This is a genomic window from Pseudomonas sp. NPDC087614, assembly GCF_044743485.1.
Classification (GTDB): Bacteria; Pseudomonadota; Gammaproteobacteria; order Pseudomonadales; family Pseudomonadaceae; genus Aquipseudomonas; species Aquipseudomonas baetica_A.
Map to the genome: position 1 here is coordinate 1 of NZ_JBIUWN010000038.1, position 55117 is coordinate 55117.

General features: G+C 59.9%; 45 protein-coding genes and 1 pseudogene. 23 read left to right on the forward strand and 23 right to left on the reverse strand.

Features of this window, described 5'->3' with window-relative positions; genetic code table 11:
* Positions 1–71: 71 nt before the first annotated feature.
* The 3 genes from ACIOWA_RS15590 to ACIOWA_RS15600 all read left to right on the forward strand — a co-directional run bounded on the left by ACIOWA_RS15590 (position 72) and on the right by ACIOWA_RS15600 (position 3591).
* Positions 72–344: an HU family DNA-binding protein gene (locus ACIOWA_RS15590; protein ID WP_008077714.1), complete on the forward strand. Its 273-nt coding sequence runs from the start codon at positions 72–74 to the stop codon at positions 342–344.
* Between the two features lie 228 nt (positions 345–572).
* Positions 573–2429: a SurA N-terminal domain-containing protein gene (locus ACIOWA_RS15595; protein ID WP_339431965.1), complete on the forward strand. Its 1857-nt coding sequence runs from the start codon at positions 573–575 to the stop codon at positions 2427–2429.
* Between the two features lie 301 nt (positions 2430–2730).
* Positions 2731–3591: a DUF2242 domain-containing protein gene (locus ACIOWA_RS15600; RefSeq protein WP_401160584.1), complete on the forward strand. Its 861-nt coding sequence runs from the start codon at positions 2731–2733 to the stop codon at positions 3589–3591.
* Positions 3592–3928: 337 nt separating this feature from the next.
* On the opposite strand, the gene ACIOWA_RS15605 is transcribed toward ACIOWA_RS15600, so the two are convergent.
* Complete coding sequence (locus tag ACIOWA_RS15605; RefSeq protein WP_339466324.1) at positions 3929–4969, reverse strand: AraC family transcriptional regulator; 1041 nt, start codon at positions 4967–4969, stop codon at positions 3929–3931.
* Between the two features lie 3 nt (positions 4970–4972).
* Positions 4973–6100, reverse strand: coding sequence for a carbon-nitrogen hydrolase family protein (locus ACIOWA_RS15610; protein ID WP_339431968.1), 1128 nt, complete (start codon positions 6098–6100; stop codon positions 4973–4975).
* A gap of 208 nt (positions 6101–6308) precedes the next feature.
* Between ACIOWA_RS15610 and ACIOWA_RS15615 the strand changes: the two genes are divergently transcribed.
* Positions 6309–8348, forward strand: a complete 2040-nt coding sequence (locus tag ACIOWA_RS15615; RefSeq protein ID WP_401160586.1) for an FAD-dependent oxidoreductase — start codon at positions 6309–6311, stop codon at positions 8346–8348.
* Between the two features lie 79 nt (positions 8349–8427).
* Positions 8428–9354 carry a 1-aminocyclopropane-1-carboxylate deaminase/D-cysteine desulfhydrase gene (locus tag ACIOWA_RS15620; protein WP_401160588.1) on the forward strand — a complete coding sequence of 309 codons (927 nt, stop codon included), beginning with the start codon at positions 8428–8430 and terminating at the stop codon, positions 9352–9354.
* Between the two features lie 3 nt (positions 9355–9357).
* Here ACIOWA_RS15620 and ACIOWA_RS15625 read toward each other — a convergent pair whose 3' ends face one another.
* From ACIOWA_RS15625 to ACIOWA_RS15635, 3 genes are all read right to left on the reverse strand, one after another.
* Positions 9358–9906, reverse strand: a complete 549-nt coding sequence (locus tag ACIOWA_RS15625) for a cytochrome b (protein WP_339431971.1) — start codon at positions 9904–9906, stop codon at positions 9358–9360.
* Positions 9907–10095: 189 nt separating this feature from the next.
* Complete coding sequence (gene phnX, locus ACIOWA_RS15630; RefSeq protein WP_401160590.1) at positions 10096–10923, reverse strand: phosphonoacetaldehyde hydrolase; 828 nt, start codon at positions 10921–10923, stop codon at positions 10096–10098.
* Between the two features lie 79 nt (positions 10924–11002).
* Positions 11003–12112, reverse strand: a complete 1110-nt coding sequence (locus ACIOWA_RS15635; protein ID WP_401160592.1) for a 2-aminoethylphosphonate--pyruvate transaminase — start codon at positions 12110–12112, stop codon at positions 11003–11005.
* 112 nt (positions 12113–12224) lie between these two features.
* Between ACIOWA_RS15635 and ACIOWA_RS15640 the strand changes: the two genes are divergently transcribed.
* Positions 12225–13085, forward strand: coding sequence for a LysR substrate-binding domain-containing protein (locus ACIOWA_RS15640; RefSeq protein WP_401160594.1), 861 nt, complete (start codon positions 12225–12227; stop codon positions 13083–13085).
* A 65-nt stretch (positions 13086–13150) separates the two neighbouring features.
* Here ACIOWA_RS15640 and ACIOWA_RS15645 read toward each other — a convergent pair whose 3' ends face one another.
* Positions 13151–14548: a type VI secretion system tip protein TssI/VgrG gene (locus ACIOWA_RS15645; RefSeq protein WP_339493751.1), complete on the reverse strand. Its 1398-nt coding sequence runs from the start codon at positions 14546–14548 to the stop codon at positions 13151–13153.
* Between the two features lie 221 nt (positions 14549–14769).
* Between ACIOWA_RS15645 and ACIOWA_RS15650 the strand changes: the two genes are divergently transcribed.
* On the forward strand, positions 14770–15474 hold the full coding sequence (locus ACIOWA_RS15650; protein ID WP_123529345.1) for a YebC/PmpR family DNA-binding transcriptional regulator: 705 nt from the start codon (positions 14770–14772) through the stop codon (positions 15472–15474).
* A gap of 58 nt (positions 15475–15532) precedes the next feature.
* On the opposite strand, the gene ACIOWA_RS15655 is transcribed toward ACIOWA_RS15650, so the two are convergent.
* The 4 genes from ACIOWA_RS15655 to ACIOWA_RS15670 all read right to left on the reverse strand — a co-directional run bounded on the left by ACIOWA_RS15655 (position 15533) and on the right by ACIOWA_RS15670 (position 19527).
* The gene (locus tag ACIOWA_RS15655) at positions 15533–16846 is read right to left on the reverse strand and encodes a protein kinase (protein WP_401160596.1); all 1314 of its coding nucleotides are present in this window, start codon (positions 16844–16846) and stop codon (positions 15533–15535) included.
* A 115-nt stretch (positions 16847–16961) separates the two neighbouring features.
* On the reverse strand, positions 16962–18092 hold the full coding sequence (gene zapE / locus ACIOWA_RS15660) for a cell division protein ZapE (RefSeq protein ID WP_339431977.1): 1131 nt from the start codon (positions 18090–18092) through the stop codon (positions 16962–16964).
* Between the two features lie 176 nt (positions 18093–18268).
* Positions 18269–19024 (reverse strand): anti-sigma factor, encoded by a 756-nt coding sequence (locus tag ACIOWA_RS15665; RefSeq protein ID WP_339431978.1) that lies wholly within the window; start codon positions 19022–19024, stop codon positions 18269–18271.
* Complete coding sequence (locus ACIOWA_RS15670; protein ID WP_339431979.1) at positions 19021–19527, reverse strand: sigma-70 family RNA polymerase sigma factor; 507 nt, start codon at positions 19525–19527, stop codon at positions 19021–19023. The genes ACIOWA_RS15665 and ACIOWA_RS15670 overlap by 4 nt, the downstream gene beginning before the upstream one ends.
* 157 nt (positions 19528–19684) lie before the next feature.
* Between ACIOWA_RS15670 and ACIOWA_RS15675 the strand changes: the two genes are divergently transcribed.
* Positions 19685–20779 (forward strand): catalase family peroxidase, encoded by a 1095-nt coding sequence (locus tag ACIOWA_RS15675; RefSeq protein ID WP_339431980.1) that lies wholly within the window; start codon positions 19685–19687, stop codon positions 20777–20779.
* Complete coding sequence (locus ACIOWA_RS15680; RefSeq protein WP_339466316.1) at positions 20776–21321, forward strand: cytochrome b/b6 domain-containing protein; 546 nt, start codon at positions 20776–20778, stop codon at positions 21319–21321. Before ACIOWA_RS15675 ends, ACIOWA_RS15680 begins: the two co-directional genes overlap by 4 nt.
* A gap of 79 nt (positions 21322–21400) precedes the next feature.
* On the opposite strand, the gene ACIOWA_RS15685 is transcribed toward ACIOWA_RS15680, so the two are convergent.
* Positions 21401–22552, reverse strand: a complete 1152-nt coding sequence (locus ACIOWA_RS15685; RefSeq protein ID WP_339431982.1) for a M14-type cytosolic carboxypeptidase — start codon at positions 22550–22552, stop codon at positions 21401–21403.
* A 97-nt stretch (positions 22553–22649) separates the two neighbouring features.
* Here ACIOWA_RS15685 and ACIOWA_RS15690 point away from each other — a divergent pair, with 97 nt between their 5' ends.
* Positions 22650–22814, forward strand: a complete 165-nt coding sequence (locus tag ACIOWA_RS15690; protein ID WP_401160600.1) for a hypothetical protein — start codon at positions 22650–22652, stop codon at positions 22812–22814.
* Between the two features lie 217 nt (positions 22815–23031).
* Here ACIOWA_RS15690 and ACIOWA_RS15695 read toward each other — a convergent pair whose 3' ends face one another.
* The gene (locus ACIOWA_RS15695) at positions 23032–23370 is read right to left on the reverse strand and encodes a DUF6124 family protein (protein ID WP_339431984.1); all 339 of its coding nucleotides are present in this window, start codon (positions 23368–23370) and stop codon (positions 23032–23034) included.
* 130 nt (positions 23371–23500) lie between these two features.
* Here ACIOWA_RS15695 and ACIOWA_RS15700 point away from each other — a divergent pair, with 130 nt between their 5' ends.
* Entirely contained in the window at positions 23501–24157 is a 657-nt protein-coding gene (locus tag ACIOWA_RS15700; protein ID WP_401160602.1) for a LexA family protein, read from the forward strand.
* Between the two features lie 39 nt (positions 24158–24196).
* On the opposite strand, the gene ACIOWA_RS15705 is transcribed toward ACIOWA_RS15700, so the two are convergent.
* From ACIOWA_RS15705 to ACIOWA_RS15720, 4 genes are all read right to left on the reverse strand, one after another.
* Positions 24197–26146: an acetyl/propionyl/methylcrotonyl-CoA carboxylase subunit alpha gene (locus tag ACIOWA_RS15705; protein ID WP_401160604.1), complete on the reverse strand. Its 1950-nt coding sequence runs from the start codon at positions 26144–26146 to the stop codon at positions 24197–24199.
* Positions 26146–26961, reverse strand: coding sequence for a gamma-carboxygeranoyl-CoA hydratase (locus ACIOWA_RS15710; RefSeq protein ID WP_339466308.1), 816 nt, complete (start codon positions 26959–26961; stop codon positions 26146–26148). Before ACIOWA_RS15710 ends, ACIOWA_RS15705 begins: the two co-directional genes overlap by 1 nt.
* 116 nt (positions 26962–27077) lie before the next feature.
* The gene (locus tag ACIOWA_RS15715; RefSeq protein ID WP_401160606.1) at positions 27078–28685 is read right to left on the reverse strand and encodes a carboxyl transferase domain-containing protein; all 1608 of its coding nucleotides are present in this window, start codon (positions 28683–28685) and stop codon (positions 27078–27080) included.
* Positions 28686–28697: 12 nt separating this feature from the next.
* On the reverse strand, positions 28698–29861 hold the full coding sequence (locus ACIOWA_RS15720; RefSeq protein ID WP_401160608.1) for an isovaleryl-CoA dehydrogenase: 1164 nt from the start codon (positions 29859–29861) through the stop codon (positions 28698–28700).
* A 232-nt stretch (positions 29862–30093) separates the two neighbouring features.
* Between ACIOWA_RS15720 and ACIOWA_RS15725 the strand changes: the two genes are divergently transcribed.
* Complete coding sequence (locus ACIOWA_RS15725) at positions 30094–31791, forward strand: AMP-binding protein (protein WP_401160610.1); 1698 nt, start codon at positions 30094–30096, stop codon at positions 31789–31791.
* A 664-nt stretch (positions 31792–32455) separates the two neighbouring features.
* Here the strand turns inward: ACIOWA_RS15725 and ACIOWA_RS15730 are convergent.
* The 3 genes from ACIOWA_RS15730 to ACIOWA_RS15740 form a co-directional block, all read right to left on the reverse strand.
* Entirely contained in the window at positions 32456–33355 is a 900-nt protein-coding gene (locus ACIOWA_RS15730; protein WP_401160612.1) for a hydroxymethylglutaryl-CoA lyase, read from the reverse strand.
* A gap of 67 nt (positions 33356–33422) precedes the next feature.
* Positions 33423–33824, reverse strand: a complete 402-nt coding sequence (locus ACIOWA_RS15735) for a MerR family DNA-binding transcriptional regulator (RefSeq protein WP_339431991.1) — start codon at positions 33822–33824, stop codon at positions 33423–33425.
* A gap of 73 nt (positions 33825–33897) precedes the next feature.
* Entirely contained in the window at positions 33898–34827 is a 930-nt protein-coding gene (locus ACIOWA_RS15740; protein ID WP_339431992.1) for a LysR family transcriptional regulator, read from the reverse strand.
* 172 nt (positions 34828–34999) lie between these two features.
* On the opposite strand from ACIOWA_RS15740, the gene ACIOWA_RS15745 reads away from it, so the two are divergent.
* Complete coding sequence (locus ACIOWA_RS15745; RefSeq protein WP_221730422.1) at positions 35000–36229, forward strand: acyl-CoA dehydrogenase; 1230 nt, start codon at positions 35000–35002, stop codon at positions 36227–36229.
* Between the two features lie 68 nt (positions 36230–36297).
* Here ACIOWA_RS15745 and ACIOWA_RS15750 read toward each other — a convergent pair whose 3' ends face one another.
* Positions 36298–37632 (reverse strand): substrate-binding domain-containing protein, encoded by a 1335-nt coding sequence (locus ACIOWA_RS15750; RefSeq protein ID WP_401160614.1) that lies wholly within the window; start codon positions 37630–37632, stop codon positions 36298–36300.
* A gap of 187 nt (positions 37633–37819) precedes the next feature.
* Positions 37820–38632 carry an exodeoxyribonuclease III gene (gene xthA / locus ACIOWA_RS15755; RefSeq protein ID WP_339431994.1) on the reverse strand — a complete coding sequence of 271 codons (813 nt, stop codon included), beginning with the start codon at positions 38630–38632 and terminating at the stop codon, positions 37820–37822.
* A gap of 241 nt (positions 38633–38873) precedes the next feature.
* On the opposite strand from xthA, the gene ACIOWA_RS15760 reads away from it, so the two are divergent.
* The 8 genes from ACIOWA_RS15760 to ACIOWA_RS15795 all read left to right on the forward strand — a co-directional run bounded on the left by ACIOWA_RS15760 (position 38874) and on the right by ACIOWA_RS15795 (position 51539).
* Complete coding sequence (locus tag ACIOWA_RS15760) at positions 38874–39524, forward strand: N-acetyltransferase (RefSeq protein ID WP_221730419.1); 651 nt, start codon at positions 38874–38876, stop codon at positions 39522–39524.
* Between the two features lie 66 nt (positions 39525–39590).
* Positions 39591–41318, forward strand: coding sequence for an autotransporter assembly complex family protein (locus ACIOWA_RS15765; RefSeq protein WP_401160616.1), 1728 nt, complete (start codon positions 39591–39593; stop codon positions 41316–41318).
* A complete protein-coding gene (locus ACIOWA_RS15770) occupies positions 41315–44989 on the forward strand; it encodes a translocation/assembly module TamB domain-containing protein (RefSeq protein ID WP_401160618.1) in 3675 nt (1224 codons plus the stop codon). Before ACIOWA_RS15765 ends, ACIOWA_RS15770 begins: the two co-directional genes overlap by 4 nt.
* A 118-nt stretch (positions 44990–45107) precedes the next feature.
* Positions 45108–46430, forward strand: a complete 1323-nt coding sequence (locus ACIOWA_RS15775; protein ID WP_339431997.1) for a hypothetical protein — start codon at positions 45108–45110, stop codon at positions 46428–46430.
* A gap of 276 nt (positions 46431–46706) precedes the next feature.
* Positions 46707–47189, forward strand: coding sequence for a MarR family transcriptional regulator (locus tag ACIOWA_RS15780; RefSeq protein ID WP_339431998.1), 483 nt, complete (start codon positions 46707–46709; stop codon positions 47187–47189).
* Positions 47179–48648, forward strand: a complete 1470-nt coding sequence (locus ACIOWA_RS15785) for an efflux transporter outer membrane subunit (RefSeq protein WP_401160621.1) — start codon at positions 47179–47181, stop codon at positions 48646–48648. Before ACIOWA_RS15780 ends, ACIOWA_RS15785 begins: the two co-directional genes overlap by 11 nt.
* A 15-nt stretch (positions 48649–48663) precedes the next feature.
* Positions 48664–49866, forward strand: coding sequence for an efflux RND transporter periplasmic adaptor subunit (locus ACIOWA_RS15790; protein ID WP_339493734.1), 1203 nt, complete (start codon positions 48664–48666; stop codon positions 49864–49866).
* Positions 49867–50009: 143 nt separating this feature from the next.
* Positions 50010–51539, forward strand: a complete 1530-nt coding sequence (locus tag ACIOWA_RS15795; RefSeq protein ID WP_339493733.1) for a DHA2 family efflux MFS transporter permease subunit — start codon at positions 50010–50012, stop codon at positions 51537–51539.
* 128 nt (positions 51540–51667) lie between these two features.
* Here the strand turns inward: ACIOWA_RS15795 and lpxH are convergent, their stop codons facing one another.
* Together lpxH and ACIOWA_RS15805 are read right to left on the reverse strand one after the other, a co-directional pair.
* Entirely contained in the window at positions 51668–52420 is a 753-nt protein-coding gene (gene lpxH, locus ACIOWA_RS15800; RefSeq protein ID WP_401160623.1) for a UDP-2,3-diacylglucosamine diphosphatase, read from the reverse strand.
* Positions 52417–52923 carry a peptidylprolyl isomerase gene (locus tag ACIOWA_RS15805; RefSeq protein ID WP_042559899.1) on the reverse strand — a complete coding sequence of 169 codons (507 nt, stop codon included), beginning with the start codon at positions 52921–52923 and terminating at the stop codon, positions 52417–52419. The genes lpxH and ACIOWA_RS15805 overlap by 4 nt, the downstream gene beginning before the upstream one ends.
* 250 nt (positions 52924–53173) lie before the next feature.
* Between ACIOWA_RS15805 and ACIOWA_RS15810 the strand changes: the two genes are divergently transcribed.
* Together ACIOWA_RS15810 and ACIOWA_RS15815 are read left to right on the forward strand one after the other, a co-directional pair.
* Positions 53174–54871, forward strand: a complete 1698-nt coding sequence (locus tag ACIOWA_RS15810; RefSeq protein ID WP_339493732.1) for a glutamine--tRNA ligase/YqeY domain fusion protein — start codon at positions 53174–53176, stop codon at positions 54869–54871.
* Positions 54872–54886: 15 nt separating this feature from the next.
* A pseudogene (locus tag ACIOWA_RS15815) lies at positions 54887–55117 on the forward strand (cysteine--tRNA ligase); the annotation flags it as partial.

The following is a 55117-nucleotide window of genomic DNA, read 5'->3' on the forward strand; positions in this document are numbered from 1 at the left end:
CATTCAGCACACGTTTTTGCTTTCACCAAAAAACTTAGAATCATCTCAAAATAGATATAAGGGGACTTAGAGTGAACAAGTCGGAACTGATTGATGCTATCGCTGCATCCGCTGATATCCCGAAAGCTGCTGCTGGCCGTGCGCTGGACGCAGTAATCGAATCCGTCACTGGCGCTCTCAAGGCTGGCGACTCCGTTGTTCTGGTTGGTTTCGGTACGTTCTCCGTGACTGATCGTCCGGCTCGCGTTGGTCGTAACCCACAGACCGGCAAGACGCTGCAGATCGCAGCGGCCAAAAAACCAGGTTTCAAAGCCGGTAAAGCACTGAAAGAAGCTGTTAACTAAGTTTTCAGGTTTTTACCTATCCGGGTCGGGGTCATGCCTGACCTGGCAGCGGAGCGGTAGAGCAGGTCGCTGAAACAGCTACCTGTAACGCCGGGATCGAGGGTTCGAGCCCTGTCCGCTCCGCCAGTTACGAGAAGGCGCATCCTCGGATGCGCCTTTCTTCTATCCGGATTCTACCCACGCTCCACGGTTGCCTAATTTTGAAGTTCAACCGTTTCTGGGGGACGCATGCTGCAGAATATCAGGGACAATTCACAAGGCTGGATTGCCAAGACCATTATCGGAGTCATCGTTGCACTGATGGCTCTGACCGGTTTCGACGCCATTTTCAAGGCCACGACGCACTCTAACGAGGCGGCCAAGGTCAATGGTGAGGAAATCAGCCAGAACGAGCTGAGCCAGGCCGTTGACATGCAACGCCGTCAGCTGATGCAACAGTTGGGCAAGGATTTCGATGCTTCCTTGCTCGACGAAAAAATGCTGCGCGAGTCGGCTCTCAAGGGCCTGATTGATCGCAAGCTGCTGCTGCAAGGTGCCGAACAATCGAAATTCGCTTTCTCCGAAGCTGCTCTGGACCAAGTGATCCTGCAAACGCCTGAATTTCAGGTGGACGGCAAGTTCAGCTCTGATCGTTTCGACCAGGTGATCCGTTCGCTGGGTTACAGCCGTATGCAGTTCCGCCAGATGCTGGCTCAGGAAATGCTGATCGGCCAACTGCGGGCCGGTGTCGCTGGCAGCGGTTTCGTCACCGACGCTGAAGTGCTGGCATTCGCCCGTCTGGAGAAACAGACTCGCGATTTCGCCACCCTGAACGTCAAGACCGATCCGGCTGCGATCAAGCTGACCGACGATGAGGTCAAGGCTTACTACGACGAACACGCCAAGGAATTCATGACCCCGGATCAGGTGGTCATCGATTACCTTGAGTTGAAGAAGTCTTCCTTCTTCGATCAGGTCGCCGTCAAGGACGAAGACCTGCAAGCGGCGTATCAAAAAGACATCGCCAACCTGTCGGAACAACGTCGTGCGGCGCACATTCTGATCGAAGTGAACGACAAGACCACCGAAGCGCAGGCCAAGGCGAAGATCGAAGACATCCAGGCGCGTCTGGCCAAGGGCGAGAAGTTCGAAGCGCTGGCCAAAGAGTTCTCGCAGGATCCGGGTTCGGCCAACAATGGCGGTGACCTGGGTTATGCCGGTCCCGGCGTTTACGATCCGGCTTTCGAGAAGGCCCTGTACGCCTTGTCCAAGGATCAGGTTTCCGGGCCGGTTCGCACCGACTTCGGTTTCCACCTGATCAAGTTGCTGGGCGTGGAAGCACCTCAAGTGCCGACCTTTGCAAGCCTGAAGGACAAGCTGACCCGCCAGTTGAAAGAGGCGCAAGTCGAGCAGCGTTTTGTCGAGGCGACCAAGCAACTGGAAGACACCGCGTTCGAGGCATCTGACCTGGCTCAGCCGGCGGCGGATCTGAAGCTGACTGTGCACACCTCCAAGCCGTTTGGCCGTGAGGGTGGTGAAGGTATTACGGCCAACCGTGCCGTGGTCACCGCCGCGTTCAGCACTGAAGTGATCGATGAAGGCGCCAACAGCACTGCCATCGAGCTGGATCCTGAAACCGTGGTCGTGCTGCGCGCCAAGGAGCACCTCAAGCCTGCGCAGCTGCCTTTGGAAAGCGTGAGCGCGGCCATTCGCACACAACTGACCAAAGAGCACGCCAGTGCAGCTGCCAAAACCAAGGCCGAGAAGCTGATTGCTGATCTGCGCGATGGCAAGGCGGTTGATGGGCAGAGCTGGAAAACCACCGAAGCGGCCACCCGTGCTCAGGAAGGTATTGATCCTGCTGTGCTGCAAGCGTTGTTCCGCATGCCGAAGCCGGTTGCCAAGGACAAGCCTACGTACAGCAGCGTGACCCTGCCGGACGGTAGCCTGATGATCGTTCGGCTGAACGGCGTCAACGAAGCGGCTGCACCGACTGATGAAGAGAAGGCTCAATACCGTCGCTTCCTCGCGTCTCGTGAAGGTCAGCAGGACTTCGCGGCGTATCGCAAGCAGTTGGAAGCCCAGGCAGAGATCAAGCGTTATTGATGTCTGACTGAGCGGCAAGACAAGAGCCCCGGCCTGACAGCCGGGGTTTTTTGTGGGTGCGCTTTTGTTGGCAGTTCAGGCGACATAGCCGTTTCAGAGGCTCATTTATTGACCTTCTCCATGCAGTTTTCCTCACCGCCACCGCGAGATCGCGGATGTTTATCGATGATTTATCGCTGCGACTTTTTCCCGCAGATGAAGGTCGATAGCGTTGTAACTGTTTTAAGACACTAATCCATACGCCGTCGGGCTGCGATCTGTTGCACAATACGCCCCGGACTGTTTTCCCTCAGGATGTTCAATGTTGATTTCCACTCCCCTGCGTGTTGTCGGATTGGCGCTGTTGTTGACCGCTGTTGCTGGCTGTTCGAAGGACAAGCCGATTTATGAGCATGAGAGCTTCGACGATTCCGGCACGTTTTCGCGTAACTATCCGGTAAGCGACATCGGCAGTTGCGAAGCGGCTCGCCGTGCGTTGCTCAGTCAGGGCTACATCATTACCAGCAGTGACCCGAAACTGGTCAGCGGCCACAAGAGCTTCCAGCAGACCGGTGAAACTCACCTGGAGATCAGTTTCAACGTGGTCTGCGCCGAAGATGGCAGTGGCAAGCATCATGCGACGGTGTTCGCCAACGCCCTGCAAGATCGCTACGCACTGAAGAAGACCAACAACTCCGCCAGTCTGGGTGTTGGTGTGCTGGGCTCGGTGTCCATGCCGATCGGCTCTTCGGACGATTCGATGGTCAAGGTTGCCAGCGAGACGGTGACCGCTCAAAAGTTCTACGAGCGTTTCTTTACCCTGGTAGAACAGTTCCTGCCGGCAGAAACGAAAAAAGCCGCGCATATCGAAGAAAAGCCAAAGACGGATCTGGGCATGCCTGAGCCTAAAGCAGCTCCTGCCGCAGAACCTGCTCCTGTGCCTGCCGCTGAGCCCGTTCCAGCACCAACACCCGCCCCAGCGGCTGCCGCGTCGGCGCCACTTGAAACCACTCCGCTGAGTTCAGAGCCGGTTGTACCACCCGCCGAGTCAACTCCGATTGCCCCCGCGCCGAGCGCTGAACCGGTGGCGCCAGCCACGCAGACCATCACGCCACCTGCCAACCCGACGGACATCCCGCCGCCGTCCGAGCCAATTCCGGCGATGCCAGCCTCCGGCCAATAATTCGCCTACCGAATCTCTGTGGGAGCGGGGTCGCTCGCGAATGCGGTGTGTCAGTCGACATTTGCATCGACTGACACAACCTCTTCGTGAGCAGGCCCGCTTTTGATTTTTGGGCTGTCAAAAAAACTGCGATAAATTCCTGACCACCTGCTACGTTTTATTCATGAAGGCGCTGTTTCATTTTTCCTTCACACGGGCGCGCTATGCTCGGGACACCATCGAATAGAGCAGTAGGGGGATGACACAATGGATGACTATCAAGAAGAACTGCTCGAGTTCCAGGCCTATGAACTGGATCAGCCCGAGCCGGCCGAAGACGCCACCGAGCTGTAAGGTTTCAAGCTGTTTTGCGATGACTGCGGCGAAATTCGCCCGGGGTTTGTCCGCTCAAGCGTTTGAACGCTCGCTGAAATGCTTCGGCTGAGGCAAAGCCCAGCAGGTAGGCGATTTCGCCGAACGCCAGTTCGGTGTCGCGGATGTAGGTCATCGCCAGATCACGGCGAGTGTCATTGAGGATCGCGCGAAACTGCGTGCCTTCTTCGGCCAGTTTGCGCCGCAATGTCCAGGTAGGCAGCTTCAGGCGTGCCGCCACTTCTTCCAGGTCCGGTTCCCGGCCTCCACTGAGCAAAGGCCCGAGCAATTGCGTGATGCGTTCGCGCAGGCTGCGAGTGCGGGTCAGTTGTTCCAGTTCTCGTTCACACAGTTGCAGCAGGTGCCGCCAGGTGCTCGGGCAGTGCTGAGGGTTGCGCAGGGCGAGGCTGCTCAGGTTCAGGCGCAATTGATTGCGCTCGGCGCCGAACTGGATTGGGCAATCGCCCAGCACGCGGTAGGCGTCGTGGTAATCCGGCGTGTCGAATTCGATTTCGATGCGCTCGGTCTTGAGCACTTCGCCGCCGACACTGGATAGCTGATGCAACCAGCCGGCGATGATTGAATCCACCACAAAGCGGTTATAGGCGTTGTACGGACTGATCGAATAGAAACGCAGCCACGCGCCGTTGGCGTCTTCGTGGAAACTCGACTGGCCGCGGTAATTGGAGCCGTACAACGGTTCAAAACGGATCAGACATCGAGCTGCTTCGCGCACCGTGGGGGCCTGCGACGCGGTGACACCGGCCAGTCCTGCCTGGCTCAGGCGACTGAGCTGGCCCATGCGCAAGCCCAGCGCCGGATCTTGCGTCAATTGAATCGCGCTGTAACCCAAACGCATATAACGCGGGATCGAAAGCCGTGCGCCGGCCTCGGCCAATCGCGCTGCATCCAGACCGTACTGCTCCAATATCGGCAGTGGGTCGGCGCCATGACTGCGCACGGCGTCGGCGAGGCTATGGACAAAGCCTACCGACAGATCCCCGAGGCGCATCGGCAGCGGCTTCATGGCTTACAACCAGATATTGAGCAGACATGCACCGCGGGCATCGCCTGCGGCAAACTGCTGACCGTTGCTGCTGAGGAAGCTCTGACCCGAACTCGCTTTGTCCCAGAATTGCCCGCGCAGGAATACGCTCATCCCGGCAATCGCCCGGCTGCCGGGCGGCTGCGTGGTCAGGGTCAGGCGATGCCAGGCTTGGCCTTCGCTGACGTCACCGGGTTTGAGGCTGACTGAACTCGGTGTACTCGAACCCTTATAGCCGCGCCACGGCTGATCCCAGGCACCCTGTCCGAGCACCTGCGCCGGCACCGCCACCAGTTGCGCGCTTTGTTCATCGAGTTGGCGGTAGTTGTCCGGATACCAACTGTCGCGGCCGATCAGCACGCCGAGACGTCCGGCCGGGGTGTCGACGACGTTGATCGTCCGTTCACTGGCCTGGATGACGTCATGCTGGTCAAAGACCGGATGCATCTGGCGTTGCGGCTGGCCGAGGGGCACACCGTCGCGGCCAAAGACCACGCTGCTGTTGTAGAGCGCGCCGCTGCCGGGTTTGAGTTGGCCGTCGCGGATGGTTGGCTCAGGCAGCACGATGGAACCAGCCACCAGGGTCACATGAAACTCTTTGGCCAGCCCCCCGAACAGCGTCTGGTAATCCTTGGCCATGGCGCGTGATTTCATGCGCAGGTGAGCGTCGTCGAGACGGTCGCTACCCTTGGCGCTGAGCCAGGCCCGGGCGAACAGCAGCGGATTGCTCGCTGCCAGCCAGTTCATCGCTTCTGCAAGAGTCGGTGCCTGATACAACTCGTCTTTCTCGCCGCTGATCATCAGCCAGGTGCCGACATGTTCGGGCAGCACCACCACGGTCTTGTCATTCAACAAGCCCTGATCCTGCGCTTGCTGCAAATAAGCCGCGAGCTTGCGGTGCAGACGCTCGGGGTTCTGATAGTCGGTAGGAAACAGCTCTGGCTGGATACCCAGCAAATTGCCACGGTCGGCAGGCGTGCCCTGATCGACCGCCAGTTTGATGCGCAAGTCCGACAGGTAATGCCCCGCAGGCCGGTCTGCCGCCCACATGGCATAGGTGGTGAGAACGGCCACGATGGCCATGGAAAAAAACAGGTACAAAAGTTTGCGCATGAAAACCAACAGCAGCCGGGTACAGGGTGTGGCGACTAGGGTAGGGCCCATGGGCGTACTTGCCAAGGGGCGCTGTGCATTTGGATCAATAAGTTGTCAGTTACGGTCATTGAGTGACAGCGATGCGACTCTTAGTCTGTCGAGTATGACTGACGGGGGACAAAGAACTCCCGCAACTTTTCCGTGATTGCTCGTTGTGGAGTTACCGATGACCGCCGCTCATTACCCGCACCTGTTGGCCCCGCTGGACCTGGGATTCACCACGCTGCGCAATCGCACCCTGATGGGTTCGATGCACACGGGCCTTGAAGAGAAACCGGGTGGTTTCGAGCGCATGGCAGCGTATTTCGCGGAACGTGCTCGTGGTGGCGTCGGCCTGATGGTCACCGGCGGTATCGGCCCGAACGACGAGGGCGGCGTTTACTCCGGCGCAGCCAAGCTGACCACCGAAGAAGAAGCGCTCAAGCACCGCATCGTGACCCGCGCAGTGCACGAGGCGGGCGGCAAGATCTGCATGCAGATCCTTCACGCCGGTCGTTATGCCTACAGCCCGAAACAGGTGGCGCCGAGTGCGATTCAGGCTCCGATCAACCCGTTCAAGCCCAAAGAACTGGACGAGGAAGGCATCGAGAAGCAGATCAGCGATTTCGTCACCTGTTCGGTACTGGCGCAGTCGGCCGAGTATGACGGCATTGAGATCATGGGATCGGAAGGTTATTTCATTAACCAGTTCCTCGCCGCACACACCAACCACCGCACCGACCGCTGGGGTGGCAGCTACGAAAACCGTATGCGCCTGCCGGTGGAAATCGTTCGCCGCGTGCGTGAAGCGGTCGGCCCGAACTTCATCATCATCTTCCGTCTGTCGATGCTCGACCTGGTCGAGGGCGGCAGTACCTGGGATGAAATCGTGACCCTGGCCAAAGCCATCGAGCAGGCGGGTGCGACCATCATCAACACCGGCATCGGTTGGCACGAAGCGCGGATCCCGACCATCGCCACCAAAGTGCCGCGTGCCGCATTCAGCAAGGTCACGGCCAAGCTGCGTGGGGCGGTAAGCATTCCGCTGATCACCACCAACCGCATCAACACCCCGGAAATCGCCGAGCAGATTCTTGCTGAAGGCGATGCCGACATGGTCTCGATGGCGCGTCCATTCCTCGCCGATCCGGACTTCGTCAACAAAGCGGCCGAAGGTCGCGCCGATGAGATCAACACCTGCATCGGTTGCAACCAGGCCTGTCTGGATCATACGTTTGGCGGCAAGCTCACCAGTTGTCTGGTCAACCCGCGTGCCTGCCACGAAACCGAACTTAATTACCTGCCGGTGCAGCAGATCAAGAAAATCGCCGTGGTCGGCGCCGGGCCTGCCGGGTTGTCCGCCGCCACCGTGGCGGCTGAGCGCGGCCATCAGGTGACCCTGTTCGATTCGGCCAGCGAGATCGGTGGCCAGTTCAACATCGCCAAACGCGTGCCGGGCAAGGAAGAGTTTTTCGAGACCTTGCGTTACTTCAAACGCAAGTTGCAGACCACCCATGTCGAGGTGTGTCTGAACACCCGCGTCGATGTGGCAAAACTGGTGGACGGCGGTTACGACGAAATCATCCTCGCCACCGGTATTGCGCCGCGCGTGCCGGCGATTCCGGGGGTGGATAACGCCAAGGTGCTGAGTTATCTGGATGTGATCCTTGAGCGCAAACCGGTCGGCAAGCGTGTGGCGGTGATCGGCGCGGGCGGGATCGGTTTCGACGTCTCGGAATTCCTTGTGCATGAAGGCGTGGCCACCAGCCTCGATCGAGCCGCGTTCTGGAAAGAATGGGGCATCGACACGCACCTTGAAGCCCGAGGTGGCGTGGCCGGCATCAAGGCGGCTCCGCACGCGCCGGCCCGCGAAGTGTTCCTGCTGCAACGCAAGAAAACCAAGGTGGGCGATGGTCTGGGCAAGACCACTGGCTGGATTCACCGCACCGGTTTGAAGAACAAGCAGGTGCAGATGCTCAACAGCGTCGACTACCTGAGCATCGATGACGAAGGTCTGCACATCCGCATCGGCGAAACCGGCGAGCCGCAAGTGCTGGCAGTGGACAACATTGTCATCTGCGCGGGACAGGACCCGCTGCGTGAGTTGCACGATGGCTTGGTGGCAGCAGGCCAGAATGTGCACCTGATCGGCGGCGCCGATGTGGCGGCGGAGCTGGATGCCAAACGCGCGATCAATCAGGGTTCGCGCCTCGCCGCCGAACTCTAAGCAGGGCAAATTCCCCGCCCCCACTGGGGAAGTGTCTCTGGCTGCTAAGATGGCGGTTCTTGTTCTGGAACCGCCATTAATGCTTTTGCCTTCCAACGAATGGCTTGCTCAAGCCCCCCTCGAACGCCTCCAACTGGACTGGCTCAGTGCCGCGAATGTGGAAGTGGCGATCCTGCGTCTCGATCAGATCGATCCGCTGATCAGCGGCAACAAGTGGTTCAAACTCGTCGAACACCTGAACGCTGCTGACCGTGCTGGTGCGCAAGGCATCATCAGCCTCGGTGGGGCACATTCCAATCATCTGCACGCGTTGGCGGCGGCGGGCAAGCGTCTGGGCTTCAAAACGGTCGGGCTGTTGCGTGGCCATGCCCAGGAAACGCCCACTTTGAAGGATCTGCAAGCGTTCGGCATGCACTTGCACTGGCTGGGTTACGGCGGTTATCGGGCGCGGCACGAACCGGGATTCTGGCTGCCGTGGCAGGCGCAATATCCCACGCTGCATGCGGTGCCGGAGGGTGGCGGTGGATTAAGCGGCGCCCTCGGTTGCGTCGCGCTCAAAGCGCAGGCCAATGCACAACTGAGCCATTTGGGCTGGAGTGATTTCCACGGCTGGTGGTTGGCTTGCGGCACAGGAACGACGTTGGCGGGACTGGTGCTGGCAGAGGCGGGCGAACGTCCGGTATACGGCGCATTGGCCGTGCCCGGCGACCACGGCGTGGCACCACACGTCGAAGCGATCATTCGCGAGGCCGGGTTGTGCATGGCGCACTATGAACTGCTGGACGCCAGCCGTGGCGGTTTTGCCAAGGTTGACCCGCCCTTGCTGGGGTTCATCGAACAGACCGAACAGGTCAGCGGTGTGCCGTTGGAACCCGTGTACACCGGCAAGGCGTTGCTGGCGCTCAGGCAGCAGGTCGAAGCGGGCAGGTTCGCCAGCGGCACGCGACTGATTTTCGTGCATACCGGAGGTTTGCAGGGGCAGCGCGGATTTGCGGCCGCGCCGTGAGGTTCAATCGCGTTTGGGCATCATCCGCACCAGTGTGTTATCGCGCACTACGTAGTGGTGATAGATCCCCGCCAGCGCATGCAGCCCGATCAACCAGTAGCCAATCGTGGCGATGAGTACGTGCCAATATTCCACCTGTTTGGCGAGTGCCTTGTCCTCATTCACCAGCATCGGCAGATCAAAACCATAGAACATCACTTGATGCCCCTCGGCGCTGGTGATCAACCAACCGAGAATCGGCATGCTGATCATGAACAGGTACAACGCCCAGTGCATCAGCCGCGCCAGCACGGTTTGCCATGCCGGCGAGGCCGGGAAGATTTTCGGTGCCGGGCCGACGCTGCGGGCGAGCAGGCGAAACCACACCAGCACGAACACCGTCAGGCCGAGCATGTAGTGGGCCTCTTTGATCAGCGTGCGACCGCCGCTGCCTTTGGGAAAGATGCCGCGAAATTCCATGCTGGCGTATACCAGTACCAACAACACCAGCATCAGCCAGTGCAGCAAGACTGAGACGGTGCTGTAACGAGATTCGGAACTGGTCCACGGCATACGGTGTTTCCTCACAGATCAGGGGGCAAACGCACCGTTCTTGTATGACGGCATGTCTTAACTGTAATCCGCTTTGGCGGATTTGCCTGTTGCTGATCGGCGTTTCAATGCGCTGGGTCAGGAAGTGTCCAAAAAAACACGCCAGTGTCGCGACAGACACTGGCGTTTTCGTTTACAGCAGGCGATGGATCAGCTCGACTGCGGCATTTCACCCTGGGCCAGACGCTTGTTGATGTCGGCAATCACCTCGGGCAGGTCTGTAATGGTGTCGATCATGTAGTGCGGGCGCGAACCTTCGAACAGTGCGTGGATGCGCTTTCGCTCGCTGGCCAGTTCATCGCTGCCCAGTGCGCGGAACCCCTCGTAGTCCAGGCCCAGTGCATTACCGGAGCAGATCAGCGCCACCGTCCACATCCCGGCACGCCGACCTTCGAGAATGCCCGGCACAGTGTCATCGATCTTCACACAAGCGCCGACGTCGTCGATGCCCAGCGCGATCACGTTGGCCAGTGCCTGGGCCGGCCATGGGCGGCCATTCGGCACTTCGTCGGTGGCGACGACGTGGTCGGCGACGTAGCCGTTGGTGGCGGCCAGTTCGACGACTTTGTCCATCACCTGCTTCGGGTAACCGGAGCAGGAGCCGATCTTGATCCCTTGTTCGCGCAGATTGGCAATGGTATCCAGAGCGCCCGGGATCAGTGCCGAGTGTTCGGCGATCTTCTCGATCTGCAGCGGCATGAAACGGTTATAGATTGCGGTGACATCGTCGTCGGTCGGCGTGCGACCGAATACTTGGCGATAGCGCTCGGCGACCTGCGGCTGATCGCACAGAGTGCGGATGTGATCCCACTTGCCCATGCCCATCGGGCCACGGGCTTCTTCGATGGAGACCTGAACGTCGAACTCGGCGAAGGCTTCGACGAAGATCTGGGTCGGCGCGAAAGAACCGAAGTCGACCACGGTGCCGGCCCAGTCGAGGATGGCGGCTTGCAGCTTGTCTGGATTTACATAGTTCATGGCAGTCAATTCCTGAGTTGGCAATGCGGTTCTTTGTGGGAGGGGAGCAAGACCCCTCCCACAGGGATTTGGGGGGGAATCAGATGTCGAGGACTTCCATCTCGCGCAACACTTCACCGACTGCTGCGACGGCCTGGCGCATGTCGTCAGGGCTGACGTGGCCGATGCAGCCGACGCGGAAGGTTTCAACCTGGGTCAGTTTGCCGGGGTAGAGGATGTAGCCCTTGGCCTTGACGCGCTCGTAGAAGTCCTTGAACTGATAACGCGGATTGGTCGGCGCATGGAACGTGGCGATGATCGGTGCCTGAATCGCTGCCGGCAGAAAACTGCGTAAACCCAGCATGCCCATCTCTTCCATCAGTACCTGGCAGTTGGCCGCGTAGCGCGCATGCCGTGCCGGCAAGCCACCTTCTTCGTTGTATTGCAGCAGGGCTTCGTGCAGCGCCGCGACCACATGGGTGGGCGGGGTGAAGCGCCACTGGCCGGTCTTCTGCATATAGGTGTGCTGGTCGTACAGGTCCATCGCCAGCGAATGCGACTGACCGGCGCAAGCGGCCAGCGACTCTTTGCGAGCGAAGACAAAACCCATCCCCGGTACGCCTTCCAGGCATTTGCCGGACGCGGCGATCAGCGCGTCGAACGGCACTTGTTGTGCATCCACCGCCAGCGCGCCGAAAGAGCTCATGGCGTCGATGATCAGGCGTTTTCCGTGTTGGGCGATAACCTCGGCAATCTCTGGCAGCGGATTGAGCATCCCGGTGCTGGTCTCGCAGTGGATCAGCGCGACGTGGGTGATGGCGCTGTCGGCACGCAGCAGGCGGTCAACGTCGGCGGCCGTGGTCGGTTTGTCTTCAGCGGTTTCGAAGGTACTGAACGAGCGGCCGAGCACCTCGCAGATTTTCGCCAGACGCTGGCCATAGGCACCGTTGATCAGCACCAGCACTTTGCCGTCACGCGGTACCAGCGTACCGATGGCCGCTTCGACGGCAAATGTCCCGCTGCCTTGCAACGGCACGCAGTGATGGGTGGCTGCGCCGTTGAGGATCGCCAGCAGTTGTTCGCAAAGGCTGGCGGTCAGTTGATTGAAACGGTCATCCCATGACCCCCAGTCGATCATCATCGCCTGGCGGGTGCGGGCCGAAGTGGTCAACGGGCCGGGAGTCAGCAGGATGGGTTCGGCGATACTCATTCGTATGTCCTTGGATAGCGCTGTGGGGTGAAGCTACGGGGCATACGTTGCAATTCGCCGTTGCATCAATCAAATTGTTTGTTGTTATGCCAGCTATCAGTGAGGGTTATTCATGAACCTGTTTCAGCTACGCGCCTTCGACGCCGTAGCCCGGGAGGGCAGCTTCACCCGCGCCGCCTTGCGTTTGTTCATCAGCCAGCCAGCGGTCACCGGGCACATCAAGGCGTTGGAGGAGCACTACCAGATCACCCTCTTGCGGCGTACCGCGCGGCGCGTGGAATTGACTGAGGAGGGCACCAAACTGGCGGCGATCACCCGGGCGATGTTTGGTCTCGCCGAAGAAGCGCAGGCGATGCTGGAGGCCAATCGGCAACTGCTGACCGGGCGCCTGGAGGTGGCGGCAGATGGGCCGCACATGGTCATGCCGATGTTGGCGAGTCTGCGGGCGCGGTATCCGGGGATTACGGTGAATTTACGCTTGGGCAATGCGCATGAAACGCTGGCAGCGCTGTTATCGGAACACGCAGATGTCGCCGTGTTGACCGAAGTCGAACCGCGCAAAGGCTTGCATCTGCAAGCGTTGAGCGAGTCGCGGATCTGCGCTTTGGTGCCAGTGGGCCATCCTTGGGCGACGCGGGCCGGGGAGGTGAAGCTCAAAGAACTGGATCAGGTAATCATGGTCTTGCGGGAGCCGAGTTCGATTACCCGGCGCACGTTTGATCAGGCTTGCGCGCAGGCGTCGATTCAGCCACGGGTCTTGCTGGAACTGGACAGCCGCGAAGCGGTGACCGAAGCGGTTGCCGCAGAACTGGGGGTTGGCGTGGTGTCTTCGGTGGAGGTCAGCCACGACCCTCGGGTGGTGGCGATTCCGATTGCCGGCGAAGGGCTGGGAAACCGGCACATGATCGGCTGCATGGAGCGGCGACGGGAGTTGCGTTTGATTCAGGCGTTTTTTGCATTGGCGCCGGCCTGACAGTTTCGCTTCAGGCCCCCAGCAGGAACTGTCGCAGGCTGCGAAAACGCCAGCAGGGAGGACTGTCATGGCGCGGTGCTGTTGAGCAGCCAATCCAGTAGAAGGCTACTGTCAGGCATCGGCACTGTCTCGCGTGGCGGTGGACTGCGTCTGCTGTCGAGGCACAGGATCGGTCGGTCCGGATCGCTGTCGAGGAAGCTCACCCAGACTTCACTGCCTGCAGACGGGAGTTCATTCGCTGCCAGTCGTCTGTTGGCCCGGGTCATGGCGATGGGCAGCCACAGCGCGTCGGTTTCAGTGGTGTTCGGGGGTTGCGCAGGCCAGAGAATAACGGCGACGCGCCCCTGCTCATCAAGTTGCGCGGGTTGCCCCGACGCGCCAAGTATCTGCGCCAGATGAAAGCCTGCGACGCTGGGACGCGGTTCTTTGAGGGGCGGGCGATAGTCGGTTGACCAGGGCTGGGCGGTGAAGTCGTTGTAATAACGGTGCTGGGTCGGGGTGGGGTCAAGAATCGATGGATGTTGCCCGTGATGGCGTATGGCAGTGATCCGCCATTGGTCGTTGAAGGTGCTGATCGGGTGCTCGGTCACTTGCAACAAGTGCCCACTGAGCAAACCGACGCAGTCGCTGCGGCCATTGATCGAGCGATGCTGGCAACGTTGTCGCTCCAGATGGCGGCGACTGCGTTGTTCGGCATGACGTTGTTCAAGCGACAACGTGGGCTGCGGTGCGATAGGCGAAGTCTGATTGGCTGCAGCCTCGCTGACAGCCTGTTGCCCACGATTGCGCAAGGCGTGGAGCGTCGCAATGGGCGCGGCGTGATGATGCTGGTACAGCGCACTGACGCAGGGCGAGGCTGTTTGTTCGTCGACATTGAACGGCACCAGAACGGGGGCTTGCGGTAGGCTCAGGCTGTCATCGGCGAACACGACAACGTGACCGTCCACCCGGTGTTCGAAGTGATAGTGAATGCCTTCCTCTTCGCAAAGCCTGTGCAGCAGCGCCAGATCGCTTTCCTCGAACTGGATGCAGAACGGCCGCGTCGGGTACTGGCCCACGGTCATTTCAATTCGGTAACTATTGCTCGGCAGGGCATTTTCAACGAGTAATTGCTGAAGAATCTGCGGCACGCTCAGTTGTATAAACACACGCCGTTTAATCGTTCGCGACAGTCTTTGCAGGTGTGGCACCAAGACAAGTCGATAGCCAATCCGATGCGTGCCACGGTGTTCGCAAGTGGCACTGTGGATCATGCCGTGGATCCCGTGATGGTCGTTCAGGCGCAGAAATGCCGGTTGCTGCAGCAGCGTACCCGGGGGCACGGCGGGTGCCAGACCGATCAGGTCAATGTCGAAACGGTAGGGCTGGTTGAGCGCTTCCTCGCCTTGAAAGCGCAACACTGGCAGGCATAAGCCGCTGTCGGTCAGGGTGAGGGTGAACGGACTTTCCTTGTCATTGAGCATTCGAACAGGCTCTGTCAGGCAATACGGGCCTCAGAGGGTACGAAACCACAGCGTTGAATGGTTATGTCAAAGGGGTTTTTCAGAATCGCCCTACAAGGTCTGGTGAATAAGTCGATTCCACATTGGATTTTTTTGGTCGATTGCCGAGTTTAGGCCGTATAAACTTGGCGCCACGCGTCGGCCAATAGATGTCTCGGCGCCACAGATCAAGAGAGTGAGTAATGGGCGCACAGTGGAAGGTTAAACACAAAGAAGCGGCAGCCAACGCCAAGGGCAAAATCTTCGGCAAACTGGTGAAAGAAATCACCATCGCTGCCCGCAACGGTGCCGATACCGCCACCAACGCACACCTGCGTCTGGTGGTCGAACAGGCCAAGAAAGCCTCGATGCCGAAAGAAACCCTGGATCGCGCAATCAAGAAAGGCGCGGGCCTGCTAGGCGAAACCGTGCAATACCATCGCGTGACCTACGAAGGCTTCGCGCCGCACCAGGTACCGCTGATCGTCGAGTGCGTGACCGACAACATCAACCGCACCGTCGCGGAAATCCGTGTGGCGTTCCGCAAGGGTCAACTGGGTGCTTCCGGCTCCGTTGCCTGGGATTTCAACCATGTGGGCATGATCGAAGCCTCGCCGGACACCCCGGACGCCGATCCGGAAATGGCCGCCATCGAAGCCGGTGCCCAGGATTTTGAACCGGGTGAAGACGGCGCAACCCTGTTCCTGACCGATCCGACCGACCTCGACTCCGTGCAGAAAGCCCTGCCGGAGCAAGGCTTTACCGTGCTGTCGGCCAAGCTTGGCTACCAGCCGAAGAACCCCGTCAGCGGTTTGAGCGATGAGCAAATGGCTGAGGTTGAAGCGTTCCTGGAAGGCCTCGACAACCATGACGACGTACAGGACATGTTTGTCGGTCTGGCGGGCTGATTGGTTTTACCGGTAACGCCGTCAATGGCGGGCAAGCCCGCGATTGACCGCGTTGCGGTCACTGCTTGTCCAGTACCGCACTCACTTCACTGAACCCCGGCCGCCCCAGCACATCGGCCTGACAGCAGCGCCGCTGCAAATCCTCCAGCACCCCACGCCGCTCATCACTCAACCCCGAGTCGATCCGCGCCAGCAACTCCCCGAGCAAAACCCCGAACGCTCGCACTTCGATGCGTTGCAGTGATCGTGTCTCCAGATTGTCCGTGGTGGCATGGAAGGACGCCGCGCCGAAATCTCCCAGCAGACAATCGCCCTCGTCGTTCAACAGAATGTTGTGCCCGTAGAGGTCGCCGTGGGTGATGCCCTGTTGATGCAGATGTTCGGCCGCCGACGCGATGCCCTTGGCAATTCTTAGCGCAACGTCGGCCGTGAAGCGGCAATCTTCGGCGTAAACGTCCCGTGAGCAGGACGCCAGGCTCGGCAATGCCGCCAGATTGCGAAAGCTCGGATCAATCAATTGCATCACCAGCCCTTGCTGGCCTTCGGGATGGCCATCGATACGACCTTCAACCCGGATCAGATTCGGGTGCAGCCCGGCCGTGATGCAGGCGTTCATTTCATGCAGCGGCGAGCCATCGCTGGTCATTTCACCTTTGTACAACTTCACGGCGACCGGCTTCAGTGAGCCCTCGGCTTGCTGCCAAGTCGCCCGGCAAATCACCCCCGAAGCGCCTTCGCCCAGTTGCTGCTCCAGGCGCAGCGTTGACCAGTCAATCCGTGGTGTGGCTTGGAGGGCGGCGGCGTCGGCTTCGGTTTCCAGTGGATTACCGGCATAGGCCAGCCACGTCAGGCTCGGCAACGCCAGCAGAAAGGGTGGCAATTGGCTCAGGCGGTTGGCGGCGATGCGGATCAGCTCCAGCCGATGGCAGTTACCCAGAGAAGCGGGTAGCGATTGCAGGCGATTGCCCGCCAGCATGAGTTTTTGCAGGTCAGGACGTTCGCCCAGTTCGCTCGGCAGGGTTTCGATGCAGTTGTCGGTCAGGATCAGCCAGCGCAGCCGCGTTGGCAGGGCGGCACCCGGCACATCGACGATGCGGTTGGCTTTAAAACCGATCATCGTCAACGCGGCGCATTGGCCGAGGCAGGCGGGCAACTCGGTGAACTGATTGTCGGAGCAGAACAGTACGCGCATTCGAGTCAGCCGATGCAAATCATCCGGCAGACTGCTCAAGGCGTTGCCGCTGAGGTTGAGCACCTCGAGGGTATCGGCCAGATCAAAGATCTGCCGCGGGAACTCGGTCAGCCCGCAGGACAGATCCAGCCGCGTGATGCCCGACAATTCGCCGGCGCGCAATTGAGCAAGGGTATGCATAAAGGTCTTCGCCATAGAGGAGTCGCAAGGAATGGGCGACATGATAACGGCAGATTCAACACTGTCGAATTCTTCCTCTGCACTGCGATCCTCTGTGGGGCGCGATCTTTGTCTGTCAGGTAAGGAGGCGCACTTCCTGTAACTGCCCCAACCGGCTCCGCGTGCGGGCCAGGTCAATGGCATTGCCGCCCAGACGCTCAAACAGCGGCAGTTGACCGAGCAGGGTCAAGCATTTGTCCTGATCGTAGAGCACGTCGATCAGATTGATGAAACGCTGTTGCGCGGCGATCGAGCATTCAGCCAGTGCCGGTAAATCATCAATGACCCAGTGGTCGAAACGCCGGCAAAGCTCCAGATAATCCATCACCGCCGTCGGCTGTTCGCACAGGTCCTTGAAGGTAAAACCGACCCGCCGACCTTCACACAGCCGTGCCTGAATTTGCCGCGTGCCGACCGCTAGGGCAAGCGCTGGAGCATCGTGTGGTGGCAGGTTCAGAACGTGGCGCTGAGCAGGCGTGGCCGGCCACACGTAGTGACCTTGCGTGAACAATTGATGCGCCTGGTTGCGCGCCTGGCTTCGGTAATCGTGCGGCCCGCCGACTTCCATGACCTGCATGCGTGAGTTGATCAGTTCGATGACGGGTTTGAAGCGAGCGTGATAGAGCGGGTTGGGCAGCAAGCCCTCAGGCGGATAGTTCGAGGTCACCAGGAGCACGATCGCGCGCTGGAACAACGCCTTGAACAACCGGTTGATCAGCATCGCGTCACCGATGTCATGCACATGAAACTCGTCGAAACACAGCACCCGGCAGTCTTGCAGCAGATCATCGAGCGTGAGGGCGAGGGCATCGTCCTGTTCACGATGACGGAACATGCCTTGATGCAATTGCGCAAAGAACTCATGGAAATGCAGGCGTCGTTTTTGCTTGATCGGCAGCGCCTGGAAAAAGCCATCCAGCAGCCAGCTCTTGCCGCGTCCAACGGCGCCGTACAGATACAGACTCGGTGGGGTAGGGGCTTTTGCGCCGAACAGCAGACTGGCCTGCTGCGCCAGACAATCGATGACGCGCTGCTGGCTGTGGCTGAGGGTGTAACCCTGGCTGTGGGCCTTGTGCCGGAAGTAGTCGCGGATCGACTGGGCGCTGGCGTCATGGCCAGCACTGGCAGGCAGGCGTTTGCCGAACCAGCGGCGTAACGCTGGCCAGCGCTGGATCAATCGCGTTCGTTTTGGCGGTCGGGCGGGCACTTTGTGGTGACTCCGTGTTCGTCAAACCGGCTCCCCGGAGCGCGGCGGCGTAGTGTAACCACACGCAGAGCACGCCTTCTACTGCAGCCGGTCGAGAGTAGGCGTTCATTGAACACAAATGTGCGTCAGGGCCCGCTGTATGGGTCGTGTCCGTACCCACAGGGTTATGTCGCGTTTCACAATGGCAGGGACTGCTTGAGCAGTGGGGCGACCGGCGTATCAACCGGGCTGACCATCGCATAGTTATACCCGTGCCCGGACCAGTATTCGGCCTGCAGATCCCCGTCGCTGCGGCTGCCACGCGGCAGAAAGGTATTTTTCGGTCCCGGCGGTCGCACATAAAAGCTGACTTTGTGCCCACCCCCATCCTCATACATCACCATCGCCGCCGGGCCTTCGTCGGTGCTGAGCAACCGTCCGCTGACCGGTTCGAACCCGGCAGCCTTGAGATCCGGCAAGCGACTCGCCTGCGTGAAATAACGGTCGAGCCAGCGCTGCATGTCGCCGTTACTGTCGACCTTGTAATCGGCCGGGAGCATTCCCTGCTGGGCAATCAAGCGATAGGCCTGCAAGGCGTCGGTCATCGGTAATACCGAGGTGCGCACGAGGGTCATTTCCCGCGCTTGCCAACCACTGAAACCACCCACACTGACGGCGATCAGCAACACGGCGGCGCTGGCCAGGTGTCGACGTGACTGACGTATGCGGCGCTGGCGAATCGTTGCCGGGTCAAGCGCCGGATTGGCCGGCCGCTGCAACGCGCCCCCCAGTGCTGCACGTAATTGCTGGGCGTCGCGTTGCCAGGCGCGAACCTGCGCGGCTTGGTCTGGGTGATTCGCCAGCCAGGTGTCCAGCACACGCCGGTCGGCGTCGCTGAGTTGGTGGTCGACGTAGGCGTGCAGGTCATGCTCGCTGGGAGGCAGGCTGATCATTTGAGTATCCGCAAAGAAGGGCTGCTGATTTCGCCGTCGCTGAGTTGGCGCAAGGCTTGGCGGGCGCGGGAAAGGCGCGACATCACGGTGCCGATCGGGGCGCCAAGGATCTCGGCGACCTCCTTGTAGGAAAGGCCTTCAACCGAGACCATCAGCAGTAGCGCGCGCTGTTCGGTGGGCAATCTATCAAAGGCTTGCAGTGTCGACCGGGCGATGACGGTGCGCTCCGCCGAAGGTTCGGCATCGTCGCGCCCGGTGAAAAATTCGAGCATCCGCGCATAGCGTCGGGAACGGCGATGAGCATCGAGAAATTGTCGGTAGAGGATCGCAAACAGCCAGGCGCGCAGATCACCGTCGACGCGTTTGCCGCCCCAACTCGACAAGGCCCGCTCCAGGCTTGCCTGCACCAGATCGTCGGCGCTGCTGCTATTGCGCGTCAACGACACAGCAAAACGCCGCAATCCGGGAATGATTTCTCTCAATTGCTCGTCGAATTCGCTCATGAAATTCTGCTGGTCACTACGCTGTGGACTAGGGAGACGTCCACCGTCGAAGGTTATTCCACGTTCGGAAAAATAAATACCGGACTGTGGAATAAATCCCGACGGGGTGCGTCTTGCTGACTCTTCCTACTTGTGGCCGATGGTCCCGGAGTTATTCATGGTTGATCGCACTTCACCCTCAGGCGGGCCGCAGCGCCCGCCACTGAGTGCCGCGAGCGTGGTACTGCGTCTGGGCGGCATTGCCGCGGTAGTCGCCGCAGTGGCCGGGGCGTTTGCCTATGTTCACGGCACCTTTGACCCACAACGTCTGACGCCCAAGGCGCTGGTCGATGTGCTGGAGAAAAACAACGGCGTGCATCCCGGATTCCGCCGCAATCATGCCAAAGGTGTGTGTGTGATCGGGCATTTCGAGAGCAGTGGCGAGGCACGGGTGTTCTCGGCTGCGCAAGTGTTCAACGAACCGCGCACCCCGGTGGTGGGGCGTTTTGCGTTGCCGGCGGGTAATCCCTATGCCCCGGACAGCAGCGTGCCGATTCGCAGTCTGGCGCTGCGCTTCACCCAGGCCAATGGTCAGCAGTGGCGCACCGGGATGAACAGCATGCCGGTGTTCCCGGTGGGCACGCCTGAGGCGTTCTATCAGTTGCTGCAGGCGCAGTCGCCGGATCCGGCCACAGGCAAACCTGACCCAGGCAAGGTGCCGGCGTTCTTCGCCGCGCACCCGGAAACTGTGCCGTTTCTGACCTGGGTGAAGACCGCCAAGCCATCGGCCAGTTACGCCACCGAAACCTATAACAGTGTCAATGCGTTCTATCTGGTGGACGCCAGCGGGAAGCGGCAAGCCGTGCGCTGGAGCATGACGCCATTGGCTAAAGACGCGGCGGGTGACAGCGCACCTGAGGGCGCTGACTTTCTGGAAAAGGATCTGGTGCAACGGCTTGCCGCTGCGCCGCTGCGTTTTCAGTTGAATATCACGTTGGCTAACGCCGGTGACCCGGTGAACGACGCCAGCAAGGCCTGGCCCGAAGGCCGCAAGGTTGTGAACGCCGGCACCCTGGTGCTGGAAAAGACTCAGCCGCAACTGAGCGGTGAGTGCCGCGACATCAATTACGACCCGTTGGTGTTGCCGGCCGGGATTCAAGGCTCCGACGACCCGTTGCTCGCGGCCCGTTCCGCCGGTTACGCCAATTCCTATCGGCGTCGCACCCGCGAAGTCAGCCAGTTGCCCGCCGCCAAACAGGAGGCTCGTCCATGAGCGCTCAACCGACTCATTTCGCGCTGTTGGCGCGACTGCTGCATTGGCTGATGGCGCTGATGATCATCGCGATGCTGTTTATTGGCGCCGGCATGGTCACCTCGGTCTCCGAACGGCATGAATGGCTGATCCACCTGCACAAGCCCTTGGGCATCGCGATTCTGTTGCTGGTGATCGTGCGTCTGCTGGTACGTTTCTCCACACGCCAGCCGCCGCTGCCGGTGGATCTGCCGGGCTGGCAGGTGATGGCTGCGAAGGCCTCGCATCTGTTGCTTTATGCGTTGATGCTGGTGCTGCCGCTGCTCGGTTGGGCGATGATCAGCGCCTCGGGCGAGCCGGTGATGCTCAGTGCATCGCTGCAGTTGCCGTCGATTGTCCCGGCCGATGCGCAGTTGTTTGCGTTGCTGCGCAGCGCTCATGGTTATCTGGCTTATCTGCTGTTTCTGACGGTGCTGGTGCACTTGGCGGCGGCGCTGTTCCATGGCTGGGTGCGCCGTGACGACGTGCTGGACAGCATGTTGCGCGGTCGCAATCGCGGTTAGCTGACCGCAATGGCGCATTGTGACGATGCGCCATTTTTCGGGACAGCCTCCGTTCCTTTGACCAGGCAAGGGGAGGGGATCAGCGCAGTGTGTCGACCATGTCGGCAATGGTCGTCAGCACGTCTTTGCCTAATTGACTGGAGCGTTTGCCCGACCAGCCGGTTTGCGCGTTCGGCGCGTCGTCGTGATCCTTGAACGGCATTTCCAGGGTCAGTGACAGGCAATCGTACTTCTGGCCAACGCTGTTGCACGCCAGGGTCATGTTGGCTTGGCCCGGTTCGTCACGGGTGTAGCCGTATTTGGTCTGGAAGTCTTTGGTGGTGTGTTTCAGATGGCTGCGAAAATGTTCTTCGAGTTTCTCCAGCCGCGGCGTATACCCCGGATTACCTTCGCAGCCGGCGGTGAAGACATGAGGGATTTCCTCATCGCCGTGTACGTCGAGAAACAGATCGACGCCGTATTTTTCCATCTGCTGCTGCACGAAAAGGACTTCAGGGCTGATTTCCTGGCTGGCGCTTTGCCAGGCACGGTTCAAGTCTTGCCCCATGGCGTTGGTGCGCAGATGGCCATGGAAGGCGCCGTCCGGGTTCATGTTGGGCACCAGGTACAGATCGGCACTGGCGAGCAGTTTATTCAGCACCGGATCGTCGTGTCTTTCCAGGCGTTCGATCACCCCTTCCATGAACCACTCGGCCATGTGCTCGCCCGGGTGTTGCTGGGCGATGATCCAGATTTTGCGCTGACCTTGCGCGCCGCTGCCTTTGCGCAGTAACTGAATATCGCGGCCCTCGACACTTTTACCTGTCGCCAGCAACTCGGCGCCGGCCTTGGTCAGCGCTTGTTCGATCAGCCAGTCGTGACGGCCGCGGCTATAGGGTTCGAAATAGGCGAACCAGGCGTGAGTCTGGGTGGCTTCCAGGCAGAAACGCAGGCAGTCGCCTTCGAAAATGGTGGGTACGCGGAACCAGTTGACGTGATCGTAGGAGGCTACGGCCTGATAACCATCCCAGGCTTTGTTGTACGAAGATTGACTGGCGTTGTTGAGGCGAAACCAGTGTTCCTGACCGACGTGAAGACCGCTGGCCTTGAAGTGGAACCACTGAAAGTGGGCGCTTCGGGTGTCCGGGCGGATGGCCAGAACCGGATTGAGCGGATTGCTGATGTCGATGACTTGAATATTGCCGCTATCGAAGTTGGCACTGATGTCGAACGAAGATTTGGCCACGGTCATAATCGATTCCTGAATATGATTTTTATGGTGGCTACTTTACACGCAAGACAGAGATGAAACCGAGGGGAAATGCGGGGTCGTGGCGGGGGCGTCCTCCATGACGCTCATGCAGCTTAGAGGCTATGCGATTGATTCTCAAGCGCTAATTGCTATTAGTTTTCCCCAATGTGGCTGGGCTTCGCTTGCCAAGCGATATTCTTTTGATACTATCGGCGTCATTGAATTTGCAGCACTTAAAGACTTCATTAGCCTGAAGCCATAAGCCCGAAAAACGGGTAAAAAAAGACCCGGCAAAAAGCCGGGTCAAAAACCGTGATTAGCCTGATGAGGAGATAGTCCAGAAGACCGACCTAAGGTCTCTGGTCCATCGACTGATCTCGCGACCAGTTGCTTGCAATAATAATCATTATCATTTGCAAGTCAAATGTTTTTATCTGTGCGATTGGAAAACTCTTTCCCGCACGATCGTCCCCCGTTCCTCAGACTTCATCGCCATCGAGCGAGTGGTCAACCATCGCCCGCGCCATATCCACCATATGAACCACTGAAAACGCCAGGTCGCGATTCGCGCCTTGCAGGTTTTCCGCAGCCTTGAAAGCAGTGGCGGCCGCGCAGCGCAACAGATCGGAGGCGTGCACCAAGGCTTCTTCGCCACTGAGATGCTGTTTGACATCGAAAAAACGCTCATCGACCTCGGGTTCTGACACAGCTGGTTTCAAGTAATAATCCAAGGCTCGCTGCGCCGCGGCGTTGCCTTGTGGTGAAGTAAACGTGGTGTCCATCTGCAGATCGGGCAAGTCTTTGCTGCTGATATTCATGATGAAAGGCCGCTCCTTGTTCGATTGAAAATCCGTGCCTTCAGAATAGTACGATACGTAGTTGTGACCACATTTTTAATACTACAATATGTGTTTTGTTGGCCGGAGGTGTCCGAGTAAGGTGCCGCACATGGATAAATGGATTGAGTTGGTCAAGGCCAAGATGAGTGAGCTCAAAATCACTCAAACAGAGCTCGGAGAGCGCGTCGGCATGTCCCAGGGGGGCATCGGTCATTGGCTGAACAAACGTCGCGAACCCGGTATCACGCAGATGAACCGCGTGCTGCAAGCGCTCGGCATGGATTTCCTTGAAGTGGTGCTGGTGATTCGTGAGCCGCAGGTGACGCCGGATGACGAGATGCCGCTGGCGCAGAAGTACAACCCGTACTTTCGTTACCCGGTCAGCGACTGGCAGACACCCTGCGAGGTGCGCGAGAACGGATCCGCCTATGCCCCGACGTCAGCCAGGCAGCGGTTCGCACTCACGGATTATCATGCCCGTGGTGCGGCGTTCTGGCTGACGGTGGCAGGGAATTCGATGACCGCTCCCAGCGGTCAGAGTATTGCCGAAGGCATGCTGATTCTGGTGGATCCAAAGGTCGAGGCCGTGCCCGGTAAGCTGGTGATTGCCCAGTGGGCGGGCAGCGATGAAGCGATTTTTCGCAAGCTCGACGAAGAGGGCGGCCAGCGTTATCTGGTGCCGCTCAATCCGACCTGGCCCAAGGCCCTGTTTACCGATGAATGTCGAATCATCGGCGTCGTGGTACAGGCTACGGCGCGTTTCTAGTCAGATCGATCCTCGCCAGGCGCAGGATCGATCCTTCACTCACGCTTCTTCCAGTTCAACCAAAGCGCTGCCTTCGCCGACCATTTCGCCTTCCTGGCAATACAGCGCTTTGATCACCCCGGCATGTGGTGCGCGGATGCTGTGTTCCATCTTCATGGCTTCCAGCACCACCAGTTGCGCACCGGCCTCGACCTTCTGTCCGGGCTCGACCAATACCCGTACGATGCTGCCGTTCATTGGCGCAGTCAGACCACCCTGATGAGTGTGGCTGGCTTCGGCCGCACTGATCGGATCGTACGCCTCGATACGCCGCAACTCGCCATCCCAGCGCAGATACAGCGAATCTCCCTGACGAATAGCGCGCAACGCGCGACGTACGTTCTCTTGCTCAACCACCAGCGTCTCGCCCGTTAGTGTGGCGTTGCCACCTGAACTCAGCGTCAGCGCTCGATCCTGGCCCTCACAGCTCAAGTGCAGGGTGAATTCCTTCGGCAGGCCGGTGCGCAATCCGCTGTTAAGCGACCACGGCGAAGAAGGATCGTCCGCCCGCATAACGCCCGGCAGACTCTGCGCGAACGCCTGCGCCGCTGCATCCCAGAAAGCATCGCTCAACTCGCCCGGCGGCGGCAGTAGCTGCTCCTGATAACGCGGAATAAACCCGGTATCCAGTTCTGCTGCCGCAAACGCCGGGTGAGCGATGATGCGTCGCAGGAAGTTGATGTTGGTTTTCAACCCGCCAATGGCGAATTCGTCGAGCATGCACAACAAACGCAGGCGCGCCTGTTCACGATCCTCGCCCCAGGCGATCAACTTGCCGAGCATCGGGTCATAGAACGGCGAAATTACATCACCTTCTTCAACGCCACTGTCGACTCTGCGCCCCGGCCCCTCAGCCGATTCGCGATACAGCTGCAAGCGGCCAGTCGCCGGCAGAAAATCATTTGCAGGGTCTTCGGCGTACAACCTGACCTCAATCGCATGGCCGTCAAGCGGCACTTGATCCTGCGTGATCGGCAGCGTTTCACCACGGGCCACGCGGATCTGCCAGGCCACCAGATCAAGACCGGTAATCGCCTCGGTCACCGGGTGCTCAACCTGCAGCCGGGTGTTCATCTCCATGAAGAAGAATTCGCCGCGTGCGTCGAGCAAAAACTCCACCGTCCCCGCGCCGACGTAACCGATGGCCTGTGCCGAACGCACCGCCGCTTCACCCATGGCCTTGCGCAGTTGCGGCGACAGGCCCGGTGCCGGGGCCTCTTCGACCACTTTCTGATGGCGGCGTTGAATCGAGCAGTCACGCTCATTGAGGTACAGGCAATGGCCGTGCTGATCGGCAAACACCTGGATTTCCACATGACGGGGTTTGAGCAGGTATTTCTCTACCAGCATCCGCGAGTCGCCGAATGACGACTGCGCCTCACGCTGAGCGGAGGCGAGGGCTTCAGCCAGTTGACTGACGTCCTCAACCACTTTCATGCCTTTGCCGCCACCACCGGCCGTGGCCTTGAGCAACACCGGGTAACCGATGCGTTCGCAGGCGTCACGGAAGGTGTCGATATCCTGTGCTTCGCCGTGATAACCCGGCACCAGCGGTACACCAGCGGTTTCCATCAGCGCTTTGGCGGCTGATTTGCTGCCCATGGCGTCGATGGCGGACGCGGGTGGGCCAAGAAATACCAGGCCCGCCGCCTCGATAGCGCGGGCGAACCCGGCGTTTTCGGAAAGAAAACCATAACCCGGATGAATCGCTTGAGCGCCGCAGGCCTTGGCCGCCGCGATCAGTTTGTCGATTTGCAGATAACTGTCAGCCGCTTTGCTGCCACCGAGATCAACACGGATATCCGCTTCTCGGCTGTGCCGCGCTTCACGGTCGGTAGCGCTGTGCACCGCGACAGTGGTCAGGCCCAAGGCTTTGGCGGTGCGCATGACCCGGCAAGCGATTTCGCCACGGTTGGCCACCAGCAGGGTGGTGAGAACAGGTGCGCTCATCAACGCGGCTCCTTGGTGGTGGTTGCGGCTTGCCAGTTCGGCGGACGTTTTTGCAGAAAGGCACGCAAGCCTTCCTGGCCTTCGGGGCTGACGCGGATACGCGCGATGGCGTTTTCGGTGTAGCGGCGCAGGGCCGGGGTCAGTGAGCCGTTGCCGACTTCGCGCAGCAGATCTTTACTGGCGCGCAGCGCAGCGGGGCTGTTGAGCAGCAGGTTGTCGATCCATTGCTCAACCTGTTGCTCCAGCTCAACGGCCGCATAGCTCTCGGACAATAAACCGAGTTCTCGCGCTCGCTGGCCGCCAAAACGCTCAGCGGTCAGGGCATAACGACGTGCTGCGCGTTGACCGATGGCTTGCACCACGAACGGACTGATCACCGCCGGCGCCAGACCAATGCGTACTTCCGACAGGCAGAACTGCGCATCATCGGCGCCGATGGCCATGTCGCAGCAACTGATCAGGCCCAATGCGCCACCGAACGCTGCGCCTTGCACCACGGCCAGCGTCGGGATTTTCAGTTTGGCGAGGTTGTACATCAGCTCAGCCAGCTCGCGCGCGTCGTCCAGGTTGGTGTGGTAGTCGAGTTCGGCCGATTGCTGCATCCAGGCCAGATCGGCGCCGGCGCTGAAGTGCCGGCCACGGCCGCGCAGCAGCAGGAAGCGCAGGCTGGTATCGCTGGCAACCTTGTCGAGGGCCAGGATCAGTTCGCGGATCATCTGGGCATTGAAGGCGTTGTTCTTTTCTGCACGGTTGAGCCACAGCGTCGCGAAACCCCGTGGGTCACTGTGCAGTTCGAGGGTGTTGAAATCGCTCATATTCGTCCATCTCCACGGTCCTTGTGGGAGCGGGCGTGCTTGCGAAAGCGTCTATTGAGTCATATCCATAGTGGATGTGCCGCCGTCTTCGCGAGCAAACCTGCGCCCACAAAACATCACATCCGGAACACGCCAAAGCGGCTCGGTTCGATAGGCGCGTTCAGTGACGCGGACAAGGCCAGGGCCAGCACATCGCGGGTCTGCGCCGGGTCGATGACGCCGTCGTCCCACAGGCGTGCACTGGAGTAGTACGGGTGACCCTGCTCTTCGTACTGGTCGAGGATCGGCTGCTTGATCTCGGCTTCCTGTTCCGCACTGAAGGCCTGGCCGCTGCGTTCGGCCTGTTCACGCTTGACCTGCGCCAGCACGCCTGCTGCCTGTTCGGCGCCCATCACGCCAATCCGCGCATTCGGCCACATCCACAGGAAGCGCGGATCGTAGGCCCGGCCGCACATGCCGTAGTTACCGGCGCCGAAGCTGCCGCCGATGATCACGGTGAATTTCGGCACCTTTGCACACGCCACGGCGGTGACCAGTTTTGCGCCGTGCTTGGCGATGCCGCCCGCCTCGTATTTCTGACCGACCATGAAGCCTGTGATGTTTTGTAAAAACAGCAGTGGAATACCGCGCTGGCAGGCCAGTTCGATGAAGTGCGCGCCTTTTTGCGCGGCTTCGGCGAAGAGGATGCCGTTGTTGGCGAGAATCGCGATCGGATACCCGTGCAGATGTGCGAAACCGCACACCAGCGTGGTGCCGAACAGCGCCTTGAATTCATCGAACACTGAACCGTCGACCAACCGCGCAATCACTTCGCGCACATCGAACGGTTGCTTGGCGTCCGCCGAAACCACGCCATACAACTCGTCGCTGGCGTACAGCGGAGCAATCGGCGTGCGCTGCTGCACTTCGCCGAGTTTGCGCCAGTTGAGGTTGGCGACGCTGCGGCGGGCGAGGGCGAGGGCGTGTTCGTCGCTCTCGGCGTAATGGTCGGCGACCCCGGAAATCTTGCAGTGCACATCGGCACCGCCCAGCTCTTCGGCGCTGACCACTTCACCGGTCGCGGCTTTCACCAGCGGCGGGCCGGCGAGGAAAATCGTCGCCTGATTGCGCACCATGATCGCTTCATCGGCCATCGCCGGCACATACGCGCCGCCCGCCGTGCACGACCCCATCACCACGGCAATCTGCGCAATGCCCATCGCGCTCATGTTGGCCTGGTTGAAGAAAATCCTCCCGAAGTGCTCGCGATCCGGGAACACCTCGTCCTGACGCGGCAGGTTGGCGCCGCCCGAGTCCACCAGGTAAATGCACGGCAGCCGGTTCTGCTGGGCGATGGTCTGGGCCCGCAGGTGTTTCTTCACCGTCAGCGGGTAGTACGAGCCACCTTTTACGGTCGCATCGTTGGCGACGATCATGCATTCGACGCCTTCCACGCGGCCGATCCCGGCAATCACCCCGGCGGCTGGCACGTCCTCACCATAAACGGCGTAAGCCGCGAGTGGGCTGATTTCCAGAAACGGCGAGCCCGGATCGAGCAAGCGGTTGATTCGCTCACGCGGCAGCAGTTTGCCGCGTGAGGTGTGACGCTCCTGAGCTTTCGCGCCGCCGCCCTGGGCCACTTGGGCGAGCAGGGTGTACAGGGCGTCGACTTGTTTGAGCATCGCTGCGCTGTTGGCGGCGAATTCCGCTGAACGAGGATTGAGCTGAGTGTGCAGGGTAGCCATGGTCAGCTCCGTTTAGCGGGTTTCGTTGAACAGTTCGCGACCGATCAGCATGCGACGGATCTCACTGGTGCCTGCGCCGATTTCGTACAGCTTGGCGTCACGCATCAGGCGGCCAGCCGGGAATTCGTTGATGTAACCGTTGCCGCCAAGAATCTGGATCGCGTCGAGGGCCATTTGCGTGGCGCGCTCGGCGGTGTAGAGGATCACCCCGGCGGCGTCCTTGCGCGTTGTTTCACCGCGTTCGCAAGCCTGAGCCACTGCATAGAGGTAGGCACGGCTGGCGTTCAGTTGGGTGTACATGTCGGCGACTTTGCCCTGGATCAGCTGGAATTCGCCGATGCTCTGGCCGAACTGCTTGCGGTCGTGGATGTACGGCACGATCAGGTCCATGCACGATTGCATGATCCCGGTCGGGCCGCCGGACAGCACGACACGTTCGTAATCGAGGCCGCTCATCAGGACTTTCACGCCGCCGTTGAGGGCGCCGAGGATATTGTCTTCCGGCACTTCGACGTCATCGAAAAACAGCTCGCAAGTGTTGGAGCCGCGCATGCCGAGCTTGTCGAACTTGTTGCTGCGGCTGAAGCCTTTCCAGTCACGCTCGACGATGAACGCGGTGATGCCGTGCGGGCCTTTTTCCAGATCGGTCTTGGCGTAGATCACGTAGGTGTTGGCGTCGGGGCCGTTGGTGATCCAGGTTTTGCTGCCGTTGAGGACGAAACGGTCGCCGCGTTTGTCGGCGCGCATCTTCATCGAAACCACGTCGGAGCCGGCATTCGGCTCGCTCATCGCCAAAGCACCGACGTGCTCGCCGCTGATCAGCTTGGGCAGGTATTTGATTTTCTGTTCGTGGTTGCCGTTGCGGTTGATCTGGTTGACACAGAGGTTGGAATGCGCACCGTAGGACAGCGCCACCGAGGCCGAGCCGCGGCTGATTTCTTCCATCGCGACCACATGCGCCAGATAACCCAGGCCTGCACCGCCGTATTCTTCCGGCACGGTGATGCCGAGCAGGCCCATGTCACCGAACTTGCGCCACATGTCGGCCGGGAACAGGTTGTCGTGATCGATCTGCGCAGCACGCGGGGCGATCTGATCGGCGACAAAGGACTGAACCTGATCGCGCAGCATGTCGATGGTTTCACCGAGGGCGAAGTTCAGGGATGGGTAGCTCATGGGTCACCTTTTGGCTTTTTTGTAGGGTGGGGAGGGCGGTCGGCTCTCACCTTTACGTTAACGTAAGCCTGCGATGAATGACTGTCAATCACCCTTTACGTTAACGTCAACTTGAGCGAGAGTAGGAGTCGTTCAAGATCGAAAACGGATTGTCTTTTGTGGGGCGAGCAAGCCCGCTCCCATCAAAAATAGAACTCCGGTAAACCCACTAATAAAGACAATAGGGGTCATCATGGATCAACCCAGTGCAAACCCGCAGCGCAGCTACACTCGCGGCTCCCAGGAGCAAGCTTTGCTGGCGATGACCATCGGTCAGCAGTTCGACCAGACTGTGGCGCAATACCCGGACGGCGAGGCGCTGGTGGTGCGTCATGAGCAGTCGCGCTATTCCTGGCGGCAACTGGGGGAGGCCGTGGATCTGCATGCCCGGGCCTTGCTCGCATTGGGATTGCAGACGGGTGACCGCCTCGGTATCTGGGCGCCGAATGGCGCGCAGTGGTGCATCACGCAAATCGCCACGGCAAAAATCGGTGTGATCCTGGTCAACATAAACCCGGCCTACCGCAGCTCCGAACTTGAATACGTATTGAAGCAATCCGGCTGCCAATGGCTGGTCTGCGCCGGGTCGTTCAAGTCCTCCAACTACCACGCCATGGTGCAGGGGCTGGCGCCGGAACTGGCCGAGCAATCCATCGGCCAGTTGCGCAGCGAGCGCCTGCCGGATTTGCGCGGAGTGATCAGTCTCGATGCGCAGCCGCCCTCAGGTTTTCTGCCGTGGTCGCAACTGGCCGATCTGGCAGCCAGTGTCCCCCTGGAGCAATTACGCGACCGCAGCAACAGCCTGCACTTGGATCAACCCATCAACATCCAGTACACCTCCGGCACCACCGGTTTTCCCAAGGGCGCGACCCTCAGTCACTACAACATCCTCAATAACGGTTACATGGTCGGCGAAAGTATTGGCCTGACGCCCCTTGATCGGCTGGTGATTCCGGTGCCGCTGTACCACTGTTTCGGCATGGTCATGGGCAACCTGGGCTGCATCACCCACGCCAGTACGATGATTTACCCCAGTGACGCCTTTGATCCGCTATTGACCCTGCAAACCGTCGCCGAAGAGAAAGCCACCGGGCTGTACGGCGTGCCAACCATGTTTATTGCCATGCTCGATCAACCGCAGCGCGCCGGGTTCGACCTGTCGAGCCTGCGCACCGGGATCATGGCTGGCGCCACGTGTCCGATTGAAATCATGCGTCGGGTGATCAACGAAATGCACATGAGCGAAGTGCAAATCGCTTATGGCATGACCGAGACCAGCCCGGTGTCGCTGCAAACCGGTCCAAGTGACGAACTGGAACTGCGCGTGACCACCGTCGGCCGCACCCAGCCGCAACTGGAAAGCAAGATCGTCGATGAGGCTGGCAACCTCGTACCTCGCGGCACCATCGGCGAACTCTGCACTCGCGGTTACAGCGTAATGCTCGGTTACTGGAGCAACCCGCAAGCCACGGCCGAGGCCATCGATGACGCGGGCTGGATGCACACTGGTGACCTGGCGAGCATGAATGACGAGGGTTACGTGAACATCGCCGGGCGTAACAAGGACATGATCATCCGGGGTGGCGAAAACGTTTATCCGCGCGAGCTGGAAGAATTCTTCTTCACCCATCCAGCAGTGGCGGACGTGCAGGTAATCGGCATTCCCTGTTCGCGTTACGGGGAAGAGATCGTCGCCTGGATCAAATTCCATCCCGGTCACAGCGCTTCGCAGCTGGAACTGCAAACCTGGTGCAAGGAGCGCATCGCGCACTTCAAGACGCCGCGGCACTTCAAGTTCGTGGAGGAGTTTCCAATGACGGTGACCGGCAAGGTCCAGAAATTCAGGATGCGCGAGATCAGTATCGAGGAGTTGAGAGAAAAGCAGGCCTGAAAACATTCAACGGTGGGGGCAGGATTGCACGCGATAGCGCAGTGTCAGAAACATAGGTGTCGACGGAACCTGCGCCTTCGCGAGCAAGCCCGCTTCCACAAAAGGTCGGTTGTGAAACAAGAATGGCAGAAAGCACAAAGGGGAGCCGAGGCTCCCCTTTAATTTTGTCGTCGCGTGCTCTTTTTATTATTGAGGCTCGGTCTGTTGTTGTTTTTAGCAACCGTGGCCTTCTACCGCTTTTTTGGCGACCCCCATCCGGGGTCAAGAGCAAACGTATTTTTTTGAGCGCTGATTTGCTTTCTCGTTAAACGATCCAACCGATTCGGGAGCTACCTGAAGGTAGTTTTATTGTTCTCTGCCCGGTTGCGGGTCACTCCTGAGAGCACCCTGAAAAGCACACCTTCTCCAAAAAAATCTGTTAGCTGCGTCTCTGCCGTGTTGTTCTTGTTATGTCAGAGTCGGTACGTCTTATTTTTATTGGTTTGCTGCTTTTTATTCTTGTTATGCCATAGAGATAGCAGAACGCGTGCCAACTTTTAAAAAGCTATATAAATCAATATCTTGGCGTTTCTCTTGTTTTTTTGTTCTGTCAAAGCCAGACAATTTGTTTCCGTGTTACTCGTTTAAGCCCACATTGGCGACACCGCGGTAACACCGTCCCTCATTACTGTGCGCAACGTGCCTTGGCCACACGCGAACCGCTCGGGCGACCGAGCACCGCGCTGATCTGCTGGCCTGCGTCAATCAAGGCGTCCAGGTCGATACCGGTTTTGATCCCCAGGCCGTTGAGCAGGTACACCACGTCTTCGGTCGCCACGTTACCGCTCGCGCCTTTGGCGTAAGGGCAGCCGCCGAGTCCGGCGATAGAGCTGTCGAACACCGCAATGCCTTCGAGCAGACTGGCGTAGATGTTGGCCATGGCCTGGCCGTAAGTGTCGTGGAAGTGCCCGGCGAGTTTGTCCCGTGGCACTTGTGCCGACACCACGTCGAACAGACGCCGGGTCGCGCCAGCCGTGCCAGTGCCGATGGTGTCGCCCAGCGATACTTCATAGCAGCCCATGGCGTACAACTCCCGGGCAACCATGGCCACTTGCTCTGGCGCGACCGTGCCTTCATAAGGGCAGCCAAGCACGCAGGAAACGTAACCGCGCACGGTAACGCCGTGTTGTTTCGCCGCATCCATGATGGGGGCAAACCGCGCCAGGCTTTCACTGATCGAGCAATTGATGTTGCGCTGCGAGAACGCTTCCGACGCGGCGGCGAACACCGCGACTTCCTTGACCCCGGCCGCGATAGCGTCTTCGAAGCCGCGCAGGTTCGGCGCCAGTGCGCCGTAGGTCACGCCGGGTTTGCGCTGGATCTGCGCGAAGACTTCGGCAGAACCGGCCATCTGCGGGACCCATTTGGGCGAGACGAAACTGCCGACTTCTATATAGCCCAGACCTGCGGCGCTCAGGGCATCGACCAGTTGCACCTTGTCAGCGACGCTGATGGGCTGGGCTTCGTTCTGCAGGCCATCGCGAGGGCCGACTTCGATCAGGCGTACTTCGGAGGGGAGGGACATTGGGCGGACCTGTTCTTTTGAATTCGAGATGACCCCCCTCGTGGGAGCGGGGAGATGTTGTGTTCAATTACTGCGCTATCTGCTGGCTCTTGAGTGTCAGCTCCAGTGCCTGTACGCAGCGTTCTTCGGCGGTATCGAGTTCCAGCTTCATCTGTTCGATGTCGAGCAACTGCTGCTCTAGCTGTTCGCGGCGTTCGCTGATTTTCGCCAACATGCTGTTGAGCTGTTTGGTGTTACCGCTGGACGGGTCGTAGAGCTCGATCAATTCGCGACATTCGGCCAGCGAGAAACCGATGCGCTTGCCGCGCAGGATCAGCTTCAGGCTGACTTTGTCGCGTGGCGAATAGATGCGTTCCTGGCCTCGGCGCTCGGGGCTGAGCAGGCCTTGCTCTTCATAAAAGCGGATCGCCCGTGTGGTGATGTCCAGTTCACGGGCGAGGTCGGAAATGCTGTAGGTCTGGCTGCTCATGAAAGCGCTCGGAAATAGGGGCTTGGCGCTAAGCTAATGGCTGCTTTACGTTTACGTCAAGCGACGCAATGCCTTACACCTTATCCAGTTTTTTCTCATGCGCCGTCACCTGCTGGCACAACTCGATCATCTGTTCGCGCATCCAGCGGTTGGCCGGGTCCTGATCGGTGCTTTCATGCCAATACAGGTGAGTCTCCACCGGCGGCACATCGTTGACCGGCAAATTAAACGCATGCAGTTCATGCCGACGGGCGAAACGCTCCGGCACGGTCATGACCATGTCGGTCTGCTGCATCACTTGGGATGCCATCAGGTAGTGCTGGGAGCGCAGGGCGATCTTGCGCTGAATGCCCATTTTGCCCAGGGCCAGATCGACATAACCCAAGCCGCTGCGACGGCTGGAAATGTGGATATGCGTCAGCGACAGATAGTCATCGAGGCTGAGTTTTTCCTTGCCAGCCATCGGGTGCCCCTTGCGCATCGCGCAGACGTAGCGGTCTTCCATCAGCTTGACGTGGCGCACCTGCGGGTCGGTGTTGAGTGGCGCATCGACGGCAAAATCCAGTCGCCCGGCCGCCAGTTCCTTGGTGGTTTCCCGGCGTTTGGACAGAAAACTTTCGATGATCACTGTCGGTGCCAGTCGGCGCAAACGCTGGAACAGCGGCGGCAGAATCACCGCTTCAGTGAGGTCGGTCATGCTGATGCGATAGGTCTTGGCCGCTTGCGCCGGGTTGAAAATACGGCTTTCCTGAACCGACACTCGCAACAGCGACAGCGCGTTGCGCACCGGGCCGATGATGTTCTGCGCCATCGGCGTCGGCACCATGCCCTGGGCCGTACGCACGAAGAGCGGGTCGTTGAAGGTCTCGCGCAACCGCGCCAATGCGTTGGACACCGCCGGCTGAGTGATGCCGACAATCTGCCCGGCGCGGGTCAGGTTGGCTTCGGTGTAGATCGCGTCAAAGACGATGAAAAGGTTGAGGTCGACCTTGCTCAGATTCATAACGCGGCTTCTCTTGTTTTTAAGGGCAGGTGTTTTAGGGGCTGACGATCACTGGATCATATATCGGTGATGAATGTTTATACACGCCGAGAATAGGCTAGGTAAATTATCAACGCTGTTCTAGCATCGATTGCATGACCTGAACAACCTCTCGAAAAAGAAGGTACTGCCCATGGATTTCGCTTATTCGCCCAAGGTGCAAGAACTGCGTGAGCGCGTGACCGCGTTCATGGACACTTACGTTTACCCGGCCGAAGCCGTGTTTGAACGCCAGGTTGCCGAAGGCGACCGCTGGCAGCCGACCGCGATCATGGAAGAGCTCAAAGCCAAGGCCAAGTCTGAAGGACTGTGGAACCTGTTTCTGCCCGAGTCGGAACTCGGCGCCGGCCTGACCAACCTCGAATACGCACCGCTGGCGGAAATCATGGGCCGCTCCTTGCTGGGGCCAGAGCCGTTCAACTGCTCGGCGCCGGACACCGGCAACATGGAAGTGCTGGTGCGCTACGCCAACGAAGAACAGAAACAGCGCTGGCTCGAACCGCTGCTGCGCGGCGAGATCCGCTCGGCGTTCGCCATGACCGAGCCGGACGTTGCCTCGTCCGACGCCACCAACATGGCCGCCCGCGCTGTGCGTGATGGTGACGAGTGGGTGATCAACGGCAAGAAATGGTGGACATCCGGCGCCTGCGACCCGCGTTGCAAAATCCTGATCTTCATGGGCCTGAGCAACCCTGATGCGCCGCGCCACGCCCAGCACTCGATGATCCTCGTGCCGGTCGATACCCCCGGAGTGAAAATCGTCCGTCCGCTGCCGGTGTTTGGCTACGACGATGCACCGCACGGTCACGCCGAAGTGTTGTTCGACAACGTGCGCGTGCCGTACGAAAACGTCCTGCTCGGTGAGGGACGCGGCTTCGAAATTGCTCAGGGCCGACTTGGCCCCGGCCGGATTCACCACTGCATGCGGTCGATCGGCATGGCTGAACGGGCGCTGGAGTTGATGTGCAAACGCTCGGTGAACCGCACGGCATTTGGCAAACCGCTGGCACGCCTGGGCGGTAACATCGACAAAATCGCCGACTCGCGAATGGAAATCGACATGGCCCGTTTGCTGACGTTGAAAGCGGCGTACATGATGGACACCGTGGGTAACAAAGTCGCCAAGAGCGAGATCGCGCAGATCAAAGTCGTCGCGCCGAACGTGGCATTGCGCGTGATTGACCGAGCGATTCAGATCCACGGCGGGGCCGGGGTGTCGAACGATTTCCCGCTGGCCTACATGTATGCTATGCAACGCACCCTTCGGCTGGCCGATGGCCCGGACGAAGTGCACCGTGCGGCGATCGGCAAGTTCGAGATCGGCAAATATGTGCCGAAGGAAATGCTGCGCAGCGAGCGCTGATCCCGCGCCGCGTTATCGTTCTTCGCGAGCTTGCTCGCGAAGACGTCAATGCAGGTGCCAATGAGCACTCAATACACCCAAACCTCCACTCGCCGATTCTTGATCCGGCCTTCATCGGCACTGTTGGTCGCCACCGGCATCAGCGCCCCAAAGCCACGAACCTCACGCAATACCACGCCGTTCTTGACCAATTCGCGCCGCACCGCCATCGCCCGCAATTTGGACAGCAGATCCGCGCGTGCCGGGTCATCCTTGGCATCACCAAACCCCACCAGTGTTACTGCGCGATCGGTCTTGTCGTGACCCTTTATATAGTCGAGCACCCGTGCCAGATCTTGCCGCGCCTTGTTATCCAGGCTGGCGCTACCTTCTTCAAAACGGAAGTTCACGGTCAGACGTTGGGCGTGGCGGCTCAGGGATTGATAGCCCTCGGGCATCAGCGAGTTGGGAGTGACGCTCATCGCCCGCACGGTCTGACAGATAAAGCCGTTGGCGGCGACAATCGTCTGGCCCTGAGGGCTTTGCGCAAATGCCACCAACGCTCTCGCCCACAGGTTTTTGCTGTCTGGCGGCAGATAGAAGAACAGCCGTCGGGACAGCGGATAGTCTTCGGTGGCAATCAGATTGTTAAGCGCCAGCATCGATTGCGAAGCGCCATCAGCGATTGCCACGGCTTTTGCCTGACGCACATAAGGCAGGCCAATGAAGCCAATGCCTTGCGGGTCACTGCTCACGGCGTCGGATAACTGCTCGCTGGATTCGAACCTTTTCGCCTCAATGCTCAGATTTTTCCCACGAGGGCTGAGGACCAGTTCCTTAAACGTGTCGTACGTGCCGGACTGATCATCCCGCGCATATAAATGAATCGGGCCGTCACGACCGCCGAGGTCTTTCCAGGTTTTCACCTCGCCACTGAAGATGCGCGCCAGTTGCTCGGTGTCCAGTTGCTGCAGCGGGTTGTCGGGGTGAAGGATGATCGCCACACCATCGATGGCAATGACTTGCTCGGCAGCGGGATTTTTCAGGTCGCCCAGCGATTGCAGGTTGAGCAACTCGCTGTCCTTGATCTCGCGGGAGGAGGCCGCCAGATCGGCGCTGGCGTTCTTCAACGCGGCGAAACCGGTACTGGAACCGTGGGCGGCGACTTCCACCACGACGCGTTTACCTTGTGCGGTCAGGCCGACGATGCGTTGTTCGTTGGCGGTATCCGGGGGCTCGCGGTGGATTTTCAGCAGGCCTTGTTCCTGCAAAAGACCTTCGACCAGCGCCGGGCCGAGTTCAGCGCCGATGGTGTTGGAGCCTTGAATGCGCAACGCCGGGCCGTTTTCGGGTATCGGCAGGGCAGCGGCAGAGACCGTCAGCCCTGCACTCAATAGAAAAACGAACAGAACACGCAGGATCATGCCGGCACCGAATCAAGCCAAGGGGATTGCCGGGGAGATTAAGTCAGTCGCATGACCAAAAGATTACAGCGCCTCAGCCCGGGCGCGAGCGTGCTCGCGGATGGCGGCGTATCAGCTGGATTGTCGTCAACGGATACACCGAATTCGCGAGCATGCCCGCACACAGGGGAATGTGTGATGTCCGGGATCAGCTCAATTCAAGCCAGATCGGCGCATGATCCGACGGTTTTTCCATGCCGCGCAATTCATAGTCCACGCCCGCCGCTTTCACCCGTGGCAGCAGGCCGTTGGAGGCCAGGATCACGTCAATGCGCAGGCCACGCTTGGGTTCGTCTTCAAAACCACGGCTGCGGTAGTCGAACCAGCTGAACATGTCGGTCACGTCCGGGTTCAGGTGGCGATAGCTGTCGGTCAGGCCCCAGTTTTTCAGGCGTGCCATCCATTCGCGTTCTTCCGGCAGGAAGCTGCATTTGCCGGTTTTCAGCCAGCGCTTCATGTTGTCCGGGCCGATGCCGATGTCGCAATCTTCTGGGGAAATGTTCACATCGCCCATCACCACCAGCGGCTGTTCGTTGTGGAACTGGCTTTCCAGCAGTGCTTGCAGATCGCTGTAAAAACGCTGCTTGGCCGGGAATTTGGTGGGATGGTCGCGGCTTTCACCCTGAGGGAAGTAGCCGTTCATGATCGTCACCGGCACGCCGTTGGCGTCGGCGAAGGTGCCCCAGATGAAACGGCGCTGAGCGTCTTCTTCATCGGTGGCGAAACCTTTATGGATGGCAATCGGTTCCTGGCGCGAGAGCAGGGCGACGCCGTAATGGCCTTTCTGGCCATGGTAAGAGACGTGGTAGCCCAGGGCGCGCACGTCTTCCAATGGAAACTGGTCGTCGTGGACTTTGGTTTCCTGCAGGCCGATCACGTCCGGCTGATGTTTTTCGATCAGCGCTGCCAGCTGATGCGGACGGGCGCGCAGTCCGTTGATGTTGAAGGAAACAATCTTCATGGTCGGCAGTCCTGGCAAAAGGGCGATGCTAGCTGACATGTGGGATGGGGGCCAGTGTGGGGTGGGAGAAATCATTCTGGTCTGTGGGATGTGTGTTGCCTGGGCGTGCTCGCGAAGAGGCCCGCCCAGTCGATGAAGATCCCGAGTTGGTCTATACCTGAGGGGAACTGCGCCAACACCAAAAGGTTCGTACCAACAAGAGCGCAGCCATTTGAGCTGCGCCCCGGGGAGAATCACCGTCATGCCTGAAACCCAGACCGCCATCGCCGACATCCACATGCTCGACCGCGGTTATTCGCGCGAAGCCCGATCACTGCTGTATCAGGCCTATCGCCACGAGCCGACCTTCGGCTACCTGTTCGAAGCCGAGCGTCCCGGCTATGAGCAGCGGGTGCGCGCGACGGTGAGGGAACTGGTCAAGCAACACTTCCTGCAGGATCTGCCGGCCATTGGCCTGTTGGTCAACGACCGCTTGATCGGCATCGCCCTGATCGCGCCGCCGCAACGTCGCTTGGGCATCACCGACAGTTGGGCGTGGCGCCTGCGCATGGTGCTCAGCACCGGTTTGCGTTGCACTCGGCGCTATCTGGAATATCACGATGCCGTGTCCGCGTGCGTGCCCGGCGATTCGGTGCACATGCTGCCGCTGCTGGGGGTTCATCCGCAGTTCCAGGGCAAACACTTCGGCGAACAATTGCTGACGGCTGTGCACAACTGGTGCGCGGTGGACGAAACCTCCCAAGGCGTGGTGCTCGACACCGGCAATCCGCGTTACCTGGACTTCTATAAACGTCAGGGTTATCAGGAAATTGGCGAAGTTGCCGTCGGTCCGGTGCGCGAACATGTTTTTTTCCACGCCAATCCGCAGCTGTTACAAACTGCAACAGCATAACAATCGAACTTCTTGGGAAATTTCCTGTTCTATCACGCTCCCAAGCCCGTGATAGCATCCGCGCCTATGAAGTTTCCAGGAAGATTTACCAGTGGCGTGCTCGTGCTGTTAACCAGCTGTGCGGCGCTGGCGCAAAGTGAATTGGACGTGCGAATCAAACCGTCCAACGACGAACTCAAAGCCAATATCGAAGGGTATATCGGCGGCTTGGGCGACCGTGACGAAGAAGCCTTGCAGCGCTTCAGTCGCGGCGCCGAAGAGCAGGCGCGCAAGGCCGCTCAGGCATTGGGTTATTACCAGCCGCAGATTGAAAGTAAGGTCAAGGGCGGGGCCAAACCGCGCCTGGTGCTGAACATCGATCCCGGTGAGCCGATTCGCCTGCGCAACGTCACCATTCGCGTCGACGGCCCCGCAGCCGCTCTCAAATCCTTTCGTGTGCCGAAAAGCGACGTGCTCAAGCCCGGCGCGGTACTCAATCATGGCCGTTACGAAGACGCCAAACGGCTGATCCAGAATCAGGCCTCGCGCTTCGGTTTTTTCAGCGGCCACTTCACCCGTCAAAGACTCTTGGTGGATCCCCGCGCCGGGATTGCCGACGTCGAATTGATCTACGAAAGCGGCCCGCGTTATGCGCTGGGCACCGTCAGTTTCGAGGGCGACACGCCGTTCGACGAAGACCTGCTGCAACGCATGGTGCCGTTCAAGGAAGGTGAATCGTACGATTCCGAGTTGATCGCCGAATTGAACCGCAATCTGCAATCAAGTGGCTATTTTGAAGGCGTGCGCGTCGATGCCGCCCCGACTGCTGCGAAAAACGACGTGATCCCGGTGGACGTCAAACTCGACACCCGCAAGCCGCGCACCATGGGCCTGGGCCTCGGTTACTCCACCGACGTCGGGCCGCGAATCAAGGCCAACTGGACGCGCCACTGGGTCAATCCGCAGGGCGACAGCTATGGCTGGGAAGCCGAATTGTCGGCGCCGCGGCAAAACGTCGGGCTGTTCTATGACATTCCACTCGACCCGCCGCTGACCGACAAACTGCGTTGGGCCGGCGGTTATCAGTTCGAAGACATTGATGGCTCCGACACGTCGAGCAAGCTGTTGACCTTCGGCCCGGAATGGCACAGCAAGTTGCCCAGCGGCTGGCAACGGGTGATCTCGCTGAAATGGCAGCGCGAAGAATACGAACTCGGTGATGACTCCGGCCTGAGTACCCTGCTGATGCCTGGCATCAGCTATTCGTACCTCAAAAGCGACAACCGCATCGACCCGCACAACGGTTATCGCCTGGCCTTTGAAAGCAAAGTGGCGAAAGAGGGCGTCGGCTCCGACAACAATCTTCTGTATGGCACCGCGTTGGTCAAAGGCTTGACCACGGTGTTCGACAAGCATCGCTTCCTTGGTCGCGTGCAGGTCGGCGGCAGCGCCACCAATGGCTATAACTCGGTGCCGCCGTCGCTGCGTTTCTTTGCCGGTGGTGATCAAAGTGTGCGCGGTTACGACTACCAGAGCCTGTCGCCGGAAAACTCCAAGGGTGACCGCATCGGTGGCCGCTACATGGTCGCCGGCAGCGTCGAGTATCAATATTCGGTCGCCGAAAAATGGCGCGTCGCGACGTTCGTCGATCAGGGCAACTCTTTCAACAAACTCGAACTGCCGAACCTCAAGACCGGGGTTGGCATCGGTGTTCGCTGGGTTTCACCGGTGGGGCCGATCCGCCTCGACCTGGCCCACGCGCTGGACGACGATGGCGGCTTCCGGCTGCACTTTTCCATGGGGCCTGAGCTGTGAAGCGTGGTTTGAAAATAACGGCGCTGGCCCTGTTGGCGCTGGTGATGTTGATTGTTTTGAGCATCGCTGCAGTGTTGGGTACGCAGGCTGGCAGCCGTTGGGCGCTGAGTCGGGTGCCGGGCTTGAGCGTGGAAAATTTCCAGGGTCGCCTCGGCGGACAATGGAGCGCCGACCATCTGGTGTGGCAGCAGGACAGCAGTCGTGTCGAGCTGGACAAACCGATCTTCGCCTGGTCACCGCTGTGCCTGACCCGCATGACGTTGTGCATCGAACAGCTCAAGGCTGATCAGGTCATCCTTCAATTCCCGCCGAGCGAAGAGACCACCGAAAGCGGCCCGATCAAACTGCCGGATCTGCAATTGCCGGTGGCTATCGAGTTGGGCGACGTCGAGGTTGGCAGTTTGCTGTTCAACGGCAGCGAGCAACTCAAAGGCCTGAAACTGGCGGCGCACTGGACGGCCAAGGGCCTGCAGATCGACAGCGTGAAATTGCAGCGCGACGACCTCAGCCTGAACCTGTCGGGCCTGTTGCAGCCGACCGCCGACTGGCCGCTGAACATCGCCGGTGATCTGACTTTACCTTCGCCGAGTAGCGATCCCTGGACACTGGCGTTGAAAGTCGACGGCGATTTGCTCAAGACCCTCAACCTGCACGCCGACAGCCGTGGCTACCTCGATGGCCAGTTGAGTGGTGAGCTGCAACCGCTGGCAGATAATCTGCCAGCCACAGTGCGCATCACCAGCGAGGCGTTCAAACCGAGCGCCGACCTGCCAGACACCCTGCAACTCAATCAACTGCTGCTGACCGGTGAAGGCAACCTGAAAGACGGTTACCAGTTGCTCGGTCACGCGACGCTGCCTGCCGAACAAGGCCCAGTGGCACTGTTACTCAAAGGCAAGGTCGACGCCAACGGCGCGCAAATCGCCGGCCTGGACCTGAGCGCCAATGACAAGCAAAGCCTCAAGCTGACCGGCAGTGTTGACTGGAGCAAAGGCATCACCGCTCAGGCCAACATCAATTGGCAGGACTTTCCGTGGCATCGGCTTTATCCGGTGATCGACGAGCCAGAAGTCGCTTTGCGCACCTTCAATGGCGAAGTCTCCTACACCGACGGTCAATACATCGGTAACTTCGCCGCCGCGCTGGATGGCCCGGCGGGGGCGTTCAGCCTGAGCAGTCCGTTCAGCGGCAGCCTGAAACAGATCGCCCTCCCGCAACTGAAGATGGAAGCGGGGCAGGGCAAGGCCGAAGGTCATGTCAACGTGCAGTTCGCCGATGGCATTGCCTGGGACACCGCGCTAGACCTGTCGGCGTTGAACCCGGCGTACTGGGTCGCGGAACTGCCGGGCACCTTGGCAGGGCCGCTGAACAGCAAAGGTGAATTGAAGAACGAACGCCTGAGCCTGACCGCCGACCTCGATCTCAAAGGCAAACTGCGTGGCCAACCGGCCGTGCTGCAAGCCAAGGCTGACGGTGCTGGCGAACAGTGGACCCTCAATGCCCTGCACATCCGTCTCGGCGACAACAGCATCAACGGCAAGGGCAGCCTGCAAGAGAAACTCACCGGGCAGATCGACATCAAGCTGACGCGCTTGGCCCAGCTCTGGCCGCAACTGCGCGGGCAGGTCAACGGTCAGGTCAACGTCGCCGGCACCTTGAAAGCGCCGCAAGGCAAACTCGGCCTGCAAGGTTCGCAACTGGCCTTCCAGGACAATCGCCTGCAAAGCCTCAACCTCGACGCCACGCTCGACAGTGCACAGCGGGCGAAAATCGATCTGAAGGGCAGCGGCATTCAGGCCGGCGATACCAATCTGGGCGTGTTGACCGCCAGCGCTCAGGGCGACATCAAGAACCAGAAACTCAGCCTCGACCTGCTCGGACCGAAGCTGAAGCTGGCCTTGGGCCTGGACGGCAATCTGGACAAGGGTAACTGGCGTGGACGCCTGGCCAGCGGTGACATTCAGGCCGGTGGCCAGGATTGGAAGCTGCAAACCCCAGCCAGGCTGGAACGATTGGCCGACGGCAAAATCAATTTTGGCGCGCATTGCTGGGTGTCCGGCAGCGCCAGCCTGTGCGGTGAGGATCAACGGCTGATGCCCGATCCGAAGCTGCGCTACCACCTCAAGCAGTTCCCGATTGAAAGCCTGGCGCAGTGGTTGCCCAAGGACTTCGCGTGGCAGGGCAAGCTCAACGCCGATCTAAAACTGGACCTGCCGGCCAGCGGCCCGAACGGTGTGATCAGCGTCGACGCCAGCGGCGGCACCTTGCGCGTGCGTGAAAAGGATCAGTGGCTGGATTTCCCTTACCAGACCCTCAAGTTCACCAGCAAACTCACACCGAAGCGCATTGACACCGACCTCAACTTCGTCGGCGGCAAACTTGGTGAATTGGGTGTGCAGGCGCAGCTCAATCCCTTGCCGAAGAACAAACCCCTGAGCGGTACCTTCCGTCTCACCGGGCTGGATCTGTCGGTGGCGCGGCCGTTTGTACCCATGGTCGAGAAACTCACCGGCCACCTCAACGGCAGCGGCACGATATCCGGTGGGCTGCTGGCGCCGCTGGTCAACGGCACGGTAAAGCTCAGTGAGGGCGAAGTGTCCGGTGCCGAATTGCCGATGGAACTCAAGGATCTGCAACTGCAAGCGGTCATCGCCGGGGAATCGATACGCCTCGACGGCGGCTGGGAAAGCGGCAAGACCGGGCAGGGCAGTCTCAATGGCAACGTTGCCTGGGGCCAGGCACTCATGGTCGATCTGGCGCTCAAGGGTACGCAGTTACCCGTTAACGTCGAACCGTACGCCAAGCTCGAAGTGGCGCCGGACCTGAAGATTTCCATGGCGGGCGACGAGCTGAAGATTGCCGGCAAGGTGCTGGTGCCCAAAGGCGAAATCACCGTGCGTGAATTGCCGCCATCGACGGTAAAAGTCTCTGATGACACGATCATCGTCGGCGCGCAGACCGAAGAGGGCAAACCGCCGATGGCCATGAAAATGGACATTGACGTGGTGGTCGGTGACGACAGACTCAGCTTCGCCGGGTTCGGCCTCACGGCCAACCTGAAAGGGCGTGTGCACATCGGCGACAACATGGACACGCGTGGCGAGTTGTGGCTCAACGATGGCAGATACCGCGCCTATGGGCAGCGGTTGACGGTGCGGCGTGCGCGTCTGTTGTTTGCAGGTCCCATCGATCAGCCGTATCTGGACATCGAAGCGATTCGCCAGACTGACGACGTGATCGCCGGTATTCGCCTGAGCGGCAGTGCTGAGCAACCGACCACGCAGATCTTCTCGGAACCGGCGATGAGCCAGGAGCAGGCGCTGTCCTATCTGGTCCTGGGGCGTCCGCTGAGCACCAGCGGTGAGGACAACAACATGCTCGCGCAAGCGGCGTTGGGCCTTGGCTTGATGGGCAGTTCCGGGGTGACCAGCAGTCTGGCCAAAGACCTGGGGATTCAGGACTTCCAGCTCGACACCCAGGGCAGCGGCACCACCACCAGTGTGGTGGCCAGCGGCAACATCTCCGAGAAGCTCAGTTTGCGCTACGGCGTTGGCGTGTTTGAACCGGCCAGCACCATTGCCTTGCGCTACAAGTTGAGCAAGAAGGTTTATGTCGAAGCCGCCAGCGGTGTCGCCAGTTCGCTGGATATCTTCTACAAGCGCGATTTCTAGCTCGCGTTGCCCATAGCCGGGTCGCGACACTGCGATCCGGCTTTTCCAGAATGAATTAGACTCACCGCAACTCGAACGCTTTGCGGTATAAGGCTGCCCGAAGATAACAGGGGTGCATATGGTTCGCTTGAGTAGGGTCTTGCTCGGTAGCGATTTTGTCCGCAAGCGTTGGTCTGCGCTGGCGCTGACGGGCATTGTCTGGGGGGCGGCCGGTGTGGCCATCTTCATTGATGCGCTGGACGGCGTTCTGTATTTCCCGTTGCATCTCTTCGGCTATCTGTTGTTGCTCGAAGCCCTGATCATTCTGTTTGTGCCGGCACCTCGAACCGGGACCGCAGCCGCTTTGCGCAAGGCGCGAGGTCTGGCGTTTCTGGTGTTGGGGTTGCTGATCGTCGACAGACAACACGCCGCTGGCCTGATTCTGGCGGTGCTGTTTGGTGTGGCGTTTTTGCTCGACGGGGGCTTTCGGCTGGCAGCGGCGTTGGTGGTGCGTTTTGTCGGTTGGCAAGTGTCCCTGCTGACGGGGTTGTTCGAAATCGGCTTTGGCCTGTTCATCCTTGAACCGTATCCGACGCTCTATAAGGGCACGGTACCGTTCTGCATCGGCATGAGCGTTTTTCTCTCGGGCTGCGCGCTCTTGCGGCAGGCGTTGCGCTTTAAAAACTGGCAGTCGCCGGTCAGCCCTGCTTCGGTCAGTGCGCCGGCATGCAGCGCCGCGCTGGTGATCCACGTCTGGACACCCAGCGGCACCGTTGATGACACCCTGGTGCGCAACCGGCTGCTCAACCGCTATATCGCAGCGGTCGACATCAACGGCGTGATCTCCGCCGGCCACGCGGCATTGGAATGTGGCCCGGATATCTACATCAGCCATTACCCGCAGGACGACATTGATCGTTCAGCGGGGGATTTCGTGCGCTTGCTTCGGGCGACGCCGAACAATGATGTCGCCGGCAGGTTTCTGCCGGACTATGCGAGCGAGGTGGCTGACTGGTGCCCATCTTCGGTTCAGGTCAGTTTCGCCCACTATGATGCCCGACGTCTGAATGCGTTCTGGGCGCAATATCGGCAGAACGGCACTTATAACCTCACCAGCCGTAATTGCTCCAGTGCCGTTGCCCACAGTCTCGAAGCGGCCCTTGAAGGGGCGATGAATCGGGGGCATTCAAGCATGCTCGATTTTGTCCGAGTCATCATCAGCCCCGAGTTCTGGGTGGCGGCTCAAGTGCGCAAGCGTGCCGAGGTGATGGCCTGGACCCCCGGGCTGGTGCTCGATTATGCGCGGGCATTGCATGCCGCCATCGAGCCGGCGCCACCGGGCTGGCACAGCATTTACGCGGTGACCAAGCGTGCTTGTGGCTATGCGCTGACGGCCTTGCGGGGGCGCGAGGTGCATCCGGTGCAACCGCCAGCGCCTGCCCATCCTTCCGACGAGTCCTGATCGGCCTCCCTATAAGCCGGATTTCTGGATCGCTTTCATTTCTCAAACCGAGTCGCTGCCTTCGCGGGCAAGCCCGCTCCCACACTGGATCTGCGTTCGACGCGAAATCCTCTTTGGGCGCGAGTTTGCTCGCGAAGGCGTCAGAGTGTTCATCGCAAAACCCCAGTCCACTGGTCAACTAATTACAAAGCAACCTAACTATTACGTTGACATTCGCTGCCTAGGCAGTAACATCTCGACATACATTCACTGCCTAGGCAGTTATTAGGTGAGCACATGAAGCATTTCACCCCGGACGAATTCAAACACTGCCACCTCGGCCTGTTGCTTGGCCGTGCTGCGCTGCTCAAAGACCGGATCATCGACACCCACATGGAACCCCACGGCATTACCGCCGCGCAGTTCAAGGTGTTGATCATCATGGCCCAATTCGGCGTCGACACCCCGGCCGAGCTCTGCCGGCATCTGTCGCTGGACAGCGGTTCGATGACGCGCATGCTCGATCGTCTGGAGCAGAAAGGCTTCCTGGCCCGCCAACGCAGCGAAGGTGATCGCCGTCAGGTGCAGCTCAAACTCACCGAGCAGGGCCAGCAATTGGCCGATCGCCTGCCGCACATCGGCGCCGATGCGATGAATGAACTGGCAGGCGCCGTCACTCCGGACGAGTTGAAAACCCTGGAATACATCCTCAAGAAAATTCTGCTGGCAGCCGGTGACCCGATCACCCTCCAGCGGTTAGGTGAACACAATGAGCGGTAAAACCCTACGCAGCAGCCTGACGCTGGTGCTGTCGGCGATGATCCTCGCCGGCTGCGCCAACTACAGCGGCCTCGACACCCAAGGCCAAAGCCTCGAAGCGAACAGCCTCAAGGTTGGCCAATCCCTCAACGGCGTGACCCTGTCGCCGGCCGCCTGGCCGAAGATCGACTGGTGGACCAGCCTTGGCGATCCGCAACTCGATGGCCTGATCCGCGAAGCGCTGCACGACAGCCCAGACATGCAGATCGCCGAAGCCCGCGCCCATCAGGCCAGCGCCGCCGCGTATGCCGCCGATGCCGCGCGCTATCCGACGCTGGACGCCAGCGCCGGCATCAGCCGTTCGCGCCTGGCCAAGGATCAGGACCCGCGGGGGCAGGGCGATGCCTACGCCACCGTGCGCAACATCAGCGCCGGCTTCAATTACAACTTCGACCTGTGGGGCGGTCAGCGTGACGCCTGGGAAGCCGCCCTCGGTCAGGCCCGCGCCGCCGAAGTCGACCGTCAGGCTGCGCAGTTGACCCTCGCCGCCGACGTGGCCCGGGCCTACAGCGATCTCGGTCAGGCACACATCGTCTATGACCTGGCCAGCGAAGACCTCAAGCGCACCCAACAAATGCTTGACCTGAGCCAGCGTCGCCTGAGTTCCGGGATCGATAGCCAATACCAGTTCCAGCAAACCCAAAGCCTGGAAGCCAGTTCCGAAGCCAGCCTGATCGATGCGGAAAAACGCCTGAACAGCGCGAAAATCACGTTGGCGGTTTTGCTCGGCAAAGGCCCGGATCGCGGCAATGAAATCGCCCGCCCGAACGTCCTGCAAGCGAGCGCCGTGGCTGTGCCTTCGGTGCTGCCGGCGGAACTGCTCGGTCGTCGCCCGGATCTGGTCGCTGCGCGCTGGCGTGTAGAAGCGGCGAGCAAGGACATCGACTCGGCGAAAACCCGGTTCTATCCCAACCTCAACCTGACGGCCTCGGCCGGTGCCGAGTCCCTGTTGGGTGACGCGATGTTCGGTTCGGCCAGTCGCTTCTTCAGCATTGCGCCGACTGTCTCGGTGCCGATCTTCGATGGCGGGCGACTGCGCGCCAACCTCGATGCGCGTGACGCCGATTACGACCTGGCGGTGGCGCAGTACAACAAAAGCCTGGTCAAAGCACTGGGCGATGTCAGCGACACGATCAACCAGTTGCGTGACATCGGCCGGCAGATCGGTGCGCAGCAACACGCCACCGACATCGCCCGGGATTCTTACAACACCGTGGTCCAGCGTTACGGTTCCGGCATCGGCAACTACCTGGACGTGCTCAGCATCGAGCAGCAATTGCTCCAGGCCCAGCGTCAGTTGGCCAACCTCAATGCCGAGCAGATCGATCTGTCGATTCAACTGATGCAAGCGCTGGGCGGCGGCTTCCAGAGTGAAAACCTGACCGCAGCCAACGCCACCCCAGCCACGCCGTACAACTAATTCAAGGTATTTGTCATGGCCACTGCCCAAAACACCCAAGCTCAAGACAACACCCCGGACACCGGCAATCCACGCAAGCGCAAAGTCATGCTGCTGGTGCTGGCTGTTATCGTCCTTGTCGCCTGTGGCGGCGTCTGGGCGTATCACGAATTCATCGGGCGCTTTAACGAAAGCACCGACGACGCCTACGTCAACGGCAACGTCGTTGAAATCACGCCGCTGGTCACCGGCACCGTGGTCAGCATTGGCGCCGATGATGGCGACCTGGTCCACGAAGGCCAGGTGCTGATCAACTTCGACCCGAACGACGCCGAAGTCGGCCTGCAAAGTGCTCAGGCCAATCTGGCCCGCACCGTGCGTCAGGTGCGCGGCTTGTACAGCAACGTCGATGGCATGAAAGCCCAGGTCAACGCGCAACAGGCCGAAGTGCAAAAGGCTCAGGACAACTACAACCGCCGGAAAAATCTCGCCGCTGGCGGGGCGATTTCCAAAGAAGAACTGTCCCACGCCCGCGACGATCTGACCTCGGCGCAAAACGCCCTGGCCAATGCCAAACAGCAACTCAAAACCACCAGCGCGCTGGTCGATGACACCGTGGTGTCGTCGCACCCGGACGTGATGGCCGCTGCCGCGCAACTGCGTCAGGCCTACCTGACCAACGCCCGCAGCACGTTGATCGCGCCGGTCACCGGTTACGTTGCCAAGCGCACCGTGCAACTCGGCCAACGCGTGCAACCGGGCACCGCACTGATGGCGGTGATTCCACTGGATCAACTGTGGATCGACGCCAACTTCAAGGAAACCCAACTGAGCGGCATGCGCATCGGTCAGCCCGTGGATATCGAATCCGACATCTATGGCAGCGATGTGAAATACAGCGGCACCGTCGACAGCCTCGGTGCTGGCACCGGTAGCGCGTTCGCCCTGTTGCCTGCGCAGAACGCCACCGGTAACTGGATCAAGATTGTTCAGCGTGTGCCGGTGCGCATTCACATCAACGCCGAAGAGTTGGCCAAGCACCCGCTGCGCGTCGGTCTGTCGACCACTGTCGAAGTCAATCTGCATGACCAGAGCGGCCCGGTACTGGCTCAACAATCGCCGCAAAAAGCGTCTTTCAGCACCAACGTCTACGACCGTCAACTGGCCGAAGCCGACGCAATGATCGCGCAACTGATCCACGACAACAGCGCCGCGGTCAGCAAAACCGCGCAACGCTGATCCACCACTGACCCTGTGGGAGCGGGCTTGCTCGCGAAAGCGGTGTGCCATTCAAGATTGATTTGTCTGACAGGCCGCCTTCGCGAGCACGCCCGCTCCCACAAGGGCGGGTGTAACGCTATTGAGGTTTCAAAGGATTCGCGATGAGCAATAACGCCTCTTTTACGCCGCCCAGCCTGTTGCTCAGCACCATCGGCCTGTCGCTGGCGACTTTCATGCAAGTGCTCGACACCACCATCGCCAACGTGGCGTTGCCGACGATTTCCGGCAACCTGGGGGTGAGTTCGGAGCAGGGCACCTGGGTGATCACCTCGTTTGCCGTGAGCAACGCCATTGCGCTGCCGCTGACCGGATGGTTGAGCCGGCGTTTCGGCGAGGTGAAGCTGTTTCTCTGGGCGACCCTTCTGTTTGTGCTGGCTTCGTTTCTCTGCGGTATTTCCACGTCGATGCCCGAACTGATCGGCTTTCGCGTGTTGCAGGGGCTGGTCGCCGGGCCGCTGTATCCGATGACGCAAACCCTGTTGATCGCCGTGTATCCCCCCGCCAGGCGAGGCATGGCATTGGCATTATTGGCAATGGTCACGGTGGTTGCACCGATCGCAGGGCCGATTCTCGGTGGCTGGATCACCGACAGCTACAGTTGGCCGTGGATCTTCTTCATCAACGTGCCGATCGGGATTTTTGCGGTGATGGTCGTGCGTTCGCAATTGGCCAAGCGTCCGGTGGAAACCAGCCGTCAGCCGATGGACTACGTCGGGCTGATCTCGCTGATCATCGGGGTCGGCGCGTTGCAGGTGATCCTCGACAAGGGCAATGACCTGGACTGGTTCGAATCGAACTTCATCATTATTGGTGCGGCGATTTCAGTGATCGCGCTGGCGGTGTTCGTCATCTGGGAAATGACCGACCAGCATCCGGTGGTCAATCTGCGGCTGTTTGCCCACCGCAACTTTCGCATCGGCACACTGGTGCTGGTACTGGGTTACGCCGGGTTCTTCGGCATCAACCTGATCCTGCCGCAATGGTTGCAGACCCAGATGGGTTACACCGCGACCTGGGCAGGGCTGGCCGTGGCGCCGATCGGGATTCTGCCGGTGCTGCTGTCGCCGTTTGTCGGCAAATACGCACACAAGTTCGACCTGCGTTTACTGGCCGGGCTGGCATTTCTGGCGATTGGCCTGAGTTGCTTCATGCGCGCCGGGTTTACCAACGAGGTGGACTTCCAGCACATCGCTCTGGTGCAACTGTTCATGGGCATTGGCGTGGCGCTGTTCTTCATGCCGACCTTGAGCATTCTGATGTCGGACTTGCCGCCGAGCCAGATCGCCGACGGCGCGGGCCTTGCGACATTCCTGCGAACGTTGGGCGGTAGCTTCGCGGCGTCGCTGACCACCTGGATCTGGATTCGCCGGGCCGATCAACACCATGCCTATATGAGTGAAAGCATCAGCACCTATGAGCCCGCGACGCGGGAGGCGTTGAATCAATTGGGCGGGGCGAGTGCTCCGGCGTATGCGCAACTCGACCATGTGCTGACCAGCCAGGCGTACATGCTCTCCACCGTGGATTACTTCACGCTGCTGGGCTGGGGGTTCATGGGGTTGATTCTGATTGTGTGGCTGGCGAAGCCGCCGTTTGCTGCCAAAGCAGGGCCTGCTGCCAGCGGGCACTAAGTAGAACGCGGTCAAAAATGTGGGAGCGGGCTTGCTCGCGAAGGCGGTGGTTCAGTCGACATCTCGACTGAATGACACACCGCTTTCGCGAGCAAGCCCGCTCCCACATTGGGTTTTGTGTTTGAGCTTTAGGGGGCGGGAGCGGGCAGTGCCGGCGGCGGCGCAAAATCAAACGGCGCCAGCGCATACCCGTTCTCATCCACCTGTAACGCCCAACCCTGACGGTCCCAGTCCCCCAGCACAATCCGCTTTGCCGCCTGCTCGGCGAGCTGCAGCTTATGAATCGCCGGCCGATGGGTGTGCCCGTGAATCAGGGTCTTCACGCCAAACGCCTGCATGATCCGCGGAATCTCTTGCGGCGTGACATCGACAATGTCATTGGCCTTCATCCGCGTCTGCGCCCGGCTTTCGCTTCGCAGTTTGCGCGCCAGTTTGTGGCGTGTGCTCAGCGGCAGATGGCGCAAGATGAACCGGGTGATCGGATTACGCAGGTAGCGGCGCAGCTTCATGTAGCTGACGTCGCGGGTGCAAAGACTGTCGCCGTGCATCAACAGCACCGGCTCACCGTAAAATTGCACGACGCTCGGGTCCTTCAACAGCGTGCAGCCGGCCTGTTTACAGAAGGCCTTGCCGAGCAGGAAGTCGCGATTGCCGTGCATCAGAAAAATGGCCGTGCCGCTGTCGCTCAATTGGCGCAGGGCCTGGCAGATGGAACGCTGGAAGGGCGTCATGGCATCGTCGCCAATCCACGCCTCGAAGAAGTCGCCCAGAATGTACAACGCACTCGCCGAGCGGGCGCGTCCGGCGAGCAAACTCAGAAACGCCCGGGTAATGTCCGGGCGCTCCTCTTCCAGATGCAAGTCTGAAATCAGCAGTATCACGCTTCGATGATCTCGGCTTTCTCGATGATCACGTCGTCTGCTGGTACGTCCTGGTGGCCTGCCTTGGACGTGGTGGAAACGCCTTCGATCTTGTCGACAACGTCGAAGCCCGCAACCACTTTACCGAATACCGCGTAACCCCAACCCTGAGCGGTCTTGGCGGTGTGGTTGAGGAAGCCGTTGTCGGTGGCGTTGATGAAGAACTGTGCCGATGCCGAATGCGGGTCCATGGTGCGAGCCATGGCCAGGGTGTACTTCTCGTTCTTCAGGCCGTTGTCAGCTTCGTTCTGAATGCTTGGGCTCTTGTCTTTCTTTTCCTTCATGCCAGGCTCGAAACCGCCGCCCTGGATCATGAAACCTTTGATCACACGGTGGAACACGACGTTCTCGTAGTGACCTTTTTTAACGTATTCGATGAAGTTGGCCGCGGTGATCGGGGCTTTTTCTTCGTTCAGCTCGATGACGATGTCACCGAAATTAGTGGTCAGTTTTACTTGAGTCATGATCGCTACTCTTTATAAGGAATTCGTGGGTATGGGCCATTTGCACCCTTTACCGGTTCAGCCCTTGAAGGCCGAGGTGCGCAGTTTAGCGTGACAGGCGTGAATTTCGAGGCAGTTTTTCATTTCCGTGCGATTAAATGCACGCCTTTATAGGGCCTGCTCTGTCAGCCCCTTGACAGCATCGGCTATGATAGCGGCTTTGTTTTGTCTGGCCCCCTCTGCGGCCGCGCACCTGTAAGTCAAGGATCCTATGAGCAAGCCCACTGTCGACCCTACCTCGAATGCCAAGTCCGGCCCTGCCGTGCCGGTCAATTTCCTGCGGCCGATCATCCAGGCAGACCTGGACTCGGGCAAGCACACCCAGATCGTTACCCGTTTCCCGCCGGAGCCCAACGGCTACCTGCACATCGGCCACGCCAAATCGATCTGCGTGAACTTCGGCCTGGCCCAGGAGTTCGGCGGCGTCACGCACCTGCGTTTCGACGACACCAACCCGGCCAAGGAAGATCAGGAATACATCGACGCGATCGAAAGCGACGTCAAATGGCTGGGCTTCGAATGGTCCGGCGAAGTGCGCTACGCCTCGCAGTATTTCGACCAGTTGCACGACTGGGCGGTGGAGTTGATCAAGGCCGGCAAGGCCTACGTCGACGACCTGACCCCGGAGCAGGCCAAGGAATACCGTGGCAGCCTGACCGAACCTGGCAAGAACAGCCCGTTCCGTGACCGTTCGGTGGAAGAGAACCTCGACTGGTTCGCCCGCATGCGCGCCGGTGAGTTCCCGGACGGCGCCCGCGTGCTGCGCGCAAAGATCGACATGGCCTCGCCGAACATGAACCTGCGTGACCCGATCATGTACCGCATCCGCCACGCCCATCACCACCAGACCGGTGACAAGTGGTGCATCTACCCCAACTACGACTTCACCCACGGTCAGTCGGACGCCATCGAAGGCATCACTCACTCGATCTGCACCCTGGAGTTCGAAAGCCATCGTCCGCTGTACGAGTGGTTCCTCGACGCACTGCCAGTGCCGGCGCAACCGCGTCAGTACGAGTTCAGCCGTCTGAACCTCAACTACACCATCACCAGCAAGCGCAAGCTCAAGCAACTGGTCGATGAAAAGCACGTCAATGGCTGGGACGATCCGCGCATGTCCACGCTGTCGGGCTTCCGCCGCCGTGGCTACACGCCGAAGTCGATCCGCAACTTCTGCGAAATGATCGGTACCAACCGCTCCGACGGCGTGGTTGACTTCGGCATGCTCGAATTCAGCATCCGTGACGACCTCGACCACAGCGCCCCGCGCGCCATGTGCGTGCTGCGTCCGCTGAAAGTCGTGATCACCAACTACCCGGAAGGCCAGGTCGAGAACCTCGAACTGCCGCGCCACCCGAAAGAAGACATGGGCGTGCGCGCGCTGCCGTTTGCCCGGGAAATCTACATCGACCGTGAAGACTTCATGGAAGAGCCGCCGAAAGGCTACAAACGTCTGGAATCGGGCGGCGAAGTGCGTCTGCGCGGCAGCTACGTGATCCGTGCCGACGAAGCGATCAAGGACGCCGATGGCAACATCGTCGAACTGCGTTGCTCCTACGACCCCGAAACTCTGGGCAAGAACCCTGAAGGCCGCAAGGTCAAAGGCGTGGTTCACTGGGTGCCGGCCGCTGCCAGCGTCGAGTGCGAAGTGCGTCTGTACGATCGCCTGTTCCGTTCGGCCAACCCTGAGAAGGCCGAAGACAGCGCCAGTTTCCTCGACAACATCAACCCTGACTCACTGCAAGTGCTGACCGGTTGTCGTGCTGAGCCATCGCTTGGCAATGCACAGCCGGAAGACCGTTTCCAGTTCGAGCGCGAAGGCTACTTCGTCGCCGATTTGAAGGACTCGAAACCAGGTCAGCCGGTATTCAACCGTACCGTGACCCTGCGTGATTCGTGGGGCCAGTGATTCAAGGGATTTAACGTGCTAACGATCTACAACACGCTCACCAAGAGCAAAGAAGTCTTCAAGCCGCTCGATGGCAACAATGTGCGCATGTACGTCTGCGGGATGACCGTGTACGACTACTGCCACCTGGGCCATGGTCGCAGCATGGTCGCGTTCGACCTGGTGACCCGCTGGTTGCGGTTCAGCGGTTATAACCTGACGTACGTGCGCAACATCACCGACATCGACGACAAGATCATCAACCGC

Excerpts from the sequence above, each read along its gene's own strand:
- ACIOWA_RS15650 (WP_123529345.1), top strand. The coding sequence starts at position 14,770 with ATGGGCGCACAGTGGAAGGTTAAACACAAAGAAGCGGCAGCCAACGCC.
- ACIOWA_RS15725 (WP_401160610.1), top strand. The coding sequence starts at position 30,094 with ATGGATCAACCCAGTGCAAACCCGCAGCGCAGCTACACTCGCGGCTCC.
- ACIOWA_RS15610 (WP_339431968.1), bottom strand. The coding sequence starts at position 6,100 with ATGCGCAAACTTTTGTACCTGTTTTTTTCCATGGCCATCGTGGCCGTT.
- ACIOWA_RS15680 (WP_339466316.1), top strand. The coding sequence starts at position 20,776 with ATGAGCGCTCAACCGACTCATTTCGCGCTGTTGGCGCGACTGCTGCAT.
- ACIOWA_RS15625 (WP_339431971.1), bottom strand. The coding sequence starts at position 9,906 with ATGCCGTGGACCAGTTCCGAATCTCGTTACAGCACCGTCTCAGTCTTG.
- ACIOWA_RS15790 (WP_339493734.1), top strand. The coding sequence starts at position 48,664 with ATGGCCACTGCCCAAAACACCCAAGCTCAAGACAACACCCCGGACACC.
- ACIOWA_RS15665 (WP_339431978.1), bottom strand. The coding sequence starts at position 19,024 with ATGATCAGCCTGCCTCCCAGCGAGCATGACCTGCACGCCTACGTCGAC.
- ACIOWA_RS15765 (WP_401160616.1), top strand. The coding sequence starts at position 39,591 with ATGAAGTTTCCAGGAAGATTTACCAGTGGCGTGCTCGTGCTGTTAACC.
- ACIOWA_RS15715 (WP_401160606.1), bottom strand. The coding sequence starts at position 28,685 with ATGGCTACCCTGCACACTCAGCTCAATCCTCGTTCAGCGGAATTCGCC.
- xthA (WP_339431994.1), bottom strand. The coding sequence starts at position 38,632 with ATGAAGATTGTTTCCTTCAACATCAACGGACTGCGCGCCCGTCCGCAT.
- ACIOWA_RS15605 (WP_339466324.1), bottom strand. The coding sequence starts at position 4,969 with ATGAAGCCGCTGCCGATGCGCCTCGGGGATCTGTCGGTAGGCTTTGTC.
- ACIOWA_RS15760 (WP_221730419.1), top strand. The coding sequence starts at position 38,874 with ATGCCTGAAACCCAGACCGCCATCGCCGACATCCACATGCTCGACCGC.
- ACIOWA_RS15600 (WP_401160584.1), top strand. The coding sequence starts at position 2,731 with ATGTTGATTTCCACTCCCCTGCGTGTTGTCGGATTGGCGCTGTTGTTG.
- ACIOWA_RS15695 (WP_339431984.1), bottom strand. The coding sequence starts at position 23,370 with ATGAATATCAGCAGCAAAGACTTGCCCGATCTGCAGATGGACACCACG.
- ACIOWA_RS15775 (WP_339431997.1), top strand. The coding sequence starts at position 45,108 with ATGGTTCGCTTGAGTAGGGTCTTGCTCGGTAGCGATTTTGTCCGCAAG.
- ACIOWA_RS15720 (WP_401160608.1), bottom strand. The coding sequence starts at position 29,861 with ATGAGCTACCCATCCCTGAACTTCGCCCTCGGTGAAACCATCGACATG.
- ACIOWA_RS15780 (WP_339431998.1), top strand. The coding sequence starts at position 46,707 with ATGAAGCATTTCACCCCGGACGAATTCAAACACTGCCACCTCGGCCTG.
- ACIOWA_RS15785 (WP_401160621.1), top strand. The coding sequence starts at position 47,179 with ATGAGCGGTAAAACCCTACGCAGCAGCCTGACGCTGGTGCTGTCGGCG.
- ACIOWA_RS15805 (WP_042559899.1), bottom strand. The coding sequence starts at position 52,923 with ATGACTCAAGTAAAACTGACCACTAATTTCGGTGACATCGTCATCGAG.
- ACIOWA_RS15670 (WP_339431979.1), bottom strand. The coding sequence starts at position 19,527 with ATGAGCGAATTCGACGAGCAATTGAGAGAAATCATTCCCGGATTGCGG.
- ACIOWA_RS15705 (WP_401160604.1), bottom strand. The coding sequence starts at position 26,146 with ATGAGCGCACCTGTTCTCACCACCCTGCTGGTGGCCAACCGTGGCGAA.
- ACIOWA_RS15730 (WP_401160612.1), bottom strand. The coding sequence starts at position 33,355 with ATGTCCCTCCCCTCCGAAGTACGCCTGATCGAAGTCGGCCCTCGCGAT.
- ACIOWA_RS15595 (WP_339431965.1), top strand. The coding sequence starts at position 573 with ATGCTGCAGAATATCAGGGACAATTCACAAGGCTGGATTGCCAAGACC.
- ACIOWA_RS15740 (WP_339431992.1), bottom strand. The coding sequence starts at position 34,827 with ATGAATCTGAGCAAGGTCGACCTCAACCTTTTCATCGTCTTTGACGCG.
- ACIOWA_RS15675 (WP_339431980.1), top strand. The coding sequence starts at position 19,685 with ATGGTTGATCGCACTTCACCCTCAGGCGGGCCGCAGCGCCCGCCACTG.
- ACIOWA_RS15635 (WP_401160592.1), bottom strand. The coding sequence starts at position 12,112 with ATGAGTATCGCCGAACCCATCCTGCTGACTCCCGGCCCGTTGACCACT.
- ACIOWA_RS15615 (WP_401160586.1), top strand. The coding sequence starts at position 6,309 with ATGACCGCCGCTCATTACCCGCACCTGTTGGCCCCGCTGGACCTGGGA.
- ACIOWA_RS15655 (WP_401160596.1), bottom strand. The coding sequence starts at position 16,846 with ATGCATACCCTTGCTCAATTGCGCGCCGGCGAATTGTCGGGCATCACG.
- ACIOWA_RS15620 (WP_401160588.1), top strand. The coding sequence starts at position 8,428 with ATGCTTTTGCCTTCCAACGAATGGCTTGCTCAAGCCCCCCTCGAACGC.
- ACIOWA_RS15810 (WP_339493732.1), top strand. The coding sequence starts at position 53,174 with ATGAGCAAGCCCACTGTCGACCCTACCTCGAATGCCAAGTCCGGCCCT.
- ACIOWA_RS15735 (WP_339431991.1), bottom strand. The coding sequence starts at position 33,824 with ATGAGCAGCCAGACCTACAGCATTTCCGACCTCGCCCGTGAACTGGAC.
- phnX (WP_401160590.1), bottom strand. The coding sequence starts at position 10,923 with ATGAACTATGTAAATCCAGACAAGCTGCAAGCCGCCATCCTCGACTGG.
- ACIOWA_RS15745 (WP_221730422.1), top strand. The coding sequence starts at position 35,000 with ATGGATTTCGCTTATTCGCCCAAGGTGCAAGAACTGCGTGAGCGCGTG.
- ACIOWA_RS15640 (WP_401160594.1), top strand. The coding sequence starts at position 12,225 with ATGAACCTGTTTCAGCTACGCGCCTTCGACGCCGTAGCCCGGGAGGGC.
- ACIOWA_RS15795 (WP_339493733.1), top strand. The coding sequence starts at position 50,010 with ATGAGCAATAACGCCTCTTTTACGCCGCCCAGCCTGTTGCTCAGCACC.
- ACIOWA_RS15685 (WP_339431982.1), bottom strand. The coding sequence starts at position 22,552 with ATGACCGTGGCCAAATCTTCGTTCGACATCAGTGCCAACTTCGATAGC.
- ACIOWA_RS15645 (WP_339493751.1), bottom strand. The coding sequence starts at position 14,548 with ATGCTCAATGACAAGGAAAGTCCGTTCACCCTCACCCTGACCGACAGC.
- ACIOWA_RS15750 (WP_401160614.1), bottom strand. The coding sequence starts at position 37,632 with ATGATCCTGCGTGTTCTGTTCGTTTTTCTATTGAGTGCAGGGCTGACG.
- ACIOWA_RS15690 (WP_401160600.1), top strand. The coding sequence starts at position 22,650 with ATGACGCTCATGCAGCTTAGAGGCTATGCGATTGATTCTCAAGCGCTA.
- ACIOWA_RS15700 (WP_401160602.1), top strand. The coding sequence starts at position 23,501 with ATGGATAAATGGATTGAGTTGGTCAAGGCCAAGATGAGTGAGCTCAAA.
- ACIOWA_RS15710 (WP_339466308.1), bottom strand. The coding sequence starts at position 26,961 with ATGAGCGATTTCAACACCCTCGAACTGCACAGTGACCCACGGGGTTTC.